General features: G+C 51.6%; 62 protein-coding genes, 1 pseudogene, 1 riboswitch and 1 other annotated feature (2 of these 65 only partly in view). Of the genes and pseudogenes, 34 read left to right on the top strand and 29 right to left on the bottom strand.

The window, feature by feature from the left end:
• The 4 genes from hisC to hisL all read right to left on the bottom strand — a co-directional run.
• On the bottom strand, positions 1–52 hold the start of the coding sequence (gene hisC / locus LG384_RS14500) for a histidinol-phosphate transaminase (protein WP_045444590.1). 1,028 nt of this gene lie to the left of the window's left edge; 52 of the gene's 1,080 nt are visible here — the first part of the coding sequence; its start codon is at positions 50–52; the stop codon falls past the left edge of the window.
• The gene (gene hisD / locus LG384_RS14495; RefSeq protein ID WP_225761121.1) at positions 49–1,353 is read right to left on the bottom strand and encodes a histidinol dehydrogenase; all 1,305 of its coding nucleotides are present in this window, start codon (positions 1,351–1,353) and stop codon (positions 49–51) included. The genes hisC and hisD overlap by 4 nt, the downstream gene beginning before the upstream one ends.
• Positions 1,354–1,358: 5 nt before the next feature.
• Entirely contained in the window at positions 1,359–2,258 is a 900-nt protein-coding gene (gene hisG / locus LG384_RS14490) for an ATP phosphoribosyltransferase (RefSeq protein ID WP_045444584.1), read from the bottom strand.
• Between the two features lie 47 nt (positions 2,259–2,305).
• Positions 2,306–2,428 (bottom strand) — a sequence feature (His leader region).
• A complete protein-coding gene (gene hisL / locus LG384_RS14485; RefSeq protein WP_100250077.1) occupies positions 2,404–2,451 on the bottom strand; it encodes a his operon leader peptide in 48 nt (15 codons plus the stop codon). (Overlaps the previous feature by 25 nt.)
• 174 nt (positions 2,452–2,625) lie before the next feature.
• Here hisL and LG384_RS14480 point away from each other — a divergent pair, with 174 nt between their 5' ends.
• The 4 genes and pseudogenes from LG384_RS14480 to plaP all read left to right on the top strand — a co-directional run bounded on the left by LG384_RS14480 (position 2,626) and on the right by plaP (position 6,054).
• Positions 2,626–3,450: an SDR family oxidoreductase gene (locus LG384_RS14480; RefSeq protein WP_045444581.1), complete on the top strand. Its 825-nt coding sequence runs from the start codon at positions 2,626–2,628 to the stop codon at positions 3,448–3,450.
• Between the two features lie 41 nt (positions 3,451–3,491).
• Positions 3,492–4,482, top strand: a pseudogene (locus LG384_RS14475) (LysR substrate-binding domain-containing protein).
• Between the two features lie 161 nt (positions 4,483–4,643).
• On the top strand, positions 4,644–4,706 hold the full coding sequence (yoeI, locus tag LG384_RS14470) for a membrane protein YoeI (RefSeq protein WP_101706264.1): 63 nt from the start codon (positions 4,644–4,646) through the stop codon (positions 4,704–4,706).
• Positions 4,696–6,054, top strand: coding sequence for a putrescine/proton symporter PlaP (gene plaP, locus LG384_RS14465; RefSeq protein ID WP_045444576.1), 1,359 nt, complete (start codon positions 4,696–4,698; stop codon positions 6,052–6,054). Before yoeI ends, plaP begins: the two co-directional genes overlap by 11 nt.
• Positions 6,055–6,133: 79 nt before the next feature.
• Here the strand turns inward: plaP and sbcB are convergent, their stop codons facing one another.
• Positions 6,134–7,558 carry an exodeoxyribonuclease I gene (gene sbcB / locus LG384_RS14460; protein ID WP_200013259.1) on the bottom strand — a complete coding sequence of 475 codons (1,425 nt, stop codon included), beginning with the start codon at positions 7,556–7,558 and terminating at the stop codon, positions 6,134–6,136.
• A gap of 398 nt (positions 7,559–7,956) precedes the next feature.
• On the opposite strand from sbcB, the gene phsA reads away from it, so the two are divergent.
• From phsA to LG384_RS14425, 7 genes are all read left to right on the top strand, one after another.
• A complete protein-coding gene (gene phsA, locus LG384_RS14455) occupies positions 7,957–10,230 on the top strand; it encodes a thiosulfate reductase PhsA (RefSeq protein ID WP_045444569.1) in 2,274 nt (757 codons plus the stop codon).
• A gap of 14 nt (positions 10,231–10,244) precedes the next feature.
• Positions 10,245–10,823, top strand: coding sequence for a thiosulfate reductase electron transport protein PhsB (phsB, locus tag LG384_RS14450; protein WP_045444566.1), 579 nt, complete (start codon positions 10,245–10,247; stop codon positions 10,821–10,823).
• Positions 10,820–11,587, top strand: coding sequence for a thiosulfate reductase cytochrome B subunit (gene phsC, locus LG384_RS14445; RefSeq protein WP_045444563.1), 768 nt, complete (start codon positions 10,820–10,822; stop codon positions 11,585–11,587). The genes phsB and phsC overlap by 4 nt, the downstream gene beginning before the upstream one ends.
• 154 nt (positions 11,588–11,741) lie before the next feature.
• Entirely contained in the window at positions 11,742–12,914 is a 1,173-nt protein-coding gene (gene dacD / locus LG384_RS14440; protein WP_045444560.1) for a serine-type D-Ala-D-Ala carboxypeptidase DacD, read from the top strand.
• Between the two features lie 124 nt (positions 12,915–13,038).
• Positions 13,039–13,506 (top strand): DNA gyrase inhibitor SbmC, encoded by a 468-nt coding sequence (gene sbmC / locus LG384_RS14435; protein ID WP_048221134.1) that lies wholly within the window; start codon positions 13,039–13,041, stop codon positions 13,504–13,506.
• 107 nt (positions 13,507–13,613) lie between these two features.
• Complete coding sequence (locus LG384_RS14430) at positions 13,614–14,672, top strand: FUSC family protein (RefSeq protein WP_225761120.1); 1,059 nt, start codon at positions 13,614–13,616, stop codon at positions 14,670–14,672.
• Between the two features lie 238 nt (positions 14,673–14,910).
• Positions 14,911–15,246: a DUF496 family protein gene (locus LG384_RS14425; protein ID WP_003834176.1), complete on the top strand. Its 336-nt coding sequence runs from the start codon at positions 14,911–14,913 to the stop codon at positions 15,244–15,246.
• An 81-nt stretch (positions 15,247–15,327) separates the two neighbouring features.
• On the opposite strand, the gene LG384_RS14420 is transcribed toward LG384_RS14425, so the two are convergent.
• The 21 genes from LG384_RS14420 to pduA form a co-directional block, all read right to left on the bottom strand.
• Positions 15,328–16,194 (bottom strand): L-threonine kinase, encoded by an 867-nt coding sequence (locus LG384_RS14420; RefSeq protein WP_048221135.1) that lies wholly within the window; start codon positions 16,192–16,194, stop codon positions 15,328–15,330.
• Positions 16,195–16,286: 92 nt separating this feature from the next.
• Positions 16,287–17,501, bottom strand: coding sequence for an acetate/propionate family kinase (locus tag LG384_RS14415; protein ID WP_045444545.1), 1,215 nt, complete (start codon positions 17,499–17,501; stop codon positions 16,287–16,289).
• Complete coding sequence (gene pduV / locus LG384_RS14410) at positions 17,486–17,938, bottom strand: propanediol utilization protein PduV (RefSeq protein WP_045444543.1); 453 nt, start codon at positions 17,936–17,938, stop codon at positions 17,486–17,488. Before pduV ends, LG384_RS14415 begins: the two co-directional genes overlap by 16 nt.
• A 4-nt stretch (positions 17,939–17,942) precedes the next feature.
• The gene (gene pduU, locus LG384_RS14405) at positions 17,943–18,293 is read right to left on the bottom strand and encodes a propanediol utilization microcompartment protein PduU (RefSeq protein WP_032939586.1); all 351 of its coding nucleotides are present in this window, start codon (positions 18,291–18,293) and stop codon (positions 17,943–17,945) included.
• Positions 18,293–18,847 (bottom strand): propanediol utilization microcompartment protein PduT, encoded by a 555-nt coding sequence (gene pduT, locus LG384_RS14400; protein ID WP_048221136.1) that lies wholly within the window; start codon positions 18,845–18,847, stop codon positions 18,293–18,295. The genes pduU and pduT overlap by 1 nt, the downstream gene beginning before the upstream one ends.
• Before the next feature lie 2 nt (positions 18,848–18,849).
• On the bottom strand, positions 18,850–20,205 hold the full coding sequence (gene pduS, locus LG384_RS14395) for a cobalamin reductase PduS (RefSeq protein WP_225761119.1): 1,356 nt from the start codon (positions 20,203–20,205) through the stop codon (positions 18,850–18,852).
• Positions 20,202–21,314 (bottom strand): 1-propanol dehydrogenase PduQ, encoded by a 1,113-nt coding sequence (locus LG384_RS14390; RefSeq protein ID WP_045444536.1) that lies wholly within the window; start codon positions 21,312–21,314, stop codon positions 20,202–20,204. The genes pduS and LG384_RS14390 overlap by 4 nt, the downstream gene beginning before the upstream one ends.
• Before the next feature lie 10 nt (positions 21,315–21,324).
• Entirely contained in the window at positions 21,325–22,710 is a 1,386-nt protein-coding gene (pduP, locus tag LG384_RS14385; RefSeq protein ID WP_045444533.1) for a CoA-acylating propionaldehyde dehydrogenase PduP, read from the bottom strand.
• Positions 22,707–23,714, bottom strand: a complete 1,008-nt coding sequence (pduO, locus tag LG384_RS14380; protein ID WP_225761118.1) for a two-domain cob(I)yrinic acid a,c-diamide adenosyltransferase PduO — start codon at positions 23,712–23,714, stop codon at positions 22,707–22,709. The genes pduP and pduO overlap by 4 nt, the downstream gene beginning before the upstream one ends.
• An 8-nt stretch (positions 23,715–23,722) precedes the next feature.
• Positions 23,723–23,998 carry a EutN/CcmL family microcompartment protein gene (locus LG384_RS14375; RefSeq protein WP_225761117.1) on the bottom strand — a complete coding sequence of 92 codons (276 nt, stop codon included), beginning with the start codon at positions 23,996–23,998 and terminating at the stop codon, positions 23,723–23,725.
• 3 nt (positions 23,999–24,001) lie between these two features.
• Entirely contained in the window at positions 24,002–24,493 is a 492-nt protein-coding gene (gene pduM, locus LG384_RS14370) for a microcompartment protein PduM (protein WP_225761116.1), read from the bottom strand.
• Positions 24,490–25,122: a phosphate propanoyltransferase gene (locus LG384_RS14365; RefSeq protein ID WP_045444512.1), complete on the bottom strand. Its 633-nt coding sequence runs from the start codon at positions 25,120–25,122 to the stop codon at positions 24,490–24,492. The genes pduM and LG384_RS14365 overlap by 4 nt, the downstream gene beginning before the upstream one ends.
• The gene (locus tag LG384_RS14360; protein ID WP_200013252.1) at positions 25,122–25,586 is read right to left on the bottom strand and encodes a BMC domain-containing protein; all 465 of its coding nucleotides are present in this window, start codon (positions 25,584–25,586) and stop codon (positions 25,122–25,124) included. Before LG384_RS14360 ends, LG384_RS14365 begins: the two co-directional genes overlap by 1 nt.
• A 22-nt stretch (positions 25,587–25,608) precedes the next feature.
• Positions 25,609–25,884: a propanediol utilization microcompartment protein PduJ gene (pduJ, locus tag LG384_RS14355; RefSeq protein ID WP_001057752.1), complete on the bottom strand. Its 276-nt coding sequence runs from the start codon at positions 25,882–25,884 to the stop codon at positions 25,609–25,611.
• A gap of 19 nt (positions 25,885–25,903) precedes the next feature.
• The gene (locus tag LG384_RS14350) at positions 25,904–26,254 is read right to left on the bottom strand and encodes a glycerol dehydratase reactivase beta/small subunit family protein (protein WP_045444503.1); all 351 of its coding nucleotides are present in this window, start codon (positions 26,252–26,254) and stop codon (positions 25,904–25,906) included.
• Positions 26,244–28,076, bottom strand: a complete 1,833-nt coding sequence (locus LG384_RS14345) for a diol dehydratase reactivase subunit alpha (protein ID WP_225761115.1) — start codon at positions 28,074–28,076, stop codon at positions 26,244–26,246. Before LG384_RS14345 ends, LG384_RS14350 begins: the two co-directional genes overlap by 11 nt.
• A 15-nt stretch (positions 28,077–28,091) precedes the next feature.
• Positions 28,092–28,610 (bottom strand): propanediol dehydratase small subunit PduE, encoded by a 519-nt coding sequence (gene pduE / locus LG384_RS14340; protein ID WP_045444498.1) that lies wholly within the window; start codon positions 28,608–28,610, stop codon positions 28,092–28,094.
• Between the two features lie 14 nt (positions 28,611–28,624).
• The gene (gene pduD, locus LG384_RS14335; RefSeq protein WP_045444495.1) at positions 28,625–29,296 is read right to left on the bottom strand and encodes a propanediol dehydratase medium subunit PduD; all 672 of its coding nucleotides are present in this window, start codon (positions 29,294–29,296) and stop codon (positions 28,625–28,627) included.
• Positions 29,297–29,306: 10 nt separating this feature from the next.
• A complete protein-coding gene (gene pduC / locus LG384_RS14330) occupies positions 29,307–30,971 on the bottom strand; it encodes a propanediol dehydratase large subunit PduC (RefSeq protein WP_045444491.1) in 1,665 nt (554 codons plus the stop codon).
• Positions 30,972–30,989: 18 nt separating this feature from the next.
• Positions 30,990–31,802 carry a propanediol utilization microcompartment protein PduB gene (pduB, locus tag LG384_RS14325; RefSeq protein WP_045444488.1) on the bottom strand — a complete coding sequence of 271 codons (813 nt, stop codon included), beginning with the start codon at positions 31,800–31,802 and terminating at the stop codon, positions 30,990–30,992.
• Positions 31,802–32,083, bottom strand: coding sequence for a propanediol utilization microcompartment protein PduA (gene pduA, locus LG384_RS14320; protein ID WP_003030255.1), 282 nt, complete (start codon positions 32,081–32,083; stop codon positions 31,802–31,804). The genes pduB and pduA overlap by 1 nt, the downstream gene beginning before the upstream one ends.
• A 524-nt stretch (positions 32,084–32,607) precedes the next feature.
• Here pduA and pduF point away from each other — a divergent pair.
• From pduF to ldtA, 23 genes are all read left to right on the top strand, one after another.
• Positions 32,608–33,417, top strand: a complete 810-nt coding sequence (pduF, locus tag LG384_RS14315; protein ID WP_045444483.1) for a propanediol diffusion facilitator PduF — start codon at positions 32,608–32,610, stop codon at positions 33,415–33,417.
• Between the two features lie 204 nt (positions 33,418–33,621).
• On the top strand, positions 33,622–34,533 hold the full coding sequence (gene pocR, locus LG384_RS14310) for a regulatory protein PocR (RefSeq protein WP_045444480.1): 912 nt from the start codon (positions 33,622–33,624) through the stop codon (positions 34,531–34,533).
• Positions 34,534–34,868: 335 nt separating this feature from the next.
• A riboswitch (cobalamin riboswitch) is annotated at positions 34,869–35,044 on the top strand.
• 87 nt (positions 35,045–35,131) lie between these two features.
• Positions 35,132–36,511, top strand: a complete 1,380-nt coding sequence (locus tag LG384_RS14305; protein WP_225761114.1) for a cobyrinate a,c-diamide synthase — start codon at positions 35,132–35,134, stop codon at positions 36,509–36,511.
• On the top strand, positions 36,508–37,467 hold the full coding sequence (gene cbiB / locus LG384_RS14300) for an adenosylcobinamide-phosphate synthase CbiB (protein WP_225761113.1): 960 nt from the start codon (positions 36,508–36,510) through the stop codon (positions 37,465–37,467). Before LG384_RS14305 ends, cbiB begins: the two co-directional genes overlap by 4 nt.
• 10 nt (positions 37,468–37,477) lie before the next feature.
• The gene (locus tag LG384_RS14295; protein ID WP_225761112.1) at positions 37,478–38,110 is read left to right on the top strand and encodes a cobalt-precorrin-8 methylmutase; all 633 of its coding nucleotides are present in this window, start codon (positions 37,478–37,480) and stop codon (positions 38,108–38,110) included.
• On the top strand, positions 38,107–39,246 hold the full coding sequence (gene cbiD / locus LG384_RS14290) for a cobalt-precorrin-5B (C(1))-methyltransferase CbiD (protein WP_200013247.1): 1,140 nt from the start codon (positions 38,107–38,109) through the stop codon (positions 39,244–39,246). The genes LG384_RS14295 and cbiD overlap by 4 nt, the downstream gene beginning before the upstream one ends.
• Complete coding sequence (locus LG384_RS14285) at positions 39,240–39,845, top strand: cobalt-precorrin-7 (C(5))-methyltransferase (protein WP_045444455.1); 606 nt, start codon at positions 39,240–39,242, stop codon at positions 39,843–39,845. Before cbiD ends, LG384_RS14285 begins: the two co-directional genes overlap by 7 nt.
• Positions 39,835–40,404 carry a decarboxylating cobalt-precorrin-6B (C(15))-methyltransferase gene (locus tag LG384_RS14280; RefSeq protein ID WP_045444452.1) on the top strand — a complete coding sequence of 190 codons (570 nt, stop codon included), beginning with the start codon at positions 39,835–39,837 and terminating at the stop codon, positions 40,402–40,404. The genes LG384_RS14285 and LG384_RS14280 overlap by 11 nt, the downstream gene beginning before the upstream one ends.
• Positions 40,397–41,170 carry a cobalt-precorrin-4 methyltransferase gene (locus tag LG384_RS14275; RefSeq protein ID WP_045444449.1) on the top strand — a complete coding sequence of 258 codons (774 nt, stop codon included), beginning with the start codon at positions 40,397–40,399 and terminating at the stop codon, positions 41,168–41,170. Before LG384_RS14280 ends, LG384_RS14275 begins: the two co-directional genes overlap by 8 nt.
• The gene (gene cbiG, locus LG384_RS14270; RefSeq protein ID WP_045444441.1) at positions 41,151–42,206 is read left to right on the top strand and encodes a cobalt-precorrin 5A hydrolase; all 1,056 of its coding nucleotides are present in this window, start codon (positions 41,151–41,153) and stop codon (positions 42,204–42,206) included. Before LG384_RS14275 ends, cbiG begins: the two co-directional genes overlap by 20 nt.
• Positions 42,206–42,931, top strand: a complete 726-nt coding sequence (locus tag LG384_RS14265; RefSeq protein ID WP_045444439.1) for a precorrin-3B C(17)-methyltransferase — start codon at positions 42,206–42,208, stop codon at positions 42,929–42,931. The genes cbiG and LG384_RS14265 overlap by 1 nt, the downstream gene beginning before the upstream one ends.
• Entirely contained in the window at positions 42,928–43,713 is a 786-nt protein-coding gene (locus tag LG384_RS14260) for a cobalt-precorrin-6A reductase (protein ID WP_045444437.1), read from the top strand. Before LG384_RS14265 ends, LG384_RS14260 begins: the two co-directional genes overlap by 4 nt.
• 10 nt (positions 43,714–43,723) lie before the next feature.
• Positions 43,724–44,518: a sirohydrochlorin cobaltochelatase gene (locus LG384_RS14255; protein WP_045444434.1), complete on the top strand. Its 795-nt coding sequence runs from the start codon at positions 43,724–43,726 to the stop codon at positions 44,516–44,518.
• Positions 44,515–45,228, top strand: coding sequence for a cobalt-factor II C(20)-methyltransferase (locus LG384_RS14250; RefSeq protein WP_048221158.1), 714 nt, complete (start codon positions 44,515–44,517; stop codon positions 45,226–45,228). Before LG384_RS14255 ends, LG384_RS14250 begins: the two co-directional genes overlap by 4 nt.
• A complete protein-coding gene (gene cbiM, locus LG384_RS14245) occupies positions 45,225–45,962 on the top strand; it encodes a cobalt ECF transporter S component CbiM (protein ID WP_045444427.1) in 738 nt (245 codons plus the stop codon). The genes LG384_RS14250 and cbiM overlap by 4 nt, the downstream gene beginning before the upstream one ends.
• A gap of 2 nt (positions 45,963–45,964) precedes the next feature.
• Entirely contained in the window at positions 45,965–46,246 is a 282-nt protein-coding gene (locus LG384_RS14240) for an energy-coupling factor ABC transporter substrate-binding protein (RefSeq protein ID WP_006683999.1), read from the top strand.
• Complete coding sequence (locus LG384_RS14235) at positions 46,233–46,910, top strand: energy-coupling factor ABC transporter transmembrane protein (protein ID WP_045444423.1); 678 nt, start codon at positions 46,233–46,235, stop codon at positions 46,908–46,910. The genes LG384_RS14240 and LG384_RS14235 overlap by 14 nt, the downstream gene beginning before the upstream one ends.
• Before the next feature lie 8 nt (positions 46,911–46,918).
• Positions 46,919–47,734 (top strand): energy-coupling factor ABC transporter ATP-binding protein, encoded by an 816-nt coding sequence (locus LG384_RS14230; protein ID WP_225761111.1) that lies wholly within the window; start codon positions 46,919–46,921, stop codon positions 47,732–47,734.
• Positions 47,731–49,251: a cobyric acid synthase gene (locus tag LG384_RS14225; protein WP_048221160.1), complete on the top strand. Its 1,521-nt coding sequence runs from the start codon at positions 47,731–47,733 to the stop codon at positions 49,249–49,251. The genes LG384_RS14230 and LG384_RS14225 overlap by 4 nt, the downstream gene beginning before the upstream one ends.
• Complete coding sequence (gene cobU, locus LG384_RS14220) at positions 49,248–49,793, top strand: bifunctional adenosylcobinamide kinase/adenosylcobinamide-phosphate guanylyltransferase (protein WP_225761110.1); 546 nt, start codon at positions 49,248–49,250, stop codon at positions 49,791–49,793. The genes LG384_RS14225 and cobU overlap by 4 nt, the downstream gene beginning before the upstream one ends.
• On the top strand, positions 49,790–50,533 hold the full coding sequence (gene cobS, locus LG384_RS14215; protein WP_045444409.1) for an adenosylcobinamide-GDP ribazoletransferase: 744 nt from the start codon (positions 49,790–49,792) through the stop codon (positions 50,531–50,533). Before cobU ends, cobS begins: the two co-directional genes overlap by 4 nt.
• Positions 50,534–50,558: 25 nt before the next feature.
• Entirely contained in the window at positions 50,559–51,623 is a 1,065-nt protein-coding gene (gene cobT, locus LG384_RS14210) for a nicotinate-nucleotide--dimethylbenzimidazole phosphoribosyltransferase (protein WP_048221161.1), read from the top strand.
• A gap of 118 nt (positions 51,624–51,741) precedes the next feature.
• Positions 51,742–52,668 carry a L,D-transpeptidase gene (gene ldtA / locus LG384_RS14205; protein ID WP_048222626.1) on the top strand — a complete coding sequence of 309 codons (927 nt, stop codon included), beginning with the start codon at positions 51,742–51,744 and terminating at the stop codon, positions 52,666–52,668.
• Between the two features lie 28 nt (positions 52,669–52,696).
• Here ldtA and LG384_RS14200 read toward each other — a convergent pair whose 3' ends face one another.
• The 3 genes in view from LG384_RS14200 to LG384_RS14190 are tightly spaced (at most 10 nt apart) and all read right to left on the bottom strand, a layout consistent with a single transcriptional unit that may run on beyond the window.
• Positions 52,697–53,380, bottom strand: coding sequence for an ABC transporter ATP-binding protein (locus LG384_RS14200; protein ID WP_045444403.1), 684 nt, complete (start codon positions 53,378–53,380; stop codon positions 52,697–52,699).
• A gap of 10 nt (positions 53,381–53,390) precedes the next feature.
• Positions 53,391–55,079 (bottom strand): iron ABC transporter permease, encoded by a 1,689-nt coding sequence (locus tag LG384_RS14195; protein ID WP_045444400.1) that lies wholly within the window; start codon positions 55,077–55,079, stop codon positions 53,391–53,393.
• Positions 55,063–55,987: the 3' portion of an extracellular solute-binding protein gene (locus LG384_RS14190; protein ID WP_048221163.1), read on the bottom strand. The gene runs 113 nt beyond the window's last position; the window shows 925 of its 1,038 coding nt (coding positions 114–1,038); its start codon lies beyond the right edge, outside the window; the stop codon is at positions 55,063–55,065. The genes LG384_RS14195 and LG384_RS14190 overlap by 17 nt, the downstream gene beginning before the upstream one ends.

Here is a 55,987-nt window from a genome sequence, read left to right as displayed (position 1 = left end):
GAACATTTTTACGGGCTAAATCGGTAACGCTGAGAATGTTATCAGTACTCATGCTTGCTCCTTCAGGGCGTTAACACGCAGGGTGACGGCATTTTTGTGGGCGGTCAGTCGCTCAGCGGCGGCCAGCGTTTCAATCGTAGAGGCCAGGGCTGAGAAACCTTGCGGTGATAATTCCTGTACGGTCATCCGTTTCTGGAAATCAGCCAGCCCAAGACTTGAGCAGGTTGCCGTATAGCCATAGGTTGGCAGGACGTGGTTGGTACCTGAAGCGTAATCACCCGCCGATTCCGGCGACCAGTCACCGAGAAATACCGAACCGGCACTGGTGATGTCATCAACCAGTTCCCGCGCGTTACGGGTCTGAATAATCAAATGTTCCGGACCGTACTGATTAGAGATGGCGATGCATTGCTGCAAATCTTTAGTCACAATCAGGCGACTGGCGCTTAACGCCTGACGAGCGGTTTCCGCGCGAGGCAGTTCAGCAAGCTGGCGTTCTACCGCTTCAGCGACACGGCGTGCGATATCAGCATCCGGCGTCAGCAGGATCACCTGAGAGTCCGGTCCGTGTTCGGCCTGAGAAAGTAAGTCAGAGGCTACGAAATCCGGTGTTGCGCCGCTGTCGGCAATCACCAGCACTTCTGACGGGCCCGCAGGCATATCGATTGCCGCACCGTCCAGACGCTGGCTGATCTGGCGTTTGGCCTCGGTCACAAAGGCATTACCGGGGCCGAAAATTTTGTCCACTTTCGGTACAGATTCGCTACCAAACGCCAGCGCGGCGATGGCCTGCGCGCCACCGACGTTAAACACGTCCTGTACTCCGCATAACTGCGCCGCATACAAAATTTCATCGGCAATAGGCGGCGGGGAACACAGCACTACTTTTTTGCATCCCGCTATACGAGCTGGAGTGGCAAGCATTAATACCGTAGAGAAGAGCGGTGCAGACCCTCCGGGAATATACAGGCCAACAGAGTTCACCGGACGGGTCACCTGCTGGCAGCGCACGCCGGGCTGCGTTTCGATATCTACTGGTGGCAGTTTTTGCGCGTTATGGAAAGTTTCGATGTTGTTTACCGCCACAGCCATGGCCTGCTTGAGGTCATCACTCAGGCGTGCGCTGGCGGCGGCAATGTCTTCGGCGCTGACTTTCAGCACACTGACCGTGGTTTTATCAAACTTTGCGCTGTATTCGCGCAGCGCCGTATCACCACGTGATTTGACGTTATCCAGAATGTCGCTGACGGTACGGGTGATGCTGTCTGAGGCGGAAATTGCCGGGCGCATCAGTAATTCGCGTTGCTGCTCGGGGCTACAGCTATTCCAGTCAATGATTGTGCTAAAGCTCATGGCGATTACTCCATCATCTTCTCAATCGGCAGTACCAGAATCGAGCTGGCACCGAGCGCTTTCAGTTTTTCCATGGTTTCCCAGAACAGGGTTTCGCTGCTGACCATGTGCATTGCCACGCGCTGCTGATCGCCCGCCAGCGGCAGAATGGTTGGGCGTTCAGCACCAGGAAGCAGGGCGATGACATCTTCCAGACGTTCGCTTGGAGCGTGCATCATGATGTACTTGGATTCGCGGGCCTGGATAACACCCTGAATGCGGGTCAGTAATTTATCAATCAGCTGTTGCTTGGCTTCAGCCATCTCGCCATCGCGTTGAATCAGGCAGGCTTTGGAACGGTAAATGACCTCCACTTCACGCAGGCCGTTGGCTTCCAGTGTGGCGCCAGTTGAAACCAGATCACAGATAGCATCGGCCAGTCCGGCACGCGGCGCGACTTCAACAGAACCGTTTAACAGACAGGATTTAAACGAGACGCCTTTTTGATCGAGGTAGCGTTTGAGCAGGTGCGGATAAGAGGTCGCGATACGTTTGCCGTCCAGCGCTGACGGGCCGTCCCATGCTTCGTCAACGGGGGTAGCCAGCGAGAGACGGCAGCCGCCGAAGTCCAGTCGACGCAGTGTAAAGTAGCGTGGATCTTCGCCCTGTGCCCGTCGGTTGAGCAGTTCCTCTTCCAGAACGTTTTCACCAATGATGCCAAGATCCACGACGCCATCCATTACCAGACCCGGGATATCGTCATCACGCACGCGGAGAATATCAATCGGCATATTCTCTGCCATCGCAATCAGGCGCTGGGTGTGAAGATTAATTTTAATGCCACAGCGAGCCAGTAATTCGCGTGAATCATCGCTTAAGCGGCCTGATTTCTGCATAGCTATGCGTAAACGGGTGTTGTCTAACATTCTCTGTTCCTCGTTATCCTGTCTGAATCGGTCTGGGTTGCGCGCCAAAAAAAAAGCCCCCGGAAGAATTCTTCCGGGGGCTCTCTCATACGCTCATGCACCACTGGAAGATTTAAATGTCTCCCAGCACACATCGCCTGAAAGACTAGTCAGGATGATGGTGGTGATGGTGTTTAAATTGAGCGCGTGTCATAAAATTTCTCGATGAATGCTTATTCATTTGATGTCTTTTAACCTAAACCACTTCAGCCACGGAAAGCAAGGGCTTTTTTTGATCATTAATTCATTTCATATTGATACTATGAATTGTCAGCCACCGTGGGCTGGCGTAGCCTTGAGTTATAGGCCAAAAGTCAGGAGAGAAGGCATGAAAAAGGTCGCAATTGTCGGGTTAGGTTGGTTAGGCATGCCGTTAGCCATGTCACTGGCGGCGAGAGGCTGGCAGGTCACCGGCAGCAAAACCACTTTGGATGGTGTAGAAGCGGCCCGAATGAGCGGTATTGAGAGCTACTCGTTACGCCTGGAGCCTGAACTGGTCTGTGAGCCAGATGATCTTGATGCGTTAATGGACGCCGATGCGCTGGTGATCACGCTGCCCGCACGCCGGAGCGGTCCTGGTGAGGATTTTTATCTGCAGGCGATGCAGGAACTGGTCGACAGTGCGCTGGCGTATCGTATTCCTCGGATTATTTTTACCAGCTCTACGTCGGTCTATGGCGATGTACAGGGGATGGTAAAAGAGGGCTCGCCGCGTAATCCGGTTACGGCAAGTGGTCGCGTTCTGAAAGAACTGGAAGACTGGCTGCACAACCTGCCGGGGACCTCGGTCGATATTCTGCGTCTGGCCGGGTTAGTTGGACCGGGAAGACACCCTGGCCGTTTTTTTGCGGGTAAAACGGCTCCTGACGGACAACACGGGGTTAATCTGGTGCATCTGGATGATGTTGTTTCGGCAATCACCTTGTTGTTACAGGCACCTAAAGGGGGACACATCTATAATATATGTGCGCCTATGCATCCTGCGCGTAATGTGTTCTATCCCCAGATGGCTCGTTTGTTGGGTATGGAGCCGCCAACTTTCCGGGACAGTGTGGATAACGGTAAAGGTAAAGTCATTGATGGCAACCGCATTTGTAATGAGCTTGGGTTCGAGTACCAGTATCCTGATCCGCTGGTGATGCCGATGGAGTGACAGACCAGCAGAGTGCCGCTGTATACCGCCAGGGGGCGAGTATGAAACCACTGCTGGACGTTCTGATCATCCTTGATGCGTTAGAGAAAGAGGGAAGCTTCGCGGCGGCGTCGGCAAAATTGTTTAAGACGCCGTCGGCGCTGAGCTATACCGTCCATAAGTTGGAGAGCGACCTCAATATTCAGTTGCTGGATCGTAGCGGACATCGGGCGAAATTTACCCGTACCGGTCAGATGCTGCTGGAAAAGGGGAGGGAGGTACTGCACACCGTCCGCGAACTTGAAAAACAGGCGATCAAACTGCATGAGGGCTGGGAAAACCAACTGGTTATCGGTGTGGATGATACGTTTCCCTTTTCGCTTCTTGCCCCGCTCATCGAGTCTTTTTACCAACATCACAGTGTGACTCGCCTTAAATTTATTAACGGCGTGCTGGGAGGCTCCTGGGATGCTCTTACCCAGGGGCGGGCAGATATTATTGTCGGTGCGATGCACGAACCGCCCTCGGCAAGCGAATTCGGTTTTGCGCGTTTAGGCGATCTTGAGCAGGTTTTTGTGGTCGCTCCCCATCATCCGTTGGCGCAGGAAGAAGAACCATTGAATCGCCGAACCATCAAACGGTATCGCGCTATCGTTGTGGGAGATAATGATAATGCGCATTCTGCGAATTCGTCCGGAACTCAGTTATTTGATGATCAGGAAGCTATTACTGTTTTCGATTTTAAGACCAAGCTGGAATTGCAAATTAGTGGCCTGGGGTGTGGCTATATGCCGCGTTATCTGGCACAGCGATTTTTGGACAGTGGCGCGCTTATTGAGAAGAAAGTGGTCGCGCAAATTATGTTTGAGCCGGTGTGGATTGGCTGGAATGAACAGACCTCTGGATTAGCAAGCGTCTGGTGGCGGGATGAGATTTTAGCAAATAGTGCTATTGCGAGTGTCTATGTAAAAACGGTTGCCGATAAATCAAACAGTTAAGAAAAAATATTATTATACAGTAGCCTCATTCTCTTGTTATTTCTCCCCACTTTAGTGCAAAATACGCCGCTTGCAAAAAATGACATTAACCGACGTTTTAATACGCGTCGGTTATTTTTTTGCATCAAACCAATCATTCATAAAAGAGGCCGGGCTTCGTACCGGATAGATACTTACTAAAAACCGACAGTTGTTGTCGCTGAGGAATCCATAAAAATGGGGCAATTTTTTGCTTACGCGACGGTGTTCACCGTAAAGGGGAATGACCATGTCGCATAACGTTACTCCAAACACCTCTCGCGTGGAATTACGTAAAACGCTTACGTTGGTTCCGGTTGTTATGATGGGCCTTGCCTATATGCAGCCGATGACGCTGTTCGATACATTTGGTATCGTTTCGGGCCTCACAGACGGTCACGTGCCGACGGCATATGCCTTCGCGCTGGTCGCCATTCTGTTTACAGCGCTGAGCTACGGGAAGCTGGTACGTCGTTACCCTTCTGCTGGCTCTGCGTACACCTATGCCCAGAAATCTATTAGTCCTACTGTAGGTTTTATGGTGGGTTGGTCTTCTCTGCTCGATTACCTGTTCGCGCCGATGATCAACATTCTGCTGGCAAAAATTTACTTTGAAGCCCTCGTGCCTTCGATTCCGTCGTGGGTATTTGTTATCGCCCTGGTGGCGTTTATGACGGCTTTCAACCTGCGTAGTCTCAAATCCGTCGCTAACTTCAATACCGTGATTGTGGTGTTGCAGGTTGTGCTGATTGCGGTCATTTTGGGCATGGTGGTTTACGGTGTATTTGAGGGCGAAGGTGCCGGTACGCTGGTGAGTTCCCGTCCATTCTGGTCAGGCGATGCGCACGTTATTCCGATGATCACCGGTGCGACGATTCTGTGCTTCTCCTTTACAGGATTTGACGGCATCAGCAACCTGTCGGAAGAAACTAAAGATGCCGAGCGCGTAATTCCACGTGCTATCTTCCTGACCGCGCTGATTGGTGGCCTGATCTTTATTGTCTCCACCTATCTGTTGCAGCTGTACTTCCCGGATATCTCGCGCTTCAAGGACCCGGATGCTTCGCAGCCAGAAATTATGCTGTATGTAGCTGGTAAGTTCTTCCAGGTTGGCGCACTGATTTTCTCCACCATTACCGTACTGGCATCCGGTATGGCGGCGCATGCAGGCGTAGCGCGTCTGATGTATGTGATGGGGCGTGACGGTGTCTTCCCGAAAAGTTTCTTCGGTTATGTGCACCCGAAATGGCGTACTCCGTCCATGAACATCATTCTGGTTGGGGCGATTGCCCTGCTGGCAATCAACTTTGACCTGGTGATGGCAACGGCGCTGATTAACTTTGGTGCGCTGGTGGCGTTTACCTTCGTTAACCTGTCGGTGATCTCCCAGTTCTGGATCCGTGAGAAGCGCAACAAGACGCTGAAAGACCACTTCCAGTACCTGTTCCTGCCGATGTGCGGTGCGCTGACCGTTGGTGCGCTGTGGGTGAACCTGGAAGAGAGCTCTATGGTTCTGGGTCTGATCTGGGCTGGTATTGGTCTGATTTACCTGGCTTGCGTGACCAAAAGTTTCCGCAACCCGGTACCGCAGTACGAAGATGTTGCATAACAACTGACTTTTCTGCGCCGGTTTGCCCGGCGCATAATTAAAAACCGGAGAATTTCTCCGGTTTTTTTATGTCTGCGTTTTACACAATCTCTTCAGCGTATTGCCAGAGCGATTTCAGCAGCATCAGTTTCTCTTTGTTATCAGCGTACTGCTGACTCAGTGTCTGCAGTTCATTGGCGTAATTTTGCAAAAACTCTGGAGTGAACACCTGGCGGCGATGTTCCAGCCAGCGCTGTTGTTCGGTTTCATCCAGCGTGCCGGGGAAGTTGCGGGCGCGGTAATTAAACAGCAGTTTTTCAATGCGTTTATCGACGAAGGTGATGTCCAGCGCCGGTAAATTACGCGGGTCGGTCTCCAGAACGATTTTCATCGCGGCGCGGTCGGCATCACTGAAAAAACCGTTATACAGTTGGGCATCCACGTTATCTGATGGGGCGAAAGGCTCGGCTTCGGCAAAAATGGCCACTACTTTATCGCGGACCTGCGGGTTTTCGCGCAGGACTTTAAGATTATCCAGACAATGCTGACGGTTAATCCCGAGGCGATCGGCATCTTCCGGGCGGAGTGTATTGGCTTGCGCCAGCACCGGACATTTGTTGATGTGCACCAGTTTTACCGGTACCGCCACGTTATCGCCCAAGTCGGCTTTAGCCGTGTACAGGCGCTCGCGCAGAGTGTCGCTGTCCAGCTCAAGCAGAGGAGAAATATCACCGGCTAAATCGACCATGATAACCGCGTTGCGATTGTCCGGATGCCAGGCGAGCGGAGCGACCCAACTGGTGTTACCTCGCCATGCGCCGAACATGCCGGAGACATGCACCAGGGGTTTCATTTGTGGAACGTCAATCAGGGCGGTCAGTTTGTGCTTATTACGATGGCTATAAAGATAGTCAAACAGGCGCGGCTGACGTGACTTAACCAGTTGTGCCATTGCAATAGTCGCGTAGACGTCTGCCATCGCATCGTGGGCATTGGCATGTTCAATGCCGTTGGCTTTGGTCAAATGTTCAAGCCGGAAGCTGGGCAAACCGTCGTCGTTTTCTGGCCAGTTAATCCCTTCTGGACGCAGTGCATAACATGCGCGCATCACATCCAGTAAATCCCAGCGCGAATTATCGTGTTGCCAGCTCCAGGCATAAGGATCGTAAAAATTGCGATACAGAATATTGCGTGTCACTTCATCATCGAAGCGGACATTGTTATAGCCCAGGATACAGGTTTTCGGCACGGTAAACAGCGAGTGAATACGTGCAGCAAAAGCAGCCTCATTCTCTCCCTTTTCACGCGCTTCCTGCGGCGTAATACCGGTGATCAGTACCGCCTCTGGTTGTGGCAGATAATCGTCTGCAGGCTTGCAATAAAAGACTTCAGGTTCACCAATAATGTTGAACTCGCTATCTGTGCGGATAGCTGCGAACTGTGCGGGTCTGTCCAGCGCCGGATGGGTGCCAAAGGTTTCGTAATCGTGGAAGAGAAAAGTCGGGTGCTGCTTGCCGTCATTCATTGTTCAGTTATGTCCGGGATCAATTTAGCGCTTTTCTAAGAATACCAAAAATGAGCGCGGTAATCAGCAAAGTGATTATCATTCCTGGGTACTGGCCGCATTAAAATTGAGATAAACAAGAGCTGATTAAATGAGATAAATTATTTTTTTAGTTTTAAAGGAAATTACCGGAATAAATTTTCCTGAAGGCTGGTGTTTAGAAAAATCTGATTGCGAACAATTATTGTTATTTTTACGGTTAATTGTTGTGTTTTGGAAATTTTAAAAGTCTTTTATAAACAAAGGCTTTTATTTCTAATGATTAATGGTGGTTTAGTGTAATGAAATGTGAGTGATGTTAAAAACTAATAATTTAAACGCCATATAATCATTGGATATATCTAATAACAGGAGGTTATATGAGCATTAGTCGGCGTAATTTTTTGCGAGGAGTGGGGATTGGTTGCTCTGCTTGTGCAATAGGAAGTTTCCCACCTGGTGCACTGGCGCGGAATTCGCCTGAGAGCATTAAAGGTAAAACAGCGCTCACGCCAAGTCTGTGCGAAATGTGTTCATTTCGCTGCCCAATTCAAGCGCAGGTCATTAATAATAAAACCGTTTTTATCCAGGGTAATCCCAATGCGCCTCAACAAGGTACGCGAGTTTGCGCGCGAGGGGGAAGTGGCGTCAGCCTGGTCAACGACCCACATCGTATCGTTAAACCGATGAAGCGTACCGGCCCCCGCGGTAGCGGTGAATGGCAGGTCATTAGCTGGCAACAGGCTTATAAAGAAATTGCTGAAAAAATGGGTGCCATAAAAGAGCAGTATGGTCCCCAGGGCATTGTGTTCTCTTCTAAATCAGGTTCGCTTTCCGGCCATTTATTTCACCTGGCGACGGCCTTTGGTTCGCCTAATACCTTCACTCACGCCTCAACATGTCCCGCAGGAAAATCTATTGCCGCTAAGGTGATGATGGGGGGCGATTTAGCAATGGATATTGCCAATACCCGCTATATGGTTTCCTTTGGTCATAACTTGTATGAAGGCATTGAGGTTGCCGACACGCATGAACTGATGACCGCGCAGGAGAAGGGGGCGAAGATGGTCAGCTTCGATCCTCGTTTGTCCGTGTTTTCCAGTAAAGCGGATGAATGGCATGCGATCAAACCTGGTGGTGATTTACCGGTGCTTATGGCCATGTGCCACGTCATGATTAAAGAAAAGCTCTATGACGCACAGTTTGTTGAACGCTACACCACGGGATTTGCGCAACTGGTCGAGGCAGTACAAGAGACTACCCCTGAATGGGCGCAAAAACTGGCCGATGTGCCTGCGGATGTCATTACCCGCGTTACCCGGGAAATGGCAGCTTGTGCGCCTCACGCCATCGTCAGTCCGGGCCACCGTGCGACGTTTTCTCAGGAAGAGATCGACATGCGGCGGATGATTTTCACCCTCAATGTGTTGATGGGGAATATTGAACGTGAAGGTGGTATGTACCAGAAAAAAAATGCCGCCACCTACAACAAACTGGCTGGTGAAAAAGTCGCCCCGGTGCTGGCGAAACCTGATGCCAAGTTGGCGAAACCTGCAGCACAACGTATTGATATGGTCGCGCCGCAGTTTAAGTACATCGCGGCGGGCGGTGGGGTTGTGCAGAGTATTATCGATGCCGTGTTAAATCAGACACCGTATCCGGTGAAGGGATGGATTATGTCCCGACATAATCCTTTTCAAACCGTAACCTGCCGACCCGATTTGGTCAAAACCGTTGAACAACTGGATCTTGTGGTCAGCTGTGATGTTTATTTAAGCGAAAGTGCGGCGTATGCCGATTATCTGCTTCCGGAGTGTACCTACCTCGAGCGCGATGAAGAGGTTTCTGATATGTCCGGGCTAAATCCGGCCTATGCGCTGCGTCAGCAGGTTGTTGAGCCTGTTGGCGATGCGCGTCCGAGCTGGCAGATCTGGAAAGAGCTGGGAGAACAGTTAGGGCTGGGACAATTTTATCCGTGGCAAGATATGCAAACACGGCAGTTATATCAACTGAATGGCGACCATGCTTTATCTGCTGAACTGCGCCAGAAGGGATACCGCGAATGGGGCATCCCATTGTTATTGCGCGAACCTGAAATGGTACGCCAGTTTACGGCACAGTATCCCGCTGCGGTAGCAGTTGACAGCGACGGCACTTACGGCGAGCAACTCCGATTCAAATCCCCGTCAGGAAAAATCGAACTTTATTCCGAAGAGCTGGAGACATTACTACCCGGCTACGGTAGCCCGCGAGCCCGTAATTTTGCGCTTAAGGGGGATAACGAACTCTATTTTATCCAGGGCAAAGTGGCGGTTCACACAAACGGTGCGACGCAATATGTTCCTCTGCTTAGTGAGCTGATGTGGGATAACGCAGTATGGATACACCCGAAAACAGCACAAGAAAAAGGGATCAAAAGCGGGGACGACATCTGGCTGGAAAACGCGACGGGTAAAGAGAAAGGTAAGGCACTGGTAACAGCTGGTATTCGACCCGATACGCTGTTCGTCTATATGGGATTTGGCGCCAAGGCCGGGGCCAGGACGGCTGCGACAACGCATGGTATTCACTGCGGTAATTTACTTCCGCATGTGACCAGTCCGGTTTCCGGGACGGTGGTTCACACTGCTGGCGTTACGCTGAGTCGGGCATGAGAAAGGAGAACATCATGAATCATTCAACAAACCCCTATGTCATGCTGCATGACGAGAAACGCTGTATTGGCTGTCAGGCGTGTACGGTTGCCTGCAAAGTACTTAATGATGTACCCGAGGGTTACAGCCGGCTGCAGGTGCAGATCCGTTCACCGGAAAATGAGCCTCAGGTTCTGTCTCATTTTCAGTTTGTGCGAGTCTCCTGCCAGCATTGTGAAGATGCGCCTTGTGTCAGCGTCTGCCCGACCGGCGCGTCTTACCGTGATGAGAATGGCATTGTACAAGTCGACAAATCGCGTTGTATTGGCTGCGACTATTGTGTCGCCGCTTGTCCGTTCCATGTGCGCTACCTTAACCCGCAAACAGGAATCGCTGACAAATGTAACTTCTGCTCGGATACCCGCCTGGATGCCGGACAATCACCAGCATGTGTTTCTGTTTGTCCGACGGATGCGCTGAAATTTGGCCGCCGCGATGACCCGGAAATTCAGCACTGGATTAATCAAAAAGCGGTTTATCGCCAGCAGGAAAAACGAAGTGGCGAGGTGAGTCTTTATCGACGTAAAGAGATCCATCAGGAGGGGAAAGTATGAATGCTATCTGGGGAGCAGAGCTTAATTATGCGCCGGATTACTGGCCGCTGTGGCTCATTTATGCAGGTGTTATCATTCTGATGATGATTATTGGCCTGATCGCACATGCACTGTTGCGTCGGATGCTGGCACCCAAAACGGCAGGCGGAGAAGAGCATCGTGACTACCTCTATTCGTTAGCAGTCCGTCGTTGGCACTGGGGGAATGCACTGTTATTCATCCTGCTTCTGCTGAGCGGCTTATTTGGTCACTTTTCTGTCGGCCCTGTGGCCTTAATGGTGCAGGTGCATACCTGGTGTGGCTTTGCATTGCTCGCCTTCTGGGTTGGCTTTGTGCTGATAAACGCAACCAGCGGTAATGGCTGTCACTACCGTGTGAAATTTAACGGGCTGATTTCGCGCTGCTTGCTGCAAACGCGCTTTTATCTGTATGGGATCATGAAAGGCGAAGCGCATCCCTTTGCGGCTACGGCGGATAATAAATTTAACCCTCTGCAACAACTGGCATATCTGGCCATTATGTATGCGCTGGTTCCGTTATTAATCATCACCGGTTTGCTGTGTCTTTACCCGCAGGTTATCGGAGCAGGTCCGGTAATGTTAGTGCTGCATATGGCGTTAGCGATTGTTGGCATTCTGTTTATTTGTGCACATATTTACCTGTGCACATTAGGCGACACGCCGACACAAATATTTCGTAGCATGATTGATGGCTATCATCGTCATCGTAGTCATCACACAGAAGCGCAGCCACGTAAAGGGTAATTAATCTAGTACGCATCGCGCACGATGCGTACATTTAACACCCATATCACCTCGCAAGAAAATGTGCTTTATGTCACATTTTCTTGCAATTTATCCCTGTTTATTCGACTAAACTTCCGTAAAAAGAACGGCTATTTATCCTATTTCTGAGGACATGCTGTTGAAATGCCGTTTGTTTGTTGCCGCTTCTCTGTTCGCGATGAGTTTTTCGTCCGCCTTTGCGGCGGATGTCACCAGTTTTGCTCCCCAGCCTCCAGCCATAAATGCCGGGGCGTGGGTGCTTATGGATTACACCACGGGCCAAATTCTTACCGCAGGTAATGAACACCAGCAGCGCAATCCCGCCAGCCTCACCAAACTGATGACAGGTTATGTTGTTGATCGCGCAATCGACAGCCACCGCATCAGCCCGACCGATATTGTTACCGTTGGACGTGATGCCTGGGCAAAAGATAATCCGGTATTCGTGGGCTCATCATTAATGTTCCTGAAAGAAGGCGATCGTGTTTCAGTGCGTGATTTAAGCCGCGGCTTAATTGTCGATTCTGGTAATGATGCTTGTGTCGCGTTGGCTGATTACATTGCCGGTGGACAGCCACAGTTTGTCGACATGATGAACAGCTATGTGAAAAAGCTAAAGCTTCAGGATACGCATTTCGAAACGGTACACGGACTGGATGCGCCAGGTCAGCACAGTTCTGCTTACGATCTGGCCGTGCTATCCCGGGCAATCATTCATGGAGAGCCTGATTTTTACCATATGTATAGTGAGAAAAGCCTTACATGGAATGGCATCACGCAGCAGAACCGTAACGGATTGTTGTGGGATAAGACGATGAATGTCGATGGGTTGAAAACGGGGCACACGTCTGGTGCCGGATTTAATCTAATCGCATCTGCTGTTGATGGACAGCGCCGTTTGATTGCTGTTGTCATGGGCGCTGAGAGTGCGAAAGGGCGCGAAGATCAGGCGCGCAAACTGTTGCTATGGGGACAGCAAAACTTCGACACAGTGCAGATTTTGCGTAGCGGTAAGCAGGTAGGTGTTGAGCGGATTTGGTATGGCGATAAAGAAAAAATTAGCCTGGGTACTGAGCAGGATTTCTGGATGGCACTGCCGAAAACGGAAGTTCAAAACATTAAAGCAAAGTATGTGCTTGATAAGAAAGAACTGGTTGCCCCTATTGCTGCGCATCAACGCGTGGGTGAAATTGAACTCTATGACCGAGACCAGCTCGTGGCACACTGGCCGCTGATGACGCTGGAGTCAGTTGGCGAAGGCGGCATGTTTTCTCGTCTGAGCGATTATTTTCACCATAAAGTGTAATTAATTGCTTGTGGTTCTGACTGGCAAGAGTGCGAATCTGCTCACATAATGAACACTGTTTCCTTGTTGTCGTAATAAGCAATAATTATACTGTATATAAATACAGTGTAATTATGGAGGCTATATGAAGTATGAGATCAGGCAGGTAGAAAAACGCAGGATTGCCGGCTTTCACATGGTGGGACCGTGGGAACAAACGGTAAAGCAGGGATTTGAGCAGTTAATGATGTGGGTCGATAGTAAGAATATCGCACCGCTGGAATGGATTGCCGTCTATTACGACAACCCGGACGTTGTTCCGGCAGATAAACTCCGCTGTGATACTGTAGTTTCCGTCCCTGATAGTTTCGTGATCCCACAAAACAGTGAAGGAGTGACTCTGACTGAACTGGCGGGTGGTGAATATGCAGTTGCCGTTGCACGCGTTGAGAATCATGATTTTGCGACACCGTGGTATCAGTTTTTTAATCTCCTGTTGCAGGACTCAACGTATCAGATATCGGCCAGACCTTGTTTTGAAATTTATATGAACAATGGTACGGAAGATGGTTACTGGGACATTGAAATGTATGTGCCAGTGCAGTCGAAGTAACTGTTTTTTGTGTAAATCAGGATGAAAGTCCTGACCATTACAGTGATATTTTCACTGAAAAAGCAGGTACAATTCCGTTCTTTGCTATTCCCTGACGGAGTGCATGAGTGCGTGCAGATAAGTCGCTGAGTTCTTTTGAAATTCGTTTGTATCGTCATTATCGTGTTGTGCATGGTATTCGCATTGCGCTGGCGTTTCTTCTCACTTTTCTGCTGGTCCGGCTGCTGAACATCCCTGAAGGTACATGGCCTCTAATCACGCTGGTCGTGATCATGGGGCCTATTTCATTTTGGGGTAATGTGGTTCCCAGGGCTTTTGAGCGCATTGGTGGGACGATTCTGGGCTCTGTGCTGGGGCTGGTGGCTCTGCGGCTGGAACTCTTTTCACTACCGTTAATGTTGATATGGTGTGCGGTGGCGATGTTTCTCTGCGGTTGGTTGGCTCTAGGCAAAAAGCCCTATCAGGCTCTGCTGATTGGCATTACGCTTGCCGTTGTCGTGGGAGCTCCTGCTGGCGATATGAATACGGCACTCTGGCGTGGTGGTGACGTTATCCTGGGGTCGCTACTGGCGATGCTGTTTACCGGCATCTGGCCACAACGCGCTTTTATACACTGGCGTATTCAACTTGCGCATTGTGTTACAGGGTATAATCGTGTGTACCAGGCTGCTCTGTCGCCTAACCTGCTCGAACAACCCCGTCTGGAGAAACATTTACAGCAGTTGTTGAGTGACGTTGTCAAAATGCGCGGGCTCATCGTCCCTGCCAGCAAAGAAACGCATATCCAAAAGTCTATATTTGAGGCTATTCAAACTGTTAACCGTAATCTGGTTTGCATGCTCGAGTTGCAAATTAATGCGCTTTGGGCAACGCGTACCAGCCACTTTGTGATGCTGAATGCGCATACACTGCGTGAAACACAGCTCAGAACTCAACAGGCATTACTGACGATAACTCATGCTCTGTATGAAGGTAATCCGCAGCCAGTGCTTGCCAATACGGAAAAACTCAACGATACCGTAGCGGAGCTGCGTAAGCTCATTGATGAGCATAAAGGCGATAATGTCGCTGAGACTCCCATTCACGGCTATGTCTGGCTGAACATGGAAATGGCACGACAACTGGAGTTGCTCTCACATTTAATCTGTCGCGCTTTGCGCAAATAAAGAGCAGATGAGGGGATTGATTATCCTGCTGCTTCGATTCAGCAAGGATTAAGGGTATGATACTGAAAAAGGCTAAAACCATTGTTAACTGCAATGGCTTTACCCTCGATAATTCAGGTTTCAACCATGTATTGTCAATGCATATGCAACTTGAAGTATGGCGGGCATGAAAGTAATGTTGACCCACTTTAGCCGTTGTTTAAACGAATCCGAATCTCACATTATCAGGGGTGTAAAAATGGAAACTACCAAGCCTTCTTTCCAGGACGTGCTGGAATTTGTTCGTCTGTTCCGTCGTAAGAACAAACTGCAACGTGAAATCCAGGACGTTGAGAAAAAGATCCGTGACAACCAGAAACGCGTTCTGCTGCTGGACAACCTGAGTGACTACATCAAGCCGGGCATGAGCGTCGAAGCGATCCAGGGCATTATTGCCAGCATGAAAAGTGACTACGAAGATCGCGTGGATGATTACATCATCAAAAACGCTGAGATCTCAAAAGAGCGTCGCGATATTTCTAAAAAGCTGAAAGCCATGGGCGAAGTGAAAAACGGCGAAGCGAAAGCAGAGTAACGTTTTATACCCTGAACCTTCAGGTTTCAGGGAAAATTGAAGTATGACAGGTATGTAATGATAAGGGCTGCGGTGCGGCCCTTATTGTAACTCGACCCCACCAGTTACCATCCTTAGCAAATGCTGTTCCGGCCAGTGCCTTGTCAGCTTCTTCTGCCCCAGCATCCATTTGATATAATCAACATCGTGACGTTTTCTGTCCAGCATCAGGCCGACAACGCTGCCGCTGTGCGCGACATTCACTCCGTATAAATCACATTCTTCTACCAGCGCCAATAGTGAGTCGAAATCGGGTTTTGGCAACAACAACTGACTGGCGATTGCGCTTAGTGTTGCCGCTTCGCCCATTCTGTAGGGGTTTTGATAAACACAGGCTTCCTGAACTTTTTCCCATGCTCGCTTAAGTGCAGGGGCGCCAGCCTGTAATCCTGACTGACGAGGAATACGATGATAGTCTGCTGTACGTAACGTTTCCGGGCTTTCGAGAACTAACAGGTCGAGTTGCGGCTGCGCTTCACAGGCAATTTGTGTGGAGGCGTCGTTATGATCGAAAAGGGTTAACTGGCGAAAAACGGTACTGTCAGTAGGCTCAAGTGAAACGCAAAGGTGCGCCAGTGTCGATTCATCCAACGGATGGCCCAGATGATGCGCCGTAGCAATTGCCGTGGCGGCAATATCCGCCGTGCTGCTGGCCATACCTTTGGCGATGGGGATTGTTGAATGGATGTCTATCCGGATATCCTGGCTGACATGTGCCGGGTATTGCCAGTGCTGCAACAACCGGTCAACCATCGCCCGAGAGAGGGGACGCTCATCTGTCAACGGTGAACCTGAACTGATCTCAACGGTGCTATACCATTCAACCGGGCAGGAGACCAATTTCTCACTGCCCAAAATCCAGCCCTGGATAAGTTCTCCGCATGATGCGGGACATTGCGCAACAGCCACGTTTTCACCTTTGTGATCAGCAATCCTCGGCGCATAGTGTCATGGCGATCGCGCTATTACCATGATTTGCCGCAATTTGCAGTGCGGCAATACTAGGCCGGGATGTCCAATGTCACAGTTTCTGCTATCGCTATTCGCATCACGTCCTGCGCTATCATTAGCTCTTCATTGGTGTTAATCACGGCCACTTTGACCATCGCGTTTTCTGTCTGAATGAAGGTCGCGTTACGCTGATTTTTTTCTTCATCAACGGCCAAACCTAAGAAATTCAAATTGCGACAAATGGCGGCCCTGGCACGTGCAGAGTTCTCGCCAATACCACCAGTAAATACCAGTGCATCCAGACCGCCCATTTGCATAATGTAGCTGCCAATCGTGGCCCGAATACGTTCGGCAAACAGCGTTAGCGCAAGTGCTGCCTGATGGTTTCCATTATCAGCAGCATGTTCAACGTCACGGTAATCAGGTGAAATGCCAGAAATACCCAGCAAACCTGACTCATTATTGAGTAACTGATTGAGCTGCTGAGGTGTTTTGCCTTCACGCATCGCAATCCACGGCAGAATAGACGGATCGATATCACCACTACGAGTGCCCATCATCACGCCCGATTGTGGGGTAAAGCCCATTGATGTATTAACCGACAGCCCGCCCTTGATGGCGCAGATACTGCTCCCGTTACCCAGATGACAGCACACAACGCGCAGGGCGCTGAGAGGAACACCCAGTTTTTCAGCCAGTGCGGCGCTGACATATTTATGGCTGGTGCCATGAAAACCGTAGCGACGAATTCCCAGCTCAGAGTAATACCGCCAGGGCAGGGGATAAATAAAAGAAGGCTCATCAAGTGTCTGATGGAAAGCGGTGTCAAAAACGGCAACAGCAGGCGTTTTTGGCAGCAATTGGCGAAATACAGCAATGCCGAGCGCATTAACCGGGTTATGTAACGGTGCCAGTTCTGCAAGACGCTCGATTTCTGCCAGTGTTTCCTCGGTCACCAGGGCAGAATCTTTAAAAGATTCCCCGCCGTGCGCAACGCGATGTCCCGTACCGTCAATGTCATCCAGACTGTTGATAATTTTATGGCTGAGCAGTTTTTCCAGTAACAGGGTTACCGCATCCCGATGGTCGGCAACGGGCAAAATCTCCTGCCATTTTTCTACTGGTGTTTTGATGGTGACCTGTGCGTCAGTCATGCCGATACGCTCGATCAACCCCTGACACAGCATTTCACCCTGCGGCATGGCCAGTAACTGAAACTTCAGCGAAGAGCTGCCGGCGTTAATAGCCATTATCTTGTGAGACATGAAGGTTCCTTTGCATTCAGAAAAATGAACATCTCATCCACTCCGGTATTGTTCACTGCGCTGGTGATAAAGACTTTTTGCGCTCCAGCCTGCACCAACCAGTTTTCGACGAGGGAAATACGCTGCGGATTAGCTAAATCAGCTTTGGTCACCAGACCGATAACAGGTCTGTTCATCGGGCCAGTAAAACCAGGCGAAAAAGGTGACCAGGGTGCATCAGCATTGAGTACCAGAGCGATAATGTCGGCTTCACAGGAACTGGCCAGCAGTGCGCTATACAGGCACCGGTTCTCAATATATTCACCCGGTGTGTCTATTGCTGCAGGAGACCAGACAATGGCCTGAGTTTTCTGGTAATGAAGTGCTTCACCACGCATACATTGAGTAAGTGATGTCTTACCGCACTGGCTGGGTCCAATTAGCATTATGCGTTTCATGGTGTTAAGTCCGTGTAATGGGACACGCGGTAAAACGCATCATTTCGCCCAGCGTGCGGGTAACCTGTTTTAGCGCATATTCAACCGCTGAAACATCACCTGTCAGGACGACTGCGCCGGTAAAACGGTCAAGAAAACCTATCTCAACTGCACCGGATTTGGTGGCGATGTCACAGGCAATAATTGAGGCTTCACTTGGTGTAATGGTTAAAATCCCAATAGCTGAAACCGAGTCCTGTAATCCCAGTTTCTTGAATAAATCTTTACCCGGATTGGCGATGAGATGTGCCAGAGTGACCTGTTTTCCCGGTACGTATTCCTGGATCATGCGATCCGTCGTCGGTTGCCTCTCCATTATCCCTCCACCATTTGTCGCCACATGCTTTCATGCGGACGCGGGATGACAGAGCGATAGACCAGCAGTCCTTTTTCACCTGCGCTTTCGCTGGCTACCGTCACGGCGTTATTCACATCGGAAACATCACCCGCGACCACCATGTAGCATTTGCCTCCAATGCCAAATGCCATATGTACCCGTACCAGCGTGACATTTGAGGCTTTAACTGCGCGATCGGCGGCACAGATACACGCGGCTACGCTCCAGGTTTCTACAATCCCAACCGCCTGACGTGTATCAACGCTGTTAAGACCGCTGATTGCTGGCAGAACGCTGGCATGAATATTTGGCAATACCAGACTGTCAACGAGCATATCACCTGCAAGCGATGTGCCAGTGGCGATAGCCTGTTGCACAGCGCCAACATCTCCGCCGAGCATGAGTAAAAATTTGCCCGGACAGATGGTTTTGCTGACCAGTAAATTCACATTCGCGCTTTTGAGCATGGCATCGCCGGCTTCCATCCCTTTGGCAATGCTGGTGAGTTCTAAAATACCTATAGCCTGAGACATGGTTAACCTCTAATTACCGTGATGGATTGATCAGTTATCTCGCTGACAATACCGTCAATACTGGCGTGAACAGGGGCGCCTAATGTGTCTGCTGGCACATCGGCAACACACTGGCCACGAACAACTCGTTCCCCTTTTTGCACACAAGGGATGGCGCTGGCACCAATATGTTGGCGTAGCAGCAACGTCGTTGTATCTGTTGAATAATCTGTCGGTGCTAACGGTGCGTCGTGGTACCAGTCACTTAGACCCAGTTTGGTAATGAGTCGTGTAACCGGGATGAGGCGATACTTCGCCATTTCATCAGCAGGGTTGAGTGGCCCTTCATAACGATGGTTTAGCGCACGCAGCTCACGTTTAAGCATGCGATTAATACGCATCGGTGAGATGCCTACCGGACATGCAACGCTTTCGCAGACGTTGCATTCTGAGCAGGTCAGGGCAGTGAGCAGCAATTGCGGTGTAGCGGCCTGCTGATAGTTAACCGCGCGGACCAGTAGATGAGGCGATAGTTCATGGCCGATCAAATGTCTTGGGCACAGATCCGTACACAAACGGCACTGTTCACAAACGGTTTTTGCCACCGAAAGTACGGTACGTTCATCCTGCATTCGCCGTTGAATAAGCGCATGGGATTTTGGCAGAACCAACAGGCCGCCTGTCGTTTTGCTCACCGGCGTATCCAGGGAGGTAATCAGGCTACCCATCATGGGGCCACCGTTGATGAATCCAGGGTCATCGACGGTGGATCCGCCAGCCAGGGCCAGTACTTCACGTAAAGACATTCCGATAGGGACCGTCATGGTTACGGGCCTGGCTACAGCACCGTTGACGGTCAGCGTACGACGCGTAACGGGATACTGTTGCTCGACGGCTCTGGCGATGTTAAGTACGGTCTGGACGTTATTGACGACTACACCGACGCTGACTGGCAATGCGGCAGGGGGGACTCGTCGTCCGGTTGCCATCCATATCGTCAGAACTTCGTCACCAGCCGGATAAACATCAGGCAACATGTGTAACCGGATATCAGCAGGTAGGAGAGGTGTTAAGGCTTTGATAGCTTTCTGATACTTTTCTTTAAGAGCAATTATGCCTGCACTGGCCCCTGTGGCTTTCATAGCATACTGTACGCCACGGACCAGTCGGGCCGCCTGCAGAGCCATTAATTGCTGATCAACTTTCAGCATTGGCTCGCACTCTGCTGCATTCACCAGAAACGTATCAACCTGAGCCTGGAGTTTGACGTGCGCAGGAAACCCTGCGCCTCCGGCTCCCACCACACCCGCAGTACGAACGCGATCGCGTATCGTTTGCGCATCATAAAGAGTGGGTTCTGCCGTCATGGCTGTATTCATAATAATTCCTCAAGCAGTTCCTGGATGGCACTGGCGTTGGCTACGCGAGGATTAGTTTGCAGCGTGACATCAGCCAGCGCGGCCTGAACCATCAACGGTATTCGCTGTGACCAGGTTTGCTTTCCGTCTTTAAGCGCGTCAATAAAAGAGGGTAACGCACACTGTTTTTTGAGCAGCTCAATATGATGAATTAGCGCATTGAGTGCCGCTGTATCGTTAGCATTATCCGGGCACAGGTGACAGGCTTTCGCAAATCGGGCGTATCGCTTTGCTGCCCGTGGATCACGAGCGTTAAACTGAATGACCGGAGTCAGTATTAGCGCATTGGCAAGGCCGTGAGGCAGATGAAACTGACCGCCTAACTGATGGGCTATCGCATGATTAATCCCGAGTCCTGCCTGGCTAAAAGCCATTCCGGCAAGCGTCGAGGCGTTGTGCATTTTTCCTCGTGTTGCCAGACAATCGCCTTTACTGACCGCGACGGGCAGATACTGGAAGACGATTTGTGCCGCCTTTTCTGCGAGAGCATCGGTGAAGTCGCTGGCCTTCGTTGAAACATAAGCTTCCAGCGCGTGCGTCAGTACGTCCATCCCGGTATTTGCAGTGATGGCTGGCGGCACGCTGACGACCAGGGTCGGATCAAGTACCGCCATATCTGGATACAGAGCATTATTAAATAATGGATATTTAATACCTTTATCCGGATCGCTAATCACACAAGCGCTGGTCACTTCAGAACCTGTGCCGCTGGTGGTTGGAATAGCCACACAGGTTTCTATTTCGATGCCAAACTGTCGGCTGAACCAGACGATAGCTTTTGCTGCATCAAGCGCTGAGCCTCCACCAAAGCCGATAACAACATCCGGTTGCAGGGAGTGCATTTGCGCAATCCCCTGAACTACCGTACCGATGGTTGGATCGGGAGTGATGTCGCTGAAAACGCTGATGCGATTATCCGCTGGCAGGGCACTCCTCAGCTTGTCAATCAAAGGTGAGCGCGCCAGAAAACCGTCGCAGATAATCCAGATATGCTTATTTGTGAAGCGCTTGAGCACTTCCAGACTTCCCTGGCCGCTGTACAATCGGGTTTGTAGTGAAAAGCTATTCATTACGGCCTCGTTAGCGGATTGAAAAACCGTTTGTCAGCACACAACGACGAGAGCGTGCGAAAGTTCGCGCAGACGTTGTTCCTTCACCGGTCGGTGTGGCGATAGTGAAGGTCGTGAAGCCTTCACCACCCACGCCAATTCCGGCGTAAGAGGGGCCATTTTTCACAAAAATAGATGTCTGAAGCGTGCGGGCGGCAAGATTCAAACGTGAAACATTCTGTGAGTGCATAATGGCAGTGTGATGCAGTCCCTCTTCAACTTTCAGGGCTAACGTTAACGCACTGTCAAAATCATTTACCGTCACGATTGGCAGCATTGGCATCAATTGCTCGCTGGTGACCCACGGATCGTCAGCGCTGACGATACCAATCAACAGGCGGGGTGCTTTTGCCGGAACCGGTATACCCGCAGCTTCCAGTAATGTTGCGGGACTTTTCCCTACGAGTTTCTTATTGGCTATCCCTTCAGGCAGACAGGCGGCGCGTAATTTGTCGATCTCTTCGCAGTTCAGAAGCACCGCACCAAAAGACTGCATTTGCTGAACCAGCCGTTCGGCAACAGCATCAACAACAATCAGGCTTTTCTCTGCAATGCAGGGCAGGTTGTAATCAAAGGATGCGCCGTTGATGATATCTTCCGCTGCTTTCACCAGATCGGCGGTTTCATCAACGATACATGGAGGATTACCCGCACCTGCACCAATAACTTTTTTCCCACTTTTCATGCCCATAGCAACAATGCCAGGGCCACCGGTGATCGCCAGCACTGCGATTTTAGGATGGGCCATCATCTGCTGGGTAGCTTCAAAAGTAGGTTCTGTGACCGTGACGACAAGATTCCGAATCCCGCAACAGCGAAACGCAATATCCTCAATCATGGCAATCAGCTTAAGTGAGACCATTTTAGCGCCCGGGTGCGGACTGAAATAAACGCTGTTTCCTGCGGCCAGCATACTGATGCTGTTGTTAATAATGGTTTCCGTTGGGTTGGTGCTGGGGGCGACTGAGCCAATTACGCCAAACGGGGAATATTCAAATAACACCATGCCACCGTCACCGGTCAGGGCCGTTGTCGTTAGATCTTCGATGCCTGGGGTGTTGTCCAGCGCCGCCTTGTTTTTGAGGAATTTATCCTCTTTGTTGCCCATCCCCGTTTCTGCCGCGCTCTCTGCCGCCAGCGAACCAAGATGAGGTGTCAGTTCTTCCCGTAGTGCATTAATGATGGCGCTACGGGTTTTCAGTGGGCATTGCTGATAACGCAAAAAGGCCTGATGAGCAGCATCTATCGCTTCACCGACGGACGGGAAAATACCGTTTCCTTTTATTTCTGTTTTTGCCGGTGCGAGTTGCTCACTCAGAATGTTGCGGATAAGGATTTCAAGTTCTGACGTATTCATTGATGTGTTCTCACGTTAATCGCCGCAATGGCAGTTTCTGCAATGTCCATATCCTGCTCAACGCTTCCTCCGCTGATGCCAAGACCCCCAAGTAGTAAACCTTCACGCCATAGTGCGTAGCCGCCACCAAAAGTGACGACTTTTCCCTGCATATGGCTTTCCAGACCGTAAAGTGCGGCTCCCGGTTGTACCGCAGAACTCAGTTCATGAGTGGCGGTTTTCATCGCAACAGCGGTCCAGGCTTTTTTCGGTGCAAGTTCGCTACTCACGAGCAATGCATCGGGCATGCGCCAGGTCACCGTTTGTGTTCCGTTAGGATCAACTATGCTGATAACGACAGGGACTTTGAGTTCATCTGCCCGTGTTACCGCGGCTCGAGTCAGTTGATGAAGTTCCTGGAAAGATAAAGACATCGCAGACTCATTTGTGGTTATTGTTTGGGTTGTAGCCAGATAGCGTTCAGTCACTTTCCGAATGATGTCTGCCTGATGGGCGTCATGATCTTCGGCACGAGCGAGTGCATATAAGCAGTCGGACAGGCGATTGATATACCGCATCAGCACATGTCTGATCGAGACATCTGCTGAGAGTTCGACAAGCCGTCTTTCTGCACGGCGGGTAAGCGTACGGGCAAGGTGTAGACGGCTCGCAGCTTCGCAGCGGCCCGGTAAAATAAAACTATGCAGGGGGGGGATTCGCCCCATAGCGGTATCGATAGCGGCTTCCAGGGCCGCAATTTCTTCCGAGCTGATGTAACGCTGTTCTGGCGTCGGCTGTTCGCTTTCGCTGGCAAGCTCCGCACTAAACCAAAAGAGCTGCACTTGAATTTGTTCAAGTAAGAGTCGGTGTTGTTGGCTTTTCACTGCGCAGACGCACAGACTCAGCGCAGCATTGAGTTCATCCAACGTACCGTATGCTTCAACGCGTGGATGCGTTTTACTGACGCGCTGCCCGGTAAAGAGTGCTGTGGTACCGGCATCGCCAGTTCGGGTATAAATCGCCATAGTTCCTCCTATCGAGAAAGCGTGTCGACAATGCCGACAATGGCCAGATCGATAGCTTCATTTGGGCCGGAAAAAACGTGTCTGGCACTGGAACCACTGCTGAGTAATACCAGTTCGCCGGTTCCTGCACCTACAGAATCAACCGCGACTTCATCCCCGCTCAAAGGGGAGGCGGGAAGTTCCCCATCGGCGCATACCCGACGTACCAGCAAAAGTTTTTTTCCGACCAGTGATGGCGACTTTTGCGTGGAAACCACGACGCCTGTAACTCGTGCCAGATGCATGGTTCACTCCTGCTTAATTAATTGGACATTCCGCGTATTGGCTGCTTCCTGAGCCAATGCGGTAACGACACATCGACGGCGTATTACCAGAAATCCATCCTTCAACCGGGCTACGTCGGCATAACTTAAAAGTGTTTCGGGATGCAGAATGATGTTTTGTCCGTGCTCATCGCTGAATTCCACCGGCAGTCGGGCGAGTTTCCTCACGGGGATCGCCGGTAACAGTCGATGTTGCAGTGATATCTTCACGCGGACTCCGCAGGCCAGTGCTTCGTGGATCGTTACTACTGACTCGCAGGACGCGTCGTGTTCAGCAATTTGTGCCAGCAAAGGCAGATCTACCTGCAGGATGTGCAGCCTTGAGTACTGACAACATACCGTCCGGGTATCAACTTCCCGTAACTGCGCGACGCTCACGCAGAGTGTGCTTTCCGCGCGTTTTTTTAATCGGGAAACAACCTCCTCAATGATGCGTTGCAGCAGTTCGTTGTTCATCGTGAGGCCACCAGTGTGGCAAATGCCTGTGGATTATCAGCACCCGCGGCATTGGCTTCATCAGTATCGATATGCATCTCAAGACGCATGTCGGGTGAAACACGAACGGCGACGTTATCGAAAATAAGTCTGCGTTCGTCGCCATTGATGGCCACGGATACTTTATCGCCATGTGAGACACGCAGGATCAGCGCATCAAGTGGTGACATATGAATATGGCGCTGGGCGACAATTACCCCGAATGCTAAGTCCAGTTCGGCAAAAGGGCTGACAAGACGAATGCCTGGCGTACCCTGGATATTGCCTGACATGCGTAGCGGCGCAGCTATACCCAGCGTGCGCGCGTCAGTGCGTGAAATTTCGACCTGGCTGGTGCTACGCAGTGGCCCAAGTAAACGCACATTTTTTAACTGACCTTTGGGTCCCACAAGCGTTACGGTCTGGTCTGCCGCGTATTGCCCTGGCTGTAACAACCCTTTTTTCTCGCTAATAGGCTGATTTGGGAACAGGCGGTCATAATCTGCAGCGCAAAGATGGATATGGCGATTAGAGATCCCTAGCGGAATAGGGCGTTCGCGCATTTCATCCAGTACTTTGCTGACGGTTGTTTCCAGTAGCTGTTTATCCATCATTCTTCACCTCGTTTGCCGGAGTGCAGGCAAAGTGAGCGAGGCTCTCCCTTTTGACGCGAACAGGCAGGGTCAAGACACAGATTGCAGCTAATTAACTCTGCATTTTGGGGGGCTTCGGAGATTACGTTTTCCACAATTACTTCTTCTTCCGCCACGGCTGGTGTTGGCTCGGGGGCTGGCTCAGGCTCTGTCATGACACTGTGGGAAAGGATGCCTTCCCCAGGTCTGGAAATGACTCTGTGAGCGACCAGGCCATCCCGAAGATCTGCAAAGCTGGCACCGGTGGAAATGGCCGCCTGAACGGAGGCCACATCACCGATGATTTTGAGCATCATCCAGCCTGAGCCGTTGGTTTTTTCGAGACCCACCAGCGTGATGGATGCGGCTTTCGCCATGACGTCCGCGCAACTGATGGCTAACGCCAGACCACTAACTTCAAGTAATCCCAGTGATTGCTTCACGCTGTGCTCCTTTTGCTACGGCTTACGCGGACTTAGGTAAAATAGCTTCAACGTCGCTGTGTGGACGCGGGATAACGTGGCAGGATTTCACCTCGCCAACAGCACTGGCTGCAGCACTCCCTGCATCAACTGCAGCTTTAACCGCACCAACATCGCCACGAACCATGACCGTAATCAGGCCAGAGCCGATTTTTTCATAGCCAACCAACTGCACGTTTGCGGATTTCACCATGGCATCAGCGGCTTCAATAGCGCCGACAAGCCCTTTTGTTTCAACCAGTCCCAGTGCGTTATTCATACTGCTTTTCTCCTGTGGGTTATGAGTGGCATTCCCTGAAAGGGATGCCTTTAACCAGCCGCGCAGCGTTGTTACCAATGCTCCGACGATCGTGGCTATTTTGTTGATACATCAGCGTAAAAAGTGGTGCTGATGTAGGTAGGTTTTTGTAGTGCACAACCAGTTTTTCCTGATCGCATCCAATGCCGACGAGCAACGGCGATTGGCATGCAGCTAGCCATGCGTTGTGGATAATGTCGGTAGAATGGGTTTCCCGTATAACAAAGGGGATCCCTTCCTCTTCAATACCCAGCAATACGTCATTCCAGCGTGAGGTGCAGTCCCCTACGGTGCAGATCACGATAGCTGGTGCGGTGAGATTACTTTCCATGAGCGAACGCCTTGTACCAGGAGAGGATCAACCCTGTCGCGACCGCATTGCGGGGACCTTCAGTACCCCGGATGTTGCCTCGACCCGCTACCAGTCGATAGTGCGCCAACGCATCCGTAACCAGTTGTGGTACTTCAAAATCCAGAGAGGATCCTCCGACCAGAACCACAAAGGGGATGTCGCGAATGTTGCCGGTTGGGCTGACCTGACGTAACGCTCTCAGCGCATTAGTGACAAAGACTCGCTCCTTCGCGCTGCGGCGAATAGCTCTGACTTTTTCCAGTGCCAGATCCCCTGGTAATGGCACCAGTTCATCAGGTTTCACCACACAAACGCGTGCAAATACTGTTGGTGGCAAGGGGGTAGGGAAAAACTGAACACTGCCATCTTCGTGACGAAGGTGGAACAAGCTCTCAACTTTTGCCAGCGGGTATTTTTTGATCTCTTCTGCGAGATATCGATCATCCAACCCCAGTTCGCGGGCAATAATCATCGTGACCATATCGCCTGCCCCCGCCAGATGTGTGGCAATAATTTCGCCTTTGGGATTAATAATGGAGGCGTCTGTAGAACCCGCGCCGAGATCCAGAATGGCCAACGGACGGGTGGTGCCTGGCGTAGTGAGAGCACCTAAAATAGCTGCTTCGGCTTCAGCACCGCCAACCTGGACGTCAATATTGAGCTTTTGTGTGATCTCCTGGGCAATCATCGCCATTTGCAGGCGATCTGATTTCACCATTGAGGCAATTCCAACTGCCTGCTCCAGCGAAAACTCTCCGGCCAGTCCGCCCGTCACGCTGACGGGAACTGAGGTATCAACAGCCAACAAATCCTGAATGAAGATTTCATGGCTAGGTTTGTTGGTTAATTCAGCCATGGTCTGGCGTACGTGCTCCAGCATGCCGCCAATATTTGTTCCAGCTTCACCGGTAACGTTATCAAGCTTTGGACATTCACCAACTGCTTTCATAATCGCTTCGGCACCAGCGGCGACGTCGACGCGAACGGTACGTCCCTGTGACTGGAGTTCAATATTCCCGGCCGGAATTGCACGTGCTTTCACATCACCTGAAGGTGTTTTCACCACAACAGCAGAGCGGTTGCCAATCAGCGCGCGTGCCATGGGGACAATATTTTTGGTCTCGTTCGCGTCGAGGTTAAAAACTGTCGCAATGCCGTATGGGTTGGAAAGTGTCTCAATAACCTTGCCTGGAACGGCGACCTCAATGGCGGCCAGCATCCCTAATGGGATACGGTCGATATAGAGCACTTCATCAACGATAGGTAACGGTTTGTTCAGGCGATTACTGACCAGAACGCCATCGTCCTGCTGCAAAATAACGCCCGATAATTGATATCCTGCGCCAACAGAGGCATTAATCATGTTGGCGACATCGGCGAAATCGAATGCTGATGACACCACCAGGATGTAAGGAATATCAGCCGGACGGGTTAACAGGTCTTCCGGTGTAATCGTGACGCCAACACCTAACCCCACGCCGCCAGGCGTTTTGGGGTTGTGGCCGATCATGGTCGATTCGGTGATGATGGTTTCGGTGATCGTTTCCATCGCCACATCACCTATGACTGGAGTGGCTTCGTTAATACGGATGAGCGAAATATCGCTGACATTGATGCCTGCATTTTTTGCCGCAAGCGTAAGCGCCTCCTGAATACCAAACACATTACGTAATGTGCCCTTAATTCCGGTAGTTTCTGCCAGTGCGCTGCCGGTAATGCTCAGCGTGCCAGCCTCATCCAGAGTGGCGAGAGCGACTTCTGTTGATGAGTTGCCTATATCAATGCCAGCTATATATCGCATCGTATTTTCCTGATATTAATCGTCGCCTTTGAGTTTTTTACGCTCAACATACAGTGCTGCCGCTTCACGAACGAAAGCTGCACAGATCTTTGCCTGATAACGGTTTTCGAGATCGTCTGCGATAGCCATTAGCTCGTCTTTCGTTGAGCGGTATGGACGTAGCGCGTTGTAAATTTCAAGGATGCGGTCGTCAGGTACAGCGGTTAGTTCTGCAGCTCGCTCAAAGTTCATCGCCAACCGGTCACGTCCGGCATCTTTGGCAATATCAGCCTGAATGCGCAGCGTTTCAGGTGTGATACGCATATCCTGTGCCGTGACTTTGTTGCTCAACACATTTTCGAGCGTGAAGTCATCCAGGGTTTTGTTTGTGGCGGTTTTTACCCACTCCGGATGTTTATTCGCGAGAGGGTAATCCGTGACTTTTGCGGTATGAGTTGATGAACTGGCCGTGGCAGGAGTGGTTGTCTCTCCCTGCAGGCTGTTCATTCGGCTCAACACATCCCGAACCATCGATTCAATTGCGTCGGTATTCATGGAGTTATCCTTTATCAAAGCGCAACGCGCAGTTCCTGCGGGTTTTTGCCCGTCACGACGTATTTGGTCTCTTTAATGTGCAGAATGGCCGATTTCGCCTGGTATTTCGGACGTGCCATCTGATCATTCAGCGTAGGGACCGGCTGCGGAGATTCACGCTTGGCATATCGCGCAGCGTTCTTACCGATCTGACGATAGGTTTCCAGTGTCAGAAGCGGAGCCTGGGGGAATAACTCCAGGTTAGAAAGCGGCGGTAATCCCTGCTGGTGGATAACCGTAGTGCCTTTTGACTGGATACCGATTGAAATACCGGAACCACTCAGACGGTTGCCCTCTACTGCGACAAACGCCACATCGGAGGATTTAAAACAGCGAATGACACGTGCTTTAATGCCTTCCTCTTCAATACCGGCGATCACTTCACGCAAGATATTCTTGTGTGGTATGCCGACGATATTGACGGTTTGAGACAGACCGAATGCCGGACCAACAGCAATAATCACTTCATCTTGTTGCTGGCCCTGTTTGGCTTCGCCAATCTCGGTCAGAAAGCTGTCACCTTGAGCCGTTGTTTGTGGTGCAACTGCTGTTGTGGACGCGCGAAAAGAGACGGGTTTATCGCTGGTCTGCATTTCAGACAGCACATCTTCAATTATCTGGCGCAGCAGCTTTTCATTGATTTCCATTGTTCACCCCTTAGCCAAGCTCGTTGGGATCAAGTGCGCCGGGGATGTTCTTAATTTCTTCCCAGCGTTCGCCTTGCAGGCGATAACCTGTTGCCGGACCGGCATAATCGTTGACGTCATTGACTGCAGATAGCACTTGTCCGTCGCCGACGATAATGGCGGAGGTATGCAGATAATCTCCGGTTAACTTAGCTTTCTGGATGTTGAGCATGTCCTGAGCAACATCAGTAAACCCTCCCTGGGCAAGGGCTTTCACCACTTCCAGGCCGTTACGGTTTTTATTGATGATCTCTTGTGCAAATTTGATGTCTTCAACAATGTTACGCTCTGGCATATCTTTCGAACCGTGGGCGTAAGTAGCAGCTTCAACTTCTTCATCGGTGATCGGTGGTAATCCCATTCCGGCAAACACGGCCTGCAGTGCGCGGGCGGCTTTGTTACGAATGGCGATGACGTCTTCTTCACGAACAGGGCGCAGTCCACCGTCCACTTTCAGGTCACGCTGGAGAACGTTATAGTCGTCAAAGTCCTCAGCATCTTCGTTAGAACCGGCAAACATGTTGTCGTAGTTCGGAACGGCAGAATAACCGGAAGAGATGAAGTCAGTACCTGGCAGGAATTGCATCAGCAGACGAGCAGTACGACGCATATCCGAGTGAGTAAAGGTTTGGTCGTTACTGGAAGCGCACTCCAGATCCAGAGAAGAACAGATCAGGTTTTCGGCCAGTACCGCGCGGATACCTGACGGTACAGCGGAAGGGACGCCGATGCAGCTGACGGAGCCATTCTGTAACCCTTGCACGCCAGCGGCTTTGGTGATGTAAATGCAGCGGGCTTCCAGGTAAAGCATCGATTTGCCTTCGGCGTAACCCATCTGAACTTCTGAGCCGGAACCGGAGGTAAAGCGCATTTTCAGACCGCGAGAAGCGTAAGAAGAGGCCAGGAAGCCTTTTGACCATGGGGTGTCGTCGCCGTCGGTAAATACCGGTTCAGTACCGTACACAGAAATGGTTTCTGCGTAGCAGGTGTGGCCTAGCATGCCCAGTTTCAGTTCGGTAGCTTCTTCCAGTGAACACTGGGTTAATACGCCAGGACGCCCAACCTGCGAACCTACCAGCAGAGCAATAGCGTTAAATGGAGCGTAACGTGCTACGGCAACGGTTGTTTCCTGTTCGTCAAATCCACGCCATGCGCCTTCTGCAGCATCCGCTGCAATCTGCACTGGGTTGTCTTTTACGTTAGTAACATGCGCTTGCTGAGAAGGGGTACGACGGGCACGCATTTTCTGCATTGCCATCATCATCTCAACGACATTCATGTGTGAAACCACTTCGACAATTTTTGCCGGAGTCATCGCAGTTGTCAGCGGAACTATGTCCCTGCGCTTCACATTGGGATCGCAAAGCATATTGGCGAGTTTGACTGAGTCCATCGCCATCACTTCTTCTGCGCGCGCCAGATTAATACCGTAGCGAGCAATAAAATGGTCAATTAAGTCAAATTCGCTGGCGGCTTTACCATCCAGTTCAGTGACCATGCCGTTAACGATTTTAATAGACGGTTTAGGGTCGTTCGGGCTTTCCATCGCAATGAAGCCTTCTTCGATCCACTCCTTAACAAAGCCGTCCTGATTCACAGGGCGCTTCGCCAGTGCTTCAAATCTTTTCGATCTCATGAATCAGCCTCACTGATATCAGATGTAGGACGGACGATCGTTTTTCGGTTCAGAACCGAGGGTCGCCAGCACGGTTTTACCGATTTCACGGGCGGAGATGACGGCCTGACGCACGGCGCCGGAGTCACCGGAAATGACCAGAATGGCTTCATTACTAAAACTGGTGCCATGTGCAGGGGAGCTATAAGCCACCACTTCAACGTTGGCGGATTTCAGTGCGGTGTCAGCCATCAGCACACCAACGGATGCCGGTGCGCCGACGATAACGCCACAGGCACGGCCAATTGGCGCCCCAAAGGCTTTTTCCAGCGCGTAACTGGCTCGCGCGGTGTATTGCAACTCGAGGTGCCCAGCTTCATTGCCGTAGACATCACCAAATGTGCGATCAAGCTCTTTCAGAGCGACTTCGATTCCGCGTTTCACATCGGAAACATCGTTGCCGCCTAAGATAATCAGCGAGCCGTGACCCGCACCGCCTTTGGTATCACGGGGAAGCTCAATACTGACGACTTCAGTATTTGTTGCTTTTACCGCTTCATCTGCGGCCATGATGTGTGGACCAGCACCTGTTCGTGCGCCAAGGATGCCAATGGAGCGATAGCGTTTTTCAAGCTTCATCGCGTCCAGTAAGGCGCTGTCTACGTTTGCGATCACCAGACCGACGGTATCGCCAATCGCCGTGCCGACAAATTCCGTTAAACTGCAGCTCTTCTCTGCCATAGCCGTTTCTCGTGTTGGATGATTATTTTCAGGGGTAGCCTTTTGCTCCGGTGTTGCCACACGAGCAATCACCTGCGCCATGATCTGTTCAACCAGTTCATTGCTGCTCATCAGCTAATTCCCTTCGGTAAGATTTTTTCTACATCGGTATGAGGGCGTGGGATCACGTGTACGGCTTTCACTTCTCCCACGTTACGTGCGGCGGCTGCACCAGCATCTGTTGCAGCTTTTACAGCGCCTACATCGCCGCGAACAATAACGGTTACCAGCCCTGAACCAATTTTTTCGTAGCCGACCAGCATCACATTGGCTGACTTCACCATTGCGTCTGCAGCCTCTATGGCCGCAGTCAAGCCTTTGGTTTCTACCATTCCTAACGCTTCTTGTTGCATAAAGACCTCGCCTGGGTTGTCCCGATTTTCATGACTATAAAAAGAAGCGAGGAAAAAGAATGGCTGACTTGAAAGTGAGAGTGAAAAAATAGTGAGGTTCGGGTGATATAAAATTGCTATTTTTTATTATATGGTATTGTTTTTGTTGAGTATTAATGATTTTGTTAATGTGATAATTTGGTTATGTCAATTCCAGATTTACATTTTTAGTGGTGACAGATTAAATATCCTTTGCTATGCGCTAAAAATGGAATTGTGATGTTTGTTTGAAAACGGAAATCTGCCCTGAACAATATTTTGTCATTCTTAAAATGTCACTTTATTAGGATTTCAACCCGCTTTCGTGCTTGTTTTAATAAACGTGATTGCAATAATTTGTTATCGCAACACGATTTTTAAGAGCATATCGTTCTGATGTTGCCAACAATTTGTAGGCAACGCTTTTTATAGTAAGCCTCGATGTATTCTACTGCCAGCAAGGAGTTTGCTGGTACAGACACGCACTCTGCTTAGAAGGTGTCATAATGAACGATTCTCTAAAAGCGCAATGCATTGCCGAGTTTTTGGGTACCGGACTGTTTTTGTTTTTTGGTATTGGATGTCTTAGCGCCCTGAAAGTCGCCGGTGCAAGTTTGGGGTTATGGGAGATATGCATCATATGGGGTCTGGGGATCTCGCTTGCTGTCTACCTGACCGCCGGGATTTCTGGTGCGCATCTCAATCCTGCCATTACTATTGCTTTATGGCTGTTTGCTTGTTTCCCAGGACGTAAAGTTTTGCCCTACAGCATAGCGCAGGTGGCAGGTGCCTTTGGTGGTGCGTTACTGGCCTATTTGCTGTATGGAAGTTTATTTGTAGAGTTTGAAACGGCTAATCATATGGTTCGTGGCAGCCTGGAAAGCCTGCAGCTTGCCAGTATTTTTAGTACGTATCCCGCTGCTGCACTGAGTGTCTGGCAGGCCGCACTGGTAGAGGTGGTGATTACGTCTATTCTGATGGGCATGATCATGGCGCTTACCGATGATGGCAACGGTGTTCCCAAAGGGCCACTGGCACCTCTGCTAATTGGTATTCTGGTTGCCGTTATCGGCGCATCTACCGGTCCGCTCACTGGATTCGCAATGAACCCTGCTCGTGATTTCGGCCCTAAACTTTTCGCATGGTTTGCCGGATGGGGCGATATTGCGATGACGGGGGGACGTGACATTCCCTACTTCATCGTACCGATTGTAGCTCCCATTATCGGTGCCTGCGCCGGGGCAGCAATTTATCGTTATTTCATTGGCAAAAATTTACCCTGTAATACGTGCAAGCTGGAGGATAATGAGGGTTAGCTTCACGGAAAATGCCTATTTATGAAATGTAAAAACTGATTTCGTGATCCGGTTTCCTGAACCGGTTAAAAAGTCTCCCAAGAATGGGAGACTTTTGTTATGGTCCATTACACCTTTTTTCATCTTGCTCCGGGTAGCAAGATGAAAAGTGGATGTAAATAACATGTTTTATTTATAACAATAAATTAACTGAGAGGTTTTATCATGATTTCTGCGAGCGCCCTGAACTCAGAACTCATTAATAAAATCGCACAGGATTTTGCACAAGCCACCAGTCTGGCTGTTGTGGTTGTCAATATTCACGGTGATGAAATTTCTGAGTTATTTAATTTCACCCCATTTTGTCAGTTGATGCGCCAGCATCCTCAGCACAGCACACGTTGCCGAATGAGCGATCGCTGTGGAGGACTCGAAGCATCAAAATCCGATCAACCCTGTATTTACCGCTGCCATGCCGGACTCACCGATTTCTCGATTCCTTTAGTGATCGCGGGCCACCTGGTTGGATTTGTTTTGTGCGGGCAGGTTCGTCTAAGCAATGATGTTGGATTAGTTGATATTTTGAACGTCGACGACCGCTGGCAAGCCGATCCGGAACTGGTCAGTGAATTTCGCAATGTTCCTGAAATGGATTACTCAAGAGTCATCGCTTCTGCGGATCTTCTGAAGCTTATCGTCGAAAATTGTCTTAAGAAACAACTGAATTTTGTTGTTATCAAAGACAACCCACAGCAATCAGAGCCGGCAAAAACGAGTCGTAGCCCGACGCCTCATGACAGCAAAATGAAAAAGGCGCTGCGCTACATTGATGCTCATTTATCGGATGAGCTGCGCCTTGAGGATGTGGCTTCTCATGTTTACCTGAGCCCGTACTATTTCAGTAAGCTGTTCAAAAAATATCAGGGTATTGGATTTAATGCCTGGGTAAACCAACAGCGAATGGCCAGTGCTAAAGAGTTGCTATGCCATAGTGACTGGAGCATCGCCAGCATTGCGCGTAATTTAGGCTTTTCACAAACCAGTTATTTTTGCAAAGTATTCCGCCAGACCTATCAGGTTACGCCACAGGCTTTTCGTCAACAAATTAATGTTGCTTCATCTGGCGAGTCGGCATAAATAGCAATAATTTGCTATTGCCGATTTTTGATATCGTATTGTATGTCCGTCATTATAAAATGAAAATTAGAGATAGCAGTCAATAAATTGTCATAGCGCAACAAAGTAATAGCGTTGGAAGGATAAACTGCACCAGTTTTTATTTTTGTGATGAGATACAGTGTCTGGGTGAATGACTTTCTTTATTATTTATTGATGCTTTCATTTGGAATGTAAGCATAAGAATAAGCTTAATGAAGAGATAACATTGGCTAAGTAAACGCAAGAAAATATTTAAAATGAAATTTTGTCATGAGGTGTGATAATTCATCTCATGGTCCGGAGCTTAATTAGAACAGGCTCCTGAGCTGACAGGTTTGCCACGTTTGTGGTAGGGAAGGGGGTGAGAATCCCCCGCAGCCCCCGCTGCTGTGATGCTGACGACCCCGTATAGACCACTGATCGCAAGATTGGGAAGGACGGGTGAGATTGACGCTAAGCCAGAAGACCTGCCTGTCAGTGACTACCAACAACTTCGGTGGGAAGTGGGTTGCGCAGATGCATACAGTCGAGAGACTGGGTATCTATACACCCCTACCACCCTGAACAGGATCAGGGTATGGCGGCCAATTTTCACGCGTTTGTTCTTGCAGGTACCGGAAGCGGCTGTGGTAAAACTACGGTGACGCTGGGTTTGCTAAGCCTGATGAAAAAACGTGGTTTGCGTGTTCAGCCTTGCAAAGTTGGTCCTGACTACCTTGATACCGCCTGGCATACCGCTGTATGCGGTACGGCTTCCCGTAATCTTGATAGCTTTATGCTCCCCATTCCTACACTCAACGCCTTATTTTGCGATCAGATGCAGCATGCGGATATCGCGGTTATCGAAGGCGTTATGGGATTGTATGACGGCTATGGAACAGATCCTGACTACTGTAGTACCGCCGCAATGGCAAAACAGTTGGGTTGTCCGGTCATCTTGTTGGTTGATGGTAAAGCCGTTTCAACCTCTATTGCCGCGACGGTGATGGGTTTTCAGCATTTTGACCCCTCCTTAAATATTGCCGGTGTAATCGTTAATCGGGTTAACAGCGAAACCCATTACCAGTTACTTAAAGTGGCGATTGAGCGCTACTGTTCAGTGCCTGTTTTAGGCTATGTTCCCCGAGTGGAAGGCGTGGCTCTCCCGGAACGTCATCTTGGATTAGTCTCCGCGCGTGAGTCGGTTGTTAATCAGCAGCCATGGCAGGAATTTGCCGCAACGCTTGAGCAAACGCTGGATATCGACGCCCTCCTGACGCTAAGCCAAATAGATACCCAACCTGTTGGCGAGTGGCCCGCACTTCCTGCCGCTGATGCAGGCGCCGGGTTAACGCTTGCCATCGCAGATGATGAAGCATTCAACTTCTACTACCCGGACAACATTACGCTACTGGAACGTGCGGGTATCAACATCGTGCGTTTTAGTCCGTTACACGACAGCCATCTACCTGATTGCCAGATGATCTGGTTGGGCGGCGGATATCCTGAATTGCACGCTGCGATACTTTCAGGCAATACCAGCATGCTGGCGCAACTGCGTTCAGCTCATCAACGCGGCGTGGCGATTTACGCAGAGTGCGGCGGTCTTATGTATCTTGGAAGCTCGCTGGAGGATAGCAACGGCGATATCTGGCCGATGGCGGATATTATTCCAGGTCACAGCAAAATGGGTAAGCGTCTGACCCGCTTTGGCTACTGTGAAGCGCGGGCTGTTGAGCAAACATTGCTGGCGGCACCAGGCGAAGTGCTGCGCGGACATGAATTCCATTATTCCGACTTTACCCCTGAAACTCCAGCTGTGATGGCCTGCCGTAAGGTTCGTGATGGTAAAACATTGCAATCATGGTCTGGTGGCTGGCAAATGGGCAATACTTTCGCCAGCTATCTGCACGTTCATTTTGCTCAGCGTCCTGAAATGCTTAATCACTGGCTGGCGGCGGCAAGGAGTGTGCTATGACACTGCTCGCATGGTGTATTGCCTGGCTTCTTGATTTTTTCATTGGTGACCCGCCGAACTGGCCGCACCCGGTACGCTGGATTGGTAATCTTATTTCAGCCGTTCAGCGAATGATTCGACGTTACTGTCATAGCGACATGATGCTGCGTATTGGTGGCGCAGTAATGTGGATAGTCGTTGTTGGGCTGACCTGGGGCGTGTGCTGGGGCGTACTGACACTGGCTCAGTCAATTCACCCCTGGCTTGGCTGGGGTATTGAAATTTGGATGATCTTTACCGTGCTGGCGGGGCGTTGCCTCGCTGACGCCGCACGGGATGTTGAGCGTCCACTGCGTGCCAATAATCTTGCTGAAAGCCGTGAGAAACTCTCATGGATTGTGGGCCGTGACACCTCGCAATTACAACCGCAACAGATCAATCGCGCAGTAGTGGAAACCGTTGCTGAAAACACTGTTGACGGCATCATCGCACCGCTGTTCTTCCTTTTTCTTGGTGGCGCCCCGCTGGCGATGGCCTACAAGGCGGTGAATACCCTGGACTCCATGGTCGGTTACAAACATGAAAAATACCGTGCAATCGGTATGGTCAGCGCGCGTCTGGACGATGTCGCAAACTTTATTCCTGCAAGACTAAGCTGGCTGCTGCTGGGTTTGGCGGCATTCTTATGCCGTAAAGACGGCTCACGCGCATTGCATATTGGCTGGCGCGATCGCTACAACCACAGCAGCCCAAACTGTGCATGGTCGGAAGCAACTGTTGCCGGAGCATTAGGTATTCGTCTGGGTGGTCCTAATGACTACTTTGGCGAGCGTGTTGAGAAACCGTGGATTGGTGATGCACAACGAGATATTTCGGTAGACGACATTTCCCAAACGATTCGATTGATGTGGGTAGCATCGACGCTGGCACTGGCGCTATTTATCGCGCTGCGGTGGCTGCTGGTCGGTGTAGCCTGAGGACAATACTATGCAATATATCCAGCAACCCCAGGCGATTGAGGCCAAAAGTTTCGACATTATTGGTGAGATCATCAGTGAAACCCGTCCGGACTATCAGTTTGCTAGTCCGTTACATGAGGCCATCATTAAGCGGGTTATCCACACCACGGCAGACTTTGACTGGCTGGACATTCTCTGGTTTTCCAGTGATGTGCTGGAGCATTTTTGCGCCGCGCTACGTCGTCCGAGCGTGATTTACACTGATACCACGATGGCGCTTTCCGGGATCAATAAAACACTGCTGGCAAAATTTGGCGGTGAGTGCCGCTGCTATATCAGCGACCCGCGCGTGGTGCGTGCGGCAAAAGAACAGGGGATCACCCGTTCAATGGCGGCCGTCGATATTGCAGTGAAGGAAGAAGGCGAAAAGCTGTTTGTCTTCGGTAACGCACCGACGGCGCTGTTCCGCCTGCTTGAGCACGATGTTGCCGTCAGTGGCGTGGTCGGCGTACCGGTAGGTTTTGTCGGCGCGGAAGAGTCGAAAGATGCACTGACGCAAAGTAACTTGCCAGCTATTGCCGCCTTAGGCCGCAAAGGGGGGAGCAATGTCGCCGCCGCTATCGTCAACGCTATGCTCTACCACATGCAGGGGGAGCGATGAGCGACCAACCCTTCGATGCTCCGGTATGGCATAACGGAAAAGCACTGCGCAAAGGATACACCACAGGATCTTGTGCGACGGCGGCAGCGAAAGTGGCTGCGCTGATGGTATTGCGTCAGCATTTGATCCATCAGGTTTCAATTGTGACGCCTTCCGGTGTGACGCTATGTCTGAATGTTGAGTCGCCGCACATTGAAGGACAGCAGGCTATTGCCTCCATCCGCAAAGATGGTGGCGATGACGTGGACGCCACGCATGGCATGCTGATTTTCGCCCGTGTAACGTTAGACGATAGCGGAGAAATCCGCTTACAGGGTGGTGAAGGCGTCGGTACGGTGACTCGCAAAGGTATTGGCCTGCCGGTGGGGAGTTCGGCGATTAACCGAACGCCTCGCCAGACGATTGAATCTGCCGTACGTGAGGCTATCGGACCAAATCGCGGAGCGCAAATTGAAATCTTCGCTCCAGAAGGTGAAGAACGGGCGCAAAAAACCTACAACTCGCGTCTTGGTATTCTGGGCGGTATTTCCATCATTGGTACCACCGGTATCGTTACACCGATGTCGGAAGAAAGCTGGAAGCGTTCACTGTCGCTGGAACTCGAAATCAAACGTGCCGCCGGGCTGGATCGCGTCGTGCTGGTGCCGGGCAACCACGGTGAACGTTTCGTCCGCGAACAGATGGGGATCGATACGCAGGTTGTCGTCACCATGAGTAACTTCGTGGGTTACATGATTGAAGAGGCGGTACGCCTTGGGTTCCGACAAATCGTCCTGGTTGGCCATCCTGGTAAGCTCATTAAAATAGCAGCAGGAATTTTCCATACCCATAGCCATATTGCCGATGCCCGTATGGAGACACTTGTTGCCCATCTGGCATTGCTTGGTGCCCCGCTGGAGTTACTGACGCTGGTCAGTGACTGCGATACTACTGAAGCCGCGATGGAGCACATCGACGCATACGGCTTTCAGCATATCTATAACCATCTGGCTAAGCGTATCTGCATGCGCGTTCTGCAAACTTTGCGCTTTACGAAAAATCCCCCGACCTGCGACGCCATTATGTTCTCTTTTGATAACCAGATCCTTGGTAGCAACCGTCCTGTCGCCGAGATTGCGGAGGAGATGCAATGTTAACTGTTGTAGGGATGGGGCCCGCGGGGTTGCATCTGATGACGCCGGCGGCGCGCGATGCGGTCGCAACAGCGGATGTTCTTGTCGGTGGCAAGCGGCATCTGCAGCAGTTCCCGAATTTTACCGGTGAACAGTTTGTCCTCGGGGCCAACATCCCGGAGTTATTGGGCTGGATTAGCGCTCATCAGGACCGACACGTGGTGGTGCTGGCGTCTGGTGACCCTCTGTTTTACGGCATCGGTACCCGGATGGTGGCGCACTTTGGCATCGAAAATGTGCGCATTATTCCCGGTATTAGTGCGGTGCAGTACCTTTGTGCGCAGTCCGGCATTGATATGAACGACATGTGGCTCACCAGTAGCCACGGTCGCAACGTTTGTTTCGATGAGCTGGCTCGACATAACAAAGTGGCCATGGTCACGGATGCCCTGTGCGGCCCGCGTGAAATCGCCCATCAACTGATTGCACGGGGTAAGGGACATCGCTGGATGGTGATTGGCGAAAACCTGGCGATGGAAAATGAGCGTATCCACTGCCTGCCTCTCAGTGAAATTAATGCCGACTATGACATGAATGCAGTGGTGATCCTCGATGAAAGATGAGCTTTTTCTGCGTGGAGGGAAAGTGCCGATGACCAAAGAAGCGGTACGCGCACTTGCCCTCTCAAAACTTGAATTACACCGTGCCAGTCACCTGATTGATATTGGTGCAGGAACCGGCAGTGTATCAATCGAAGCGGCGTTGCAATATCCGTCGCTGCGCGTCACGGCTATCGAGCGTAACCCTGATGCGTTAAGGCTTCTGGACGAAAATCGCCAGCATTTTGCCTGCGGGAATATCGACATTTTTCCCGGTATCGCGCCGATGACCATCACCGAAAAAGCCGATGCCATCTTTATGGGCGGCAGCGGTGGTCATCTGACCGATCTGATTGACTGGTCGATGCGTCAACTGCATCCGGCAGGACGGTTGGTGATGACATTCATCCTTCAGGAAAACCTGAATACCGCCCTGGCTCATCTGGACCATCTCGGCGTACAGAGGGTGGATTGCCTGCAAATGCAGGTTTCATCTCTGACTGTGCTCGGTAGTGGTCACTATTTCAAACCGAATAATCCCGTTTTTGTTATCGCCTGTCAGAAGGAAGGAAACCATGTCTGAGATTTTTGATCCCCGTAGTGTGTGGTTTGTTGGCGCTGGTCCTGGCGATCGTGAGCTGATCACCCTTAAAGGTTACCGCTTGCTGCAACAGGCGCAGGTAGTTATCTACGCCGGGTCGCTGATTAACACTGAACTGCTGGATTATTGCCCGGCAGGTGCTGAGTGCCATGACAGCGCGGAACTGCATCTGGAGCAGATCCTCGACCTGATGGAAGCCGGAGTGAAGGCAGGAAAAACCGTAGTACGCCTGCAAACTGGTGATGTCTCGTTGTATGGCTCTGTGCGTGAGCAGGGCGAAGAGCTGACCAAACGTGGGATTGACTGGCAGGTTGTACCGGGTGTCAGCGCATTCCTCGGTGCAGCGGCCGAACTTGGTGTCGAGTACACCGTACCTGAAGTTTCACAGAGTCTGATTATTACCCGCCTGGAGGGCCGCACGCCGGTACCAGAACGTGAACAGCTGGAGTCGTTTGCCAGCCACCAGACGTCCATGGCGATTTATCTTTCTGTCCAGCGTATTCACCGGGTTGCTGAACGTCTGGTTGAAGGCGGTTACCCGGCGACCACACCAGTGGCAGTCATCTACAAAGCGACCTGGCCAGAAAGCCAGACCGTGCGCGGCACCCTGGCTGATATCGGCGACAAAGTACGCGATGCAGGGATCCGCAAAACGGCGCTCATTCTGGTCGGTAATTTCCTGGGCTCGGAGTACCACTACTCCAAACTCTATGCGGCGGACTTTAGCCATGAATACCGTAAAGCCTGAATCTATTGCACTGTTTTGCCTGACACCGGGCGGCGTGACGCTTGCGAAGCGTCTGGCGGCGATGCTGCCGGTAACCTGTTTCACCAGTGAAAAGTTGCTGGAGGAGGGATTTCTTCCGTTCGAAAACGGTTTTGCCAATGCTGCGCGCGACGCTTTTGCGAACTACTCAGCGCTGATTTTTATTGGTGCGACCGGTATTGCGGTACGCGTACTGGCCCCGCTGGTAAACGACAAGTTCTGCGATCCGGCGGTTGTGGTGATTGATGAGCGTGCCCAGCATGTTATCAGCCTGCTCTCAGGTCATGCGGGGGGCGCTAATGCCCTTGCGCGTTATCTGGCGGGAATGCTGGGGGCTGATCCGGTGATTACGACCGCGACGGATGTGAATGATATGGCGGCTCTGGACACGCTTGCGTTCCAGTTGAATGCGCGAATGACCGATTTCCGCTCAGTGGTAAAAATTGTCAACCAGATGCTGGTTAGCAACAAACGGGTGGGGCTGTGGTGGGATGATGAACTGGCACAGGACGTCAGCCATTGTGATCGCCGTGGTTTTATCACCGTAACCGATCTCACGCAATTACCGGAACTGGATGCGTTAATTTGCATCACTCTGCGCACCGATTTACCAGAAATGCCCATCCCGCACTGGAAGCTGGTGCCACAGCGGGTGGTGGCTGGAATTGGTTGTCGCCGTGATACGCCATTTCCGTTGTTAGCCGAGTTGCTTGCCCGTCAACTTGAAGCCCAGCGGCTCGATCCGCTGGCGTTAAAAGCGATTGGCAGCATCACGCTGAAAAAAGATGAACAGGGACTTATCCAACTGGCCTCCTGCTGTCGCGTACCTTTCGAAACCTTTACTGCTGACGCGCTGCGTGAGCATGAACACCGTTTTCCTGCTTCGTCGTTTGTTCGCAAAACGGTCGGCACGGGAAGTGTTTCCGGTCCTGCAGCCTGGCTACTGAGTCATGGACAACTGTTAGGCGAGACCCTGCGTGAACAGGGCGTCACTATTACTTTGGGAGTTTCACACTGATGTTAACCGTAATTGGAATTGGCCCTGGCTCGCAGGCAATGATGACCATGGAAGCCGTTGAAGCACTGCAGGCGGCAGAAATTATTGTTGGCTATAAAACATACACCCATCTGGTAAAAGCCTTCACTGGTGATAAGCAGGTGATCAAAACCGGTATGTGCAAAGAGATTGAACGCTGCCAGGCGGCAATTGAACTGGCGCAGGCTGGGCACAACGTGGCGTTGATCAGCAGTGGCGACGCCGGGATTTATGGCATGGCCGGGTTGGTACTCGAACTGGTCAGCAAGCAGAAGCTGGATGTTGAGGTCAAGCTGGTTCCAGGGATGACGGCCAGTATTGCTGCGGCGTCTTTGCTGGGCGCACCGTTGATGCACGACTTTTGCCATATCAGTCTCAGCGATCTGTTAACACCATGGCCGGTGATTGAAAAACGCATTGTTGCCGCAGGTGAAGCTGACTTCGTTATCTGTTTCTACAACCCGCGCAGCCGCGGCCGTGAAGGGCACCTGGCGCGTGCTTTTGAACTGCTTTCGACCAGTAAAAGCGCGCAAACGCCGGTGGGGATCGTGAAGTCGGCGGGGCGTAAAAAACAGGAGAAATGGCTGACCACGCTGGGTGAAATGGACTTTGAACCGGTTGATATGACCAGTCTGGTGATTGTTGGTAATAAAACGACCTATGTTCAGGATGGCCTGATGATCACGCCACGGGGTTATGTGCTGTGAATTACGGAGATGTACTGGTCATGGGTGGCACCAGCGATGCACGCATGCTGTGCCAGCAACTGGATGCAGCAAACGTGGCCTATACCTTGTCGGTTGCAACACCGACAGGGAAACAGCTGGCGGGCGACATCAAAGGTCAGGTGCGCTGTGGACGCCTGGAGCGGGAGCAGATGATTGCCTGGCTGCAAGAAAATGGTACGCGCTGGGTGATCGATGCTTCACATCCTTATGCCGAAGTGGTGAGCCGTAACATCATGAGCGCATGTGAAGCGGCAGGCGTACTGCTAAGCCGCTATCAGCGCCCTGAGCAACTGAGTGATTTAACGCACCCGCATTTGTACACCGTGCAGAGTATTCAACAAGCCTGCGATGTAGCGCGACGCTTCGGTGAGCGCGTACTGCTGACGACCGGTAGTAAAGATCTGGCTATCTGGCGTACGGGATTGCCGGATAAAACGCTGCTGGCTCGCGTACTGCCGGTACCTGAGGTTATCCAGCAATGTGCGGATTTGGGCTTTGGCGTGGGTGAAATTTTCGCACTGTGCGGTCCTTTTAGCGCCGAGTTTAATGCTGCGTTCTACCGCCAGTGTCTGGCTGATGTGGTTATCACTAAAGCATCGGGTGCGGAAGGCGGTTATCAGGAAAAAGTACAACCTTGTCTGGATGCCGGTATCCCCTGCATCGTGATTACACGTCCGGCACCTTTGGTGACGGGAGAAGAGTTACTGGAAAGTCAGGCCGCATTTGGGGCGCGTTTAGCGCGCTGGCTGGCCGCTGCTTAAGGAGTAAGAGATGAAGAAAGCGCTTCTGGTGGTCAGCTTTGGCACCAGCTACCACGACACCTGCGAGAAAAATATTGTGGCCTGTGAGCGTGATCTTGCAGCCAGTTGCCCTGACCGCGATCTGTTTCGGGCGTTTACCTCCGGGATGATCATCCGCAAGCTCAAACAGCGTGATGGCATCGATATCGATACCCCGCTGCAGGCACTGCAAAAGCTGGCGGAGCAGGGCTATCAGGATGTGGCTATTCAGTCGCTGCACATCATCAACGGTGACGAATACGAAAAAATTGTCCGTGAAGTTCAGAGCATGCGCCCGCTGTTTTCGCGCCTGACGCTGGGTGTACCGCTACTGAGTAGCCACGATGATTACGCGCAGTTGATGCTGGCGCTGCAACAACAGATGCCGCCGCTTAAAGAGAGTGAAAAAGTGGTGTTTATGGGACACGGAGCTAGTCACCATGCGTTTGCCGCCTACGCCTGTCTCGATCACATGATGACGGCGCAGCGTTTTCCGGCCCGTGTAGGGGCAGTGGAGAGCTATCCGGAAGTGGAAGTGATTATTGAAAGTTTGCGTCAGGAAGGTGTAACGGCGGTGCATCTGATGCCGCTGATGTTAGTTGCTGGCGACCACGCCATCAATGATATGGCTTCCGATGAAGATGACTCGTGGAAGACGTTATTCAACGCTGCGGGAATTCCGGCCACGCCGTGGTTAAGTGGTTTGGGTGAGAACCCGGCGGTACGTGCCATGTTCGTGGCACATTTACAGCAGGCGCTGAACGTGGCGCTGGAGGAAGCAGCATGAGCGGTAAATTGTATGCACTAAGCACCGGACCAGGTGCTTCCGATCTGATCACCGTGCGTGCAGCGCGCACTCTTGGCGCACTGGATATTCTCTATGCGCCAGCCGGGCGTAAAGGTGGGGATAGCCTGGCGCTGTCGATCGTGCGTGAATACATTGGTGAACAGACTGAAGTGCGCTGCTGCCATTTTCCTATGAGTGCTGACAGCGCGGAAAAAGAAGCCGTCTGGGACGAGGTCGCTGCCGCGTTGGTACAGGAAGTGAATGCCGGTAAGCAGGTAGGTTTTATCACCCTCGGCGACGCCATGCTGTTTAGTACCTGGGTCTTTTTACTCCAGCGGATTGGCTGCCCTGACTGGTTAGAGATCGTCCCTGGTGTGACTTCTTTTGCCGCTATTGCCGCCCGCTCAAAAACGCCGCTTGCTATGGAGCAGCAGTCGCTGGCAGTTGTCTCCTGTACCGCACCGGAAACAGAAATCCAGCAGGCGTTAAAGCAACATGACAGTCTGGTACTGATGAAAGTGTATGGTCGTTTTGCGCGCATCAAGGCATTGCTACAACAAGAGGGTCTGCTGGACTGCGCGTTAATGATGTCAGAAGCCACGCTGCCGGGTGAGCAGTGCTGGCGTCATCTCAATGAAGTGAGTGACGATCAGCCGCTGCCTTATTTCTCGACCATTCTGGTCAACAAACAGTGGGAGTATGCACAATGAAGCTTGAACAACAGCTAAAACAGCTGTCTTTCAGCGGGTTGGCCGCGGCGCTATTACTGATGATTGTCCCTGAAAAAGCGTTCGCGATGCACATTATGGAAGGTTTTTTACCGCCGATGTGGGCGCTGGCCTGGTGGCTGCTGTTTTTACCTTGTCTGTGGTATGGACTGGTACGCCTGCGTCAAATCGTGCAGGAAGATAACCACCAGAAAGTTCTGTTGGCACTGTGTGGGGCGTTTATTTTCGTTCTGTCGGCGCTAAAAATTCCTTCTGTGACAGGCAGTTGCTCGCATCCGACTGGGGTCGGTCTGGCCGTTATTCTGTTTGGGCCGGGCGTCGTGGCGATTCTTGGCGCGATCGTCTTGTTATTCCAGGCGTTGCTGCTGGCTCATGGCGGTTTGACAACGCTGGGCGCGAACGGCATGTCGATGGCGGTTATTGGCCCGGTAGTGGGTTACATGGTGTGGAAGATGGCCTGTCGCGCGGGGTTCCGTCGTGATGTCTGCGTCTTCCTGTGCGCTATGCTGGCGGATCTTGTGACCTATTTTGTTACCTCGGTCCAGTTGGGTGTCGCCTTCCCGGATCCGGGGGCAGGCGCGATGGGGTCAATTATCAAATTTATGGGGATTTTCTGTCTGACGCAGATCCCAATTGCTATCGCGGAAGGCTTGCTGACCGTGATGATCTACGACCAGTTAACCAAACGTCAGTTGATTACGGCACAAGGACATTAACGATGAAAAAGACGCTGATTCTGTTAGGGATGGTGGTGGCGCTGGTGATCCTGCCGTTCTTTATTAACCACGGCGGAGAATACGGTGGCTCGGATGGCGAAGCAGAAAGCCAGATTCAGGCTATCGCCCCTCATTATGAGCCATGGTTCCAGCCGTTGTATGAACCCGCCAGCGGAGAGATTGAAAGCCTGCTGTTTACGCTTCAGGGATCTCTTGGTGCAGCGGTCATTTTCTACATTCTGGGTTACACCAAGGGCAGACAACGTCGTGATGACCGGGCTTGACAGGCTTAGCTACCAGAGCCGCTGGTTTCATGTCTCACCACAGCGGAAATTCCTGCTCTGGCTGCTGATGATGATCCTGGCCTTTACTCTGCCCCCGATGGGGCAGGGTATTGAGCTGTTACTTATTGCCGCTCTGAGTTGCTGGTTGCTGCGCATTTCTTTCTGGCGCTGGTGCCGCTGGATGGCATTGCCCTTTGGGTTTCTGGTAGTTGGTGTTGTGACGATTTTATTTAGCGTCAGTCGCGATCCGCAGACCTTACTGGCCAGCCTTCCGGTGGGGAGCTACTGGCTGGGGATCACCTCCTCGGGCTTACATACCGCCAATGAGACGTTCTGGCGTAGTCTGGCGGCACTGGCGGCAACATTCTGGCTGGTGCTTAACTTGCCATTTCCGCAGTTAATCATTCTGCTCAAACGTGCGCATGTTCCACGACTGCTCACTGAACAGATCCTGCTGACCTGGCGCTTTATTTTTATTCTGTTAGACGAAGCGCTCGCCATTCATCGCGCACAAACGCTGCGTTTTGGTTATCGTAGTTTGCCGTTGAGCTATCGTTCGCTGGCGATGCTGGTGGGATTGTTGTTTACGCGCGTGTTGATCCGCTATCAACAAATGACCACCACACTGGATATCAAACTGTATCAGGGTGATTTTCACCTGTAAGGAAAAGTATGCTTGCCACCTCAGCGCTTTGGTTTCGCTATCAGGATGACCCCATCCTTAAAGGGCTAACGCTGGACTTTTCTCCGCATGCTGTCACCGGACTGGTGGGAGCGAACGGCTGCGGGAAATCTACGCTGTTTATGAATCTGAGTGGTTTACTACGCCCGCAGCAGGGGGCGGTGATGTGGCAAGGAAAACCACTGGATTACAGCAAGCGTGGTCTGCTGGCGCTGCGCCAGCAGGTGGCAACCGTATTTCAGGATCCCGATCAGCAAATCTTTTATACCGACATTGACAGTGACATCGCATTCAGTTTGCGCAATCTGGGTATGGATGAGGCTGAAATTGCCCGACGGGTTGACGATGCATTGACGCTGGTAGATGCGCAACATTTCCGCCATCAGCCCATTCAATGCTTAAGCCACGGGCAAAAGAAACGTGTTGCGATTGCAGGGGCGCTGGTGTTGCAGGCGCAGTATCTGTTACTGGATGAACCCACTGCGGGCCTTGATCCATCGGGTCGTGCGCAGATGATTGAGATTATTAAACGCATTGTGGCGCAAGGAAATCATGTGGTCATTTCCAGTCATGATATCGATCTTATTTATGAAGTTAGCGATGCAGTTTACGTTTTACGCCGAGGGGAAGTGCTGACGCACGGCACACCGGGTGAGGTATTTGCCCGCACGGATCTTATTGAACAAGCAGGATTAACTCAGCCCTGGCTGGTGAAGCTGCATACACAGTTAGGCTTCCCGCTGTGTAAAACAGAGGCTGAATTTTTTAGCTGTATGCGAGAGAACGCACTGAAGGAGGCGTCATGACGCAGGCAATAATGTTGCAGGGAACGGCATCTGATGTGGGCAAAAGCGTACTGGTTGCCGGACTGTGTCGTATTTTTCACCAGGATGGATTGCGGACTGCACCGTTTAAATCGCAGAACATGGCGCTTAACTCTGGAATAACCCCAGAGGGTAAAGAGATGGGGCGCGCGCAAATTTTTCAGGCAGAAGCCGCAGGGATCACACCGGATGTGCGTATGAATCCGGTGCTGCTTAAACCGACCAGTGACCGTAAAGCCCAGGTCGTGTTAATGGGCAAAGTCGCCACCGATATGGATGCGGTGAGTTACCACGAATACAAACCGCGCCTGCGGGAACAGATTATTTCGGTTTATAACAGCCTGGCTCAGGAGTTTGATGTGCTGGTGCTGGAAGGGGCGGGAAGCCCGGCTGAGATTAACCTACGCGATCGCGATATCGTCAATATGGGCATGGCGGAAATGGCGCAGTGTCCGGTTGTTCTGGTTGCCGATATCGATCGTGGTGGGGTGTTTGCCTCAATTTACGGTACGTTGGCGCTGCTGCACGACCACGAACGCGCCAGAGTAAAAGGCGTAATCATCAATAAATTTCGTGGTGATGTGGCGTTGCTCTATTCCGGTATTGAACAAATTGAAGCGCTGACCGGCGTTCCAGTGCTCGGCGTGATGCCGTGGCTGGATGTTGATCTGGAAGATGAGGATGGTGTCGCGTTGCAAAAAGGCAAATATTTGCGCACCGATAAACGAGATATAGAGATTGCTGTCGTTCAACTACCACATATTTCCAACTTTACTGATTTCAACGCACTGGCGGCACAACCGGACGTTCGCGTTCGCTATGTGCGTCACCCGGAGGAACTGGCGGGTGTTGACCTGGTGATCCTGCCCGGCAGTAAAAATACGTTGGGCGATCTGGTCTGGCTGCGTGAAAGTGGTATGGCGCACGGCGTGTTGCAACTACATCGCCAGCACGTTCCGGTGGTGGGCATTTGCGGTGGTTACCAGATGCTCGGCGATACCATCATTGATGAGGTGGAGTCAGGACTCGGTACGCTGCCGGGGCTGGGGTTGCTCAATACCGTAACCCATTTTGCCCAGAACAAAACAACGACCCTGGTTGAGGGGCAGATGTCCTCCTCTTTGCCTGACTGGCTGGCGGACGCGGCGGGCTTATCCGTTCGCGGTTATGAAATTCATATGGGTGAAACGGAATTAACCACGCAATGCCAGTCAGTGATGACGTTGCACAAAGACGGCGGTAATGTGGCTGATGGCGCGGTAACCCCCGATGGTCTGGCGTTTGGCACCTATCTTCATGGTCTGTTCGACAGCGATGAATTCACTCGTGCGCTGGTTAATGGTCTGCGTGTACGGAAAGGGTTAGCGCCGCTGGATTCCACCTTCCATTACGCGCAATATAAATCGCAGCAGTTTGATCTGCTGGCGGATGCGATGCGGCAACACATCGATATTGAGAAAATTTATACCATCATGCAGCAACATCGGGAGCCAGTATGATGATTCTGGTTACCGGCGGAGCACGCAGCGGCAAAAGTCGGCATGCTGAGGCGCTAATTGCTGATTCTCCGAACGTGCTGTACATCGCGACTTCACAGATTTTTGATGACGAGATGGCTGCACGAATTCAGCATCATCGCGATGGTCGTCCCGCGCACTGGCGTACCGCTGAGCGTTGGCAACATCTTGATGAGCTGATAACGGCGACGAACGATCCACAAGAGGCGATTTTACTGGAGTGCATCACCACGATGGTGACCAATCTGCTCTTTTCACTGGGCGGTGAGAGCGATCCAGATAGCTGGGATTACGCGGCAATGGAGAAATCCATTGAGGCAGAGATGCATATGCTGATCGAAGCTTGTCAGCGTTGTCCGGCAAAAATCGTTCTGGTTACCAACGAAGTGGGGATGGGGATTGTTCCGGAGAATCGTCTGGCGCGGCATTTTCGTGATATTGCCGGACGAGTTAACCAGCGCCTGGCAGCGGCGGCGGATGAGGTCTGGCTGGTGGTATCTGGAATTGGAGTCAAAATTAAATGAGTAAGTTGTTCTGGGCAATGCTCTCTTTTATCAGTCGCTTGCCTGTTCCGACACGGTGGTCGCAAGGACTCGATTTCGAACAGTATTCGCGCGGAATCGTCATGTTTCCCCTTATCGGCGTAGTGCTAGGGGGACTCTCTGGTCTGGTGTTTATGGCGTTGCAACCCTGGTGCGGTATTCCACTGGCCGCACTGTTTAGCGTGCTGGCTCTGGCGCTGCTGACCGGTGGTTTTCATCTTGATGGTCTGGCGGATACCTGTGACGGCATTTTTTCTGCTCGTCGGCGCGAACGCATGCTGGAAATCATGCGTGACAGTCGCCTGGGGACGCACGGTGGGCTGGCGCTGATTTTCGTTCTGCTGGCTAAAGTGCTGGTGGTGAGCGAACTGGCTTTGCGCGGAACACCGATGCTCGCGGCACTGGCGGCGGCCTGTGTGGCGGGGCGGGGAACCGCTGTTCTGCTGATGTACCGGCATCGTTATGCCCGAGAAGAGGGGCTGGGAAACGTCTTTATTGGCAAAGTAACCGGACGACAAACCTGCGTAACGTTGGGGTTTGCGGCAATTCTTGCCGCAGTACTGCTTCCTGGCATGCGTGGCGTGGCGGCTCTGGTCGTCACGATGGTGGCAATTTTCATTCTTGGGCAATTACTGAAACGCACGTTGGGTGGACAAACCGGCGATACGCTGGGTGCGGCCATCGAACTTGGCGAGCTGATCTTCTTGCTGGCTCTGCTTTGAGCCAGCCTACACATTGAGAACCCTTATGCAGACTTTATCCTCTTTACTCCAGGCGATCCCTTCACCCGATAGTGCTGCGATGTTGAGTGCGCAGAAGCATATTGACGGATTACTCAAACCACCGGGTAGTCTTGGTCGACTTGAATCTCTTGCCGTGCAACTGGCTGGTATGCCGGGCCTTAAGGGTGTGCCGCATGTCGGGGGAAAAGCGATGCTGGTGATGTGTGCCGATCACGGCGTATGGGATGAGGGCGTTGCTGTTTCACCCAAGGTGGTCACGGCTATTCAGGCGGCAAATATGACGCGCGGGACAACCGGGGTCTGCGTGCTGGCGGCTCAGGCGGGTGCAAAGGTTCATGTGATTGATGTGGGGATTGACGCTGATCTTATCCCCGGCGTAGTCAATATGCGTGTGGCGCGTGGTTGCGGCAATATTGCTGAAGGTCCGGCTATGAGCCGCTCTCAGGCTGAAGAACTGCTGCTGGAAGTCATCCGCTATATCCGTGAACTGGCGGATGAGGGCGTGACACTGTTTGGCGTTGGTGAGCTTGGTATGGCAAACACTACGCCCGCAGCAGCGATTGTCAGCGTGTTGACCGGTAGCGATGCTGAGGATGTGGTTGGTATTGGCGCTAACCTTCCACTTTCCCGCGTTGGTAATAAGGTGGCGGTTGTCCGCCGGGCAATTGCCGTCAACCAACCTGACCCCAGTGATGGTATCGATGTGCTGGCAAAAGTCGGCGGCTTTGATCTTGTCGGTATGGCAGGCGTGATGTTAGGTGCTGCCTCCTGCGGTCTGCCGGTGCTGCTGGATGGGTTCCTCTCTTATTCAGCTGCACTTGCCGCCTGCCGGATAGCGCCTGAGATTAAGCCATATTTGATCCCTTCACACTTCTCTGCCGAGAAGGGAGCCAGGACCGCGTTGGCACATCTGGAACTGGAGCCGTATCTCAACATGGGGATGCGTTTAGGTGAAGGAAGTGGTGCCGCGCTGGCGATGCCGATTGTCGAAGCCGCCTGTGCGATGTACAGCAATATGGGGCATTTAGCTGCCAGCAATATTGTGCTACCAGACGGCAAGGAAGCGTAGTCCTCCGTGCCCCGCTGAATGGCGGGGTTTCTTTCTTATGGTGTACGTCGTAAATCCGAAAAACAGATAAAAAAGCTATAATTAACGGATATCTGTTGCGACGAAGGAAAGGACAATGATGCGTCGTGTAAAACTGCTATGTTCGCTTATCATGCTGTTCGCGAGTCAGGGAACACAGGCTGTAAGCTATCCGCTGCCACCCGAGGGAAGTCGTCTGGTGGGAAGTCCTTTGACAATTACGGTTCCGCAAGGAAATACTCAGCCGCTGGAGGCATTTGCTGCGCAGTACGGGCAGGGGCTAAGCAATATGCTTGAGGCCAACCCGGGCGTGGATGTCTATTTGCCGAAGTCGGGTTCAACGCTGGTTGTACCGCAGCAGATTATTTTGCCAGATACCGTACGTGAGGGAATTGTCATCAATGTCGCAGAAATGCGCCTTTACTATTACCCTCAGGGCACAAATACAGTTGAGGTTTTGCCGATCGGCATCGGTCAGGCGGGGAGAGAAACGCCACGTAACTGGGTGACAGCGGTAGAGCGGAAGCAGGAAGCACCGGGCTGGACGCCAACGGCGAATACCCGGCGAGAATATGCCGCTCGTGGGGAGAGCTTACCTGCTTTTGTTCCGGCCGGGCCAGATAATCCGATGGGGTTGTATGCCATTTATATCGGCAGGCTATATGCCATTCATGGAACAAATGCCAATTTTGGTATTGGGCTGCGGGTGAGCCAGGGCTGTATTCGTCTGCGTAATGACGATATCAAATACCTTTTTGATACCGTACCGGTTGGAACGCGCGTTCAACTTATCGACAGGCCGGTGAAATATAGCGCAGAGCCAGACGGTAGCCGCTGGGTTGAGGTTCATGAGCCATTGTCCCGAAATCGCGCTGAATATGAGTCAGATAAAAAGATCCCACTACCGGTAACGTCTGCATTGCGTAGTTTTATCACAGGTAGTGATGTGGATGTTAACCGCGCGAATGCAACACTTGAACGACGCTCCGGGATGCCGGTGAATATCGGCCTGATTCATAAATATTAATGAGTAACAGGCGGCCTGTTTTTCGTGATCAAGTAAGACTGGCCGCTTGTTTAATGTGATACTGCCCCATTTTTACGAAACCGATATGGTCTGCCATCAACCGGGCTTCATGTTCACTGTGCGTAACCAGCAGCGCTGTTTGTCCGGCTGCACGCAAAATATCCCGAACCTCACCCCCCAGACGTTCACGGGTACGCTTATCAAGACTGGAAAAGGGTTCATCCAGCAGCAGGATTTCAGGATGTGGCGCCAGTGCGCGAGCCAATGCAATACGCTGTTGCTGCCCACCTGAAAGCTCATGGGGATAACGGCTGGCATGGCTATGCAATTCCACCATGTTTAACAGATCTGCCACTCTGGCCTGCTGTTCTTCACGCGGCATACGTCGTAAGCCAAATGCCACGTTTTGTTGTGCCGTCAAATGAGGGAATAATGCATATTCCTGAAAAACCATGCCGACATGCCGTTTTTCCGGCGGCAGATGCACGCCAGGGCCGGCAACGTGCCTCTGAGAAACATAAATATCTCCGCGTTGCAGGCGTTCAAACCCGGCAACAGCACGAAGTACCGTGGTTTTCCCACAGCCTGAAGCGCCCAGCAGACAGGCGATTTCGCCTTTGCGCACAGACATAGAAAATCCGCTCAGTACCGGTTGCTGACTGTTGCCATATGCAACATGCACATCCTGGAGTCGTAATGCAATTTCTGACATTGGTACTCTCTTAACCACGGCGTGTCATCTGGTGACGCACCAGCAAAATAACCGGTAACGTGCCTGCTAAAACAATCATCAGCGCGGCAATTGCCCCTTCTTCATAGGTTCCGCGAGCGGCTTCTGCATACAGTAGCGTTGCCAGCGTTTCGAAATTGACAGGGCGTAAAAGTAGAGTCGTGGGCAGCTCTTTCATCGCATCGGCAAAGACCAGCAATGCACTGCTTACTATTGCTGGTCGTAGTAGCGGTAAATGGACTCGTGCAAATGTACCTGCGCCATTTTCACCCAGCAAACGCGAAGCCTGTTCAAGGGAAGGGGGGATACGACCCAGTCCGGAATCCAGCGCTCCGATGGCGATCGCCTGAAAGCGCATCGCACAGCAAATAATCAGCAGGATACCGGCAGACATGAGCGGCAAACCACGAATATCCAGTATATCGGCCAGCCAGCGGTCTACCGCCATAGCCGGCGGCAGAAAACCAATTGCCAGAATAGTGCCGGGCACCGCATAGCCCAAAGAGGCCAGACGCATCACGCCGCGACGAAAACCTGGCATGGCGTTGTCTGCGGCACTATGACGCGCGCTCCAGGCCACCAGTAAACTGACGCAAACCACTACCAGCGTGGTTCCCGCCGCCAGCAATAGTGTATTTTGCAATGCGGAGAGCAACGAGGCGGAAAGCGGGTTCTTTTCACCTAAACGTTTGACGCTCTCCCACATTAAAAACAGTACCGGGGCAAGGAATCCCAAAATAACTGGCAGCGCAATCACTGAGCCGAGGAGCCATCCCCGCCAGCCGTGCACGCGTGTGGGTTGAATTTCTCGCAGGCTGCGGCTGCTGAATCCTTGCTTTCTGCGACCATAAAACTCCAGCGTCAGAATGAAGAAGATAAACATCAGCATCATGCAGGCGATTTGTGCAGCAGCGGATAAATCAGAACGGGAGATCCATGTGGTGTACACAGTGACCGTTAATGTTTGTACCCCGAGAAACTCCGACGCGCCAATATCGTTAAGCGTTTCCAGAAGTGCCAGACTGACACCGACTGCCAGCGCCGGACGCGCCATTGGCAGAGCTACGCGAAAGAAAGTCCCGGTTGCGCTGCACCCAAGCGTACGGGCAGCTTCCAGTAAATGGGCGGGCTGGCTTATGAACATGGCCCGGGTCGTCAGATAAACGTAAGGGTAAAGTACTAAACCGAGCAAAATAATGGCACCGGAAAGTGAACGTAGATCTGGCAGGCGGAACTGTCGTGGGCTGTCAAAGCCCAGTAAAAAACGGATGAATGTCTGCAGTGGGCCGATTGGATGCAGTAAATCGAGCCAGGCGAAGGCGACGATATAAGTCGGCATCGCCAGTGGCAACAGCAGTGCCCAACTGAGAATTTTGCGGCCTGGGAAGTCCCACGCCGTTACGGCCCACGCGCTACCAACGCCAATCACGCCCACCATCACAGCGACTCCCGCCAGCAGAAGTACTGTGTTTTTTAACGCTGAGGGCAATACAAACGCGATGAGATTATCCCAGTGAGATAAATCAGCCTGTGTAGCCTGCCAGATAAGCGCAACAATGGGTGTCAGGACACCTAGCGCAATGCATAACGCGCTAAGATGCAATGGTGTTAATAATGACTGCGGCCCGGAAACCAGGCCGCGTAACGTCGGAAACTGTAGCGATTTATTGATCGAATCCAACTTTATCTACCAGGAGGCTAGCTTGCTTACGGTACTTCACGATTTCGGTTAACGGAATTTTATCTACGTCGATTTCACCGATAGTGGCACTAATAACCGGATCGAGCGTAACGCCTTTCAGTACCGGATACTCAAAGTTTGCTTTCGCGTATTGCTGCTGAGCGGGTGCGGAAACCAGGTATTCCATCAGTTTAATAGCATCTGCTTTATTAGGTGCATAGCGGGCTACGGCTGCACCGCTGATATTGACGTGCGTGCCACCATTTTCAAAGGTTGGCTTAACGACTTTAATCGCATCGCCCCACTGACGGGCATCGCTGCCTTGTTTGGCATTTTTCATATGGCCGACGTAATAGGAGTTAGCCAGGCCAATATCACAAATACCACCGAGGATATCGCGAGCTACGTCACGGTCGCCGCCGGTGGCTTTACGTGCCAGGTTAGCTTTCACACCGCGTAGCCACTCTTCTGTTTTGGCTTCACCGTGATGCGCAATCATGGCGGCAATCAGCGCCGTGTTATACGGGTGCTGTCCGGAACGGATACACACTTTACCTTTGTATTCAGGGCTTGCGAGTTGTTCGTAATGCCAGTTATCAATTGGCAGAGACTTCTCAGCGTAAAGTACGCGTGCTCGCATAGAAAGCGCAAACCACTGGTTATCTTCACCTCGCAGATTGGCCGGGATTGCAGTCTTCAACGTTTCGGACTGCACAGGTTGTGTCACGCCAGCTTCAACTAAATCGATGAGATTTCCGGCATCGACGGTCATCAGCAGATCTGCAGGGGAGTTTTTACCTTCTGCTTTTACACGCTCAAGCATGCCATCCTTGATATAAACGGTGCTTACTTTTATACCGCTGGATTGCGTCCAGCTATCAAGCAGGGGCTGAATCAGACCCGGTTCG

This window comes from Citrobacter sp. Marseille-Q3906, from assembly GCF_916618775.1.
GTDB lineage: Bacteria > Pseudomonadota > Gammaproteobacteria > Enterobacterales > Enterobacteriaceae > Citrobacter > Citrobacter murliniae.
Note: the sequence above shows the minus strand (reverse complement) of the source record. Positions and strands in the feature narration are given on the sequence as shown.

Excerpts from the sequence above, each read along its gene's own strand:
- dacD (WP_045444560.1), top strand. The coding sequence starts at position 11,742 with ATGCTGTTGAAATGCCGTTTGTTTGTTGCCGCTTCTCTGTTCGCGATG.
- pduP (WP_045444533.1), bottom strand. The coding sequence starts at position 22,710 with ATGAATACGTCAGAACTTGAAATCCTTATCCGCAACATTCTGAGTGAG.
- ldtA (WP_048222626.1), top strand. The coding sequence starts at position 51,742 with ATGCGTCGTGTAAAACTGCTATGTTCGCTTATCATGCTGTTCGCGAGT.
- LG384_RS14275 (WP_045444449.1), top strand. The coding sequence starts at position 40,397 with ATGTCTGAGATTTTTGATCCCCGTAGTGTGTGGTTTGTTGGCGCTGGT.
- LG384_RS14365 (WP_045444512.1), bottom strand. The coding sequence starts at position 25,122 with ATGGATAAACAGCTACTGGAAACAACCGTCAGCAAAGTACTGGATGAA.
- cobU (WP_225761110.1), top strand. The coding sequence starts at position 49,248 with ATGATGATTCTGGTTACCGGCGGAGCACGCAGCGGCAAAAGTCGGCAT.
- pduF (WP_045444483.1), top strand. The coding sequence starts at position 32,608 with ATGAACGATTCTCTAAAAGCGCAATGCATTGCCGAGTTTTTGGGTACC.
- LG384_RS14425 (WP_003834176.1), top strand. The coding sequence starts at position 14,911 with ATGGAAACTACCAAGCCTTCTTTCCAGGACGTGCTGGAATTTGTTCGT.
- LG384_RS14480 (WP_045444581.1), top strand. The coding sequence starts at position 2,626 with ATGAAAAAGGTCGCAATTGTCGGGTTAGGTTGGTTAGGCATGCCGTTA.
- pduO (WP_225761118.1), bottom strand. The coding sequence starts at position 23,714 with ATGGCGATTTATACCCGAACTGGCGATGCCGGTACCACAGCACTCTTT.
- pduA (WP_003030255.1), bottom strand. The coding sequence starts at position 32,083 with ATGCAACAAGAAGCGTTAGGAATGGTAGAAACCAAAGGCTTGACTGCG.
- sbmC (WP_048221134.1), top strand. The coding sequence starts at position 13,039 with ATGAAGTATGAGATCAGGCAGGTAGAAAAACGCAGGATTGCCGGCTTT.
- LG384_RS14235 (WP_045444423.1), top strand. The coding sequence starts at position 46,233 with ATGACCGGGCTTGACAGGCTTAGCTACCAGAGCCGCTGGTTTCATGTC.
- LG384_RS14375 (WP_225761117.1), bottom strand. The coding sequence starts at position 23,998 with ATGCATCTGGCACGAGTTACAGGCGTCGTGGTTTCCACGCAAAAGTCG.
- pduC (WP_045444491.1), bottom strand. The coding sequence starts at position 30,971 with ATGAGATCGAAAAGATTTGAAGCACTGGCGAAGCGCCCTGTGAATCAG.
- LG384_RS14285 (WP_045444455.1), top strand. The coding sequence starts at position 39,240 with ATGTTAACTGTTGTAGGGATGGGGCCCGCGGGGTTGCATCTGATGACG.
- cbiB (WP_225761113.1), top strand. The coding sequence starts at position 36,508 with ATGACACTGCTCGCATGGTGTATTGCCTGGCTTCTTGATTTTTTCATT.
- LG384_RS14305 (WP_225761114.1), top strand. The coding sequence starts at position 35,132 with ATGGCGGCCAATTTTCACGCGTTTGTTCTTGCAGGTACCGGAAGCGGC.
- LG384_RS14255 (WP_045444434.1), top strand. The coding sequence starts at position 43,724 with ATGAAGAAAGCGCTTCTGGTGGTCAGCTTTGGCACCAGCTACCACGAC.
- pduJ (WP_001057752.1), bottom strand. The coding sequence starts at position 25,884 with ATGAATAACGCACTGGGACTGGTTGAAACAAAAGGGCTTGTCGGCGCT.
- LG384_RS14240 (WP_006683999.1), top strand. The coding sequence starts at position 45,965 with ATGAAAAAGACGCTGATTCTGTTAGGGATGGTGGTGGCGCTGGTGATC.
- LG384_RS14200 (WP_045444403.1), bottom strand. The coding sequence starts at position 53,380 with ATGTCAGAAATTGCATTACGACTCCAGGATGTGCATGTTGCATATGGC.
- LG384_RS14230 (WP_225761111.1), top strand. The coding sequence starts at position 46,919 with ATGCTTGCCACCTCAGCGCTTTGGTTTCGCTATCAGGATGACCCCATC.
- pduB (WP_045444488.1), bottom strand. The coding sequence starts at position 31,802 with ATGAGCAGCAATGAACTGGTTGAACAGATCATGGCGCAGGTGATTGCT.
- pduU (WP_032939586.1), bottom strand. The coding sequence starts at position 18,293 with ATGGAGAGGCAACCGACGACGGATCGCATGATCCAGGAATACGTACCG.
- pduM (WP_225761116.1), bottom strand. The coding sequence starts at position 24,493 with ATGAACAACGAACTGCTGCAACGCATCATTGAGGAGGTTGTTTCCCGA.
- LG384_RS14250 (WP_048221158.1), top strand. The coding sequence starts at position 44,515 with ATGAGCGGTAAATTGTATGCACTAAGCACCGGACCAGGTGCTTCCGAT.
- cbiM (WP_045444427.1), top strand. The coding sequence starts at position 45,225 with ATGAAGCTTGAACAACAGCTAAAACAGCTGTCTTTCAGCGGGTTGGCC.
- cbiG (WP_045444441.1), top strand. The coding sequence starts at position 41,151 with ATGAATACCGTAAAGCCTGAATCTATTGCACTGTTTTGCCTGACACCG.
- LG384_RS14280 (WP_045444452.1), top strand. The coding sequence starts at position 39,835 with ATGAAAGATGAGCTTTTTCTGCGTGGAGGGAAAGTGCCGATGACCAAA.
- pduV (WP_045444543.1), bottom strand. The coding sequence starts at position 17,938 with ATGAAACGCATAATGCTAATTGGACCCAGCCAGTGCGGTAAGACATCA.
- LG384_RS14350 (WP_045444503.1), bottom strand. The coding sequence starts at position 26,254 with ATGGAAAGTAATCTCACCGCACCAGCTATCGTGATCTGCACCGTAGGG.
- LG384_RS14415 (WP_045444545.1), bottom strand. The coding sequence starts at position 17,501 with ATGTCTCACAAGATAATGGCTATTAACGCCGGCAGCTCTTCGCTGAAG.
- pduS (WP_225761119.1), bottom strand. The coding sequence starts at position 20,205 with ATGAATACAGCCATGACGGCAGAACCCACTCTTTATGATGCGCAAACG.
- cobT (WP_048221161.1), top strand. The coding sequence starts at position 50,559 with ATGCAGACTTTATCCTCTTTACTCCAGGCGATCCCTTCACCCGATAGT.
- phsA (WP_045444569.1), top strand. The coding sequence starts at position 7,957 with ATGAGCATTAGTCGGCGTAATTTTTTGCGAGGAGTGGGGATTGGTTGC.
- hisD (WP_225761121.1), bottom strand. The coding sequence starts at position 1,353 with ATGAGCTTTAGCACAATCATTGACTGGAATAGCTGTAGCCCCGAGCAG.
- pocR (WP_045444480.1), top strand. The coding sequence starts at position 33,622 with ATGATTTCTGCGAGCGCCCTGAACTCAGAACTCATTAATAAAATCGCA.
- plaP (WP_045444576.1), top strand. The coding sequence starts at position 4,696 with ATGTCGCATAACGTTACTCCAAACACCTCTCGCGTGGAATTACGTAAA.
- LG384_RS14265 (WP_045444439.1), top strand. The coding sequence starts at position 42,206 with ATGTTAACCGTAATTGGAATTGGCCCTGGCTCGCAGGCAATGATGACC.
- phsB (WP_045444566.1), top strand. The coding sequence starts at position 10,245 with ATGAATCATTCAACAAACCCCTATGTCATGCTGCATGACGAGAAACGC.
- hisG (WP_045444584.1), bottom strand. The coding sequence starts at position 2,258 with ATGTTAGACAACACCCGTTTACGCATAGCTATGCAGAAATCAGGCCGC.
- LG384_RS14345 (WP_225761115.1), bottom strand. The coding sequence starts at position 28,076 with ATGCGATATATAGCTGGCATTGATATAGGCAACTCATCAACAGAAGTC.
- sbcB (WP_200013259.1), bottom strand. The coding sequence starts at position 7,558 with ATGAATGACGGCAAGCAGCACCCGACTTTTCTCTTCCACGATTACGAA.
- LG384_RS14390 (WP_045444536.1), bottom strand. The coding sequence starts at position 21,314 with ATGAATAGCTTTTCACTACAAACCCGATTGTACAGCGGCCAGGGAAGT.
- pduT (WP_048221136.1), bottom strand. The coding sequence starts at position 18,847 with ATGTCTCAGGCTATAGGTATTTTAGAACTCACCAGCATTGCCAAAGGG.
- pduD (WP_045444495.1), bottom strand. The coding sequence starts at position 29,296 with ATGGAAATCAATGAAAAGCTGCTGCGCCAGATAATTGAAGATGTGCTG.
- LG384_RS14225 (WP_048221160.1), top strand. The coding sequence starts at position 47,731 with ATGACGCAGGCAATAATGTTGCAGGGAACGGCATCTGATGTGGGCAAA.
- pduE (WP_045444498.1), bottom strand. The coding sequence starts at position 28,610 with ATGAATACCGACGCAATTGAATCGATGGTTCGGGATGTGTTGAGCCGA.
- cbiD (WP_200013247.1), top strand. The coding sequence starts at position 38,107 with ATGAGCGACCAACCCTTCGATGCTCCGGTATGGCATAACGGAAAAGCA.
- LG384_RS14295 (WP_225761112.1), top strand. The coding sequence starts at position 37,478 with ATGCAATATATCCAGCAACCCCAGGCGATTGAGGCCAAAAGTTTCGAC.
- cobS (WP_045444409.1), top strand. The coding sequence starts at position 49,790 with ATGAGTAAGTTGTTCTGGGCAATGCTCTCTTTTATCAGTCGCTTGCCT.
- phsC (WP_045444563.1), top strand. The coding sequence starts at position 10,820 with ATGAATGCTATCTGGGGAGCAGAGCTTAATTATGCGCCGGATTACTGG.